Here is a 57,671-nt window from a genome sequence, read left to right as displayed (position 1 = left end):
CGAGCGTATTGCCCTGCGTGATGCCGCTGACGTTCGCGAGCGCATCGTCGAGATTGCGCGGGCGCTGGTCGCGCAGCACCTGCTGCGGCACGATATTGACCGCCTGCGGCACGTCGGCGAGCGGCACGTCGCTGCGCAGCCCGGCCGCCTCGCGCGGCGGCCGGTAGCTGTCGGCATGCGGCTGGCTGCCGCGTACCGAGACGGTCGGCAACGTTGTGTCGGTCGCCAATCCCCCCGCCGACGGCGAGGCCGCCGCGCCGGGCAGCTTTTCGAGCGTGTAGCCGCCGCCCGGCTGCTTCACGGCGACGAGGCCGGTGCCCGTCAGCAGCCGGTCAAACGCTGACCAGGTATTCACGCGGCCGCGCAGGCCCGGGCTATGCAGCCCCGAAACCAACTCGCCGGGAAACGACAGCAGGATGCCCGCTTCACTGCCGAAGCGGTTCAGCGCCGCTTCGAGCGGGCCGGCCGGAATATCGTAGACGCGCGACGACTCGGCCGGCGGCTCCGCCGCGGCCGCATGGGCTGCGGCGGACGCGGCCAGCGCCGAGAACAGCATGGCGGCAGCCAGATTCGCGACAGCGCGGCGCGGCGTAAGCGCCGCCGCGCCGACCTGCGCCGCGCGACGGCAGCCAAGCGTACCAGCATGCGCGACACGGCCGGCCGGCGAACGTGACAGGCTCGCGGGCTCGGCACCGCGCCGCCGGTTGCGATTGCAGAATGAATCCATGATCGATGACTCGTTGACGATGAGGAAATGCAGCCTTCGCTTCCCATGTCACGCGAACATCGAAAACAGCTCAGTCGGGCGCTGCTTGCAGCCGCTTGTCTTCGGCACCAAGCGCGGAGGCATTGTTGCCCCGGCTTCTTGCCGGCACCCTTCGGCCAGCCTCCCCAGTTGCGCAGCGTCTGTTCAGACAAACCCTGAAACGGGAACCCTCACGCTCATGCGTTTGTCCTCGTCGTTACGGCCGTCGTTTTGCACTCCGCCGCATATACCTGTTTTCGGCATCTTGAACATCCCCCTTACGTGCCTCGCGGTTCGGTCTACATGCGATTCACTGGAAGGCGAAATTTCAGCGAAGATTATCCATTTATTAAAATCTCAATGATGTCATTTCGGCCTCGGCACTTGATCGACAGACACCCATAAGGCGGAACAAGCTATCCATCAATATTTCGCATATATATCTCATTGTTTTAGCCAAAGAAATATATCTCACATATTTCAGAAATCCGATTTCACGTATTAATAGACCTGTTACTCTAAAAACAAGCTTGAAAAATATTGAAGCAAATTTACCATTGAACAAGCCACATCGAGACATTGAAATTACGGCAACCCAAAAGAACAATTATTATCGCAGCCCACAATTTATTAATAACAACCATTTTTAAAAAATATCGCTCCGACAGTTGCGCCGCATATTTGCCAACGAACCAATATTTCATTTACAACAAAATAGGCTCGCCCCTCATCCATGCAATAACTTTTACTGCGATTTATTTATCGAACTACTCAATGCACTCGACAATTATCGCGAAAGCAGTGCAAGAGAACCAAGAACCATTGCCAGACGCCTTCAATTTTCAAAAAAACCAGTTCCACCTGGCAGAATATTTAAAATCAACGAAATTAAATTCGAGTGATTTTATTTTCAAGCCACGATGAATTCAAGATTTTTAATTTGACTGCACAACAATTTACGAACTTCAATTCAAGGTCAAAACATGAACAAGGTCTCCACACCGCATTTCAGTAAATTAGTGCTTTCGGTGTTGATGGCGGGAACACTGAATTCGGCCCACGCCGCACCCTATCAATATCAAGTAATTTGGAACAACCCCTCTCCGGCCCCCGTTTACGTCGAACGCATTGGTGCCGCATGCGTTTCCGATTCGGGACCAATGGAATTCGATCTATCAAAAAGACTCATAAAAAGCTTTTATGTCACGCAGAACGATCTTTCATGCGCCTTTAAAATCGAATGGAAAGTTTCCCGCACGCTTGAATCGGGAAAAGTAGCCAGCATCAATGTCATATACCAACAGACCGATAATCGCCGAAGCGAAGCCACCGTCAGAACCGTAGACACCAGATCCGCCGGAAATAAATATCTCCTTCCACTGAAAATCCGTACCGTATGCGGCACCAAAGAAACCGGTATATCAAACTGTCTCGGTGGATCAACAGGCGCACTGAAGCTTGTTCAAATTTACACAGAGCCCGTGGCCACCACCAATCAAATTTTTCATTTTGGAAAATGAATTTTCATTTCAAACGGCAGTAGAAATGCTGTTGCGGCAAGGCTAATCCTGGAAATCAGCCTCGACTGAGACAGAAATGATACGGGAAGGATACAGGTAACATTTGCGGGAAACGGGCAAGACAGCCGCGCGCCTGAAACATCCGGCGGGCATATTACCGACCCTCTCAGCCCAGAGATATATCAACCGCATACATAACCGAGGATGCCGCCACGCCTCATTGCGACGATAACGGCCGCTTTTGATAAGGCACGGTCAATCCTGTATCTGGCCCATCTCCGGCGCGCGTCGGTCAGCGCATCTCGCCGCCTAACCGCGAGCAGGCACGACCGTTACCCAATAGCGGGTTAAATAATCGAGATCGATCGGCAACGTCGCACGCAGCGTCGCGAGGATGCGCTCGGGATCATCAAGCGGATACGTGCCCGACACGCGCAAGTCCGCGACCGCGCTGTCGCAGCGCACATGCCCGCGATAGTAGCGGCCGATCTCGGCGAGCAAATCGGCAAGACGTAGATTCGACGCGACGAGCATGCCGTTCTCCCACGCGGCGGCATCCGGGCCGATCGGCTGAGCCGGGCGTGCGAGCGCGTCGCGCGTGAAATCCGCACGCTGGCCGGCGACGATCACCGGGCCCATGCCGGCGAATCGCGCCGGCGCGATTCGCACCGCACCTTCGAATACGTCGACGCGCGTCGTCGCGCCCAGGTCGCGCACCGCGAAACGCGTGCCGACCGGGCGCACGTCACCGTGCGCGGTCGCGATCACCAGCGGACGCGGCGAAAGGCGCACGCCGCCGGCGCCGTCATGGCCGCTCGTCACCATGATCTCGCCGCGCACCAGTTGCACGCGGCGCATCGCGTCGTCGAAACGAATGTCGATCGCGCTATCCGTATTGACGACGACGATCGTGCCGTCGGCAAGCCGAAGCGTGCGCCGCTCGCCGACAGCAGTGCGCACGTCCGCCACCCACACGCGCCACGGCGCGTAGCTGTCGGCCATCCAAGCCGCCCCGCCCGCGACCGACAGCGCGACCAGCGTTTTCGCGGCTCTACGGCGCCGCGCCTGCGCGGGCGGCGACAGCAGCGCGGCACGCACGGCCTGTGCATTCAATCCGCTGGCGACGCGATCGAGCCGCCCATTGACCGCCTCGATATGCCGCCACGCGGCATCGTGCACTGGGTCCTGCTCACGCCAGCGTGCAAAATCCGCGCGCATCGCATCGGTCACGCGGCCCGAGCCGAGTTCGACCCACCATTCGACCGCGCGTCGCGCTACATGCGCGGGTACGGCGGGCGGCCCGCTCATGCGGCAACCGCGAAATAGCACTGCGCACCGGCCTTGACGAGGTAGCGCTTGACCGTCGCAAGCGACACGCTCAATTCGGCCGCGATCTGCGCATGCGTCATGCCGTCGAGTTGTGCGAGCAGAAACGCTTGCCGGACGGCCGCGGGCAGTGCGTCAAGCATCCGGTCGATCTCGACGAGCGTTTCGAACAGGATCGCCCGCGTCTGCGGCGACGGCGCCACGTCCTGCGGCCATTGCGCAAGTGCATCGAGATACGCGCGCTCGAGCCGCTCGCGCCGCCAATAATTGAACAGCACGCGCTGTGCGATCGTCGTCAAAAATGCACGCGGTTCGAGCGCATTAATCGGCTCGGTGCGCGCGAGCAAGCGCATGAACGTGTCGTGGACGAGATCGGCGGCCCGCTCGCTACAGCCGAGCTTTTTCGTCAGCCAGCCGTGCAGCCAGCCGCGATGACCGGTGTAGAGCGCGGCGATTTCATGCTGCAGTTGCAAAGGGTTGGCTGCCATGGACACGATGCCGGCGTCGCGCCGGGATGTTAAATGTAAATGAGAATGATTATTATATAATAAATCGCAATCATGTCACGAGACCAGCCCGTGCCTGCGCCGCACGCTTTTTTTCCCGCGGTCCGAAAACGCGGAAAACAACGTGCAGCCTTCCCCGGAACCGCCTATTTTTAGCGACAATCCGACGATCCCGGCACGCATCCGTGCCCCCGCCCACCCGACTTGCCCCTCGTCCAATCGCCTGAGCGCCCATGCCCGCCATCACCCAGCCGCGCACCTATGGAATGTCCGAGCGAAGCGACCGTCTCGATTTCTATATTCGCGACGAAACCGGCCGCCCGGCCATCGCCGAGCCGCATCGGCATGCCTACTTCCAAATCCAGTTCAATCTCGGCGGCGACACCGAGCACCGGATCGGCGACGCCACACGGCCGTTTCCACGCGGCGCACTTGCGTTCGTGCCGCCGTATCGCGAGCATCTGATTGCGCATCCGCCGGGCGCGCATTTCGTCGTGATCAATTTTTCGCTGCCCTTCCTGCGTGCCGATCTCGATATCGATCCGCTCGATCTCGACAGCCTTCCCCTGCAACACACGCCGGAGCTTGCGCCGTTCCGGCTGCAGGAATTCATCGATTTCATTCTGACGGGCACCGCGTTCGACCATGCGCGCCAACTCGCGCAACGCATGCTGGAAGCCGATCGCACGCGCACGTTCGGCTCGGTGCCGCTGTTGCGCGGCTATTTGCTGCAACTGATCGGGCTCGTCTGCACGCAGTATGCAGACGCACTCTTAAGACTCGCGCACGAGGACGCGCCGCACACGGGCCGCCGCGATGCGCTGGCACGGGCGTTGCGGCACGTGCGCACCCATCTGACGGACGATCGTCTCACGCTCGCCGGCACCGCGCGCGCGGCATTCCTGACGCCGAACTATCTCGCCCACCTGATCCGCAAGGAAACCGGGCGCACCTTCACCGATCTCGTCACCGAACGGCGGATCGCGCTCGCGCAATCGTTGCTCGCGCACACGACGCGCCGGATCGCCGATATCGCGCATGCGGTCGGGTTTCGCGACGAAGGTTATTTTTCGAGGCGCTTTCGCGCATGCGTCGGGATATCGCCGAAAGCTTACCGGGACGCGAATGCAACGGACAGCGCGCGGTGCGCGGCTGACGCTGCCGCGACTATGTCGGGCGATGCGCGTGCGTCCGGCGCATCGCACCAGCCGCGTCCATCGTCATTATCGAGCAGCCCGAATCGTTCGTGCACACCGCCCCGCTCAAACGCGTCGGACCACACGGACAACGCGTGACCACCCAGTGCGCCGGAGTGCCGGCACGCGTCGCCGCCGTCAGACACGTCGCATCATTCGGGCGATTCCAATACGTCAAACACTCCGATATGTTCAGACATCCCGAACACCTCGCCTGCGCCAACCCACCGCCCGTGCGATCCGCTCATCCAACACACATCGAAAAACGCAACACCGCACGCGTAGTTTTGTCCATGAAGACGATACATCCGTCGCATCGGCGCCCGCTTCGCGCTGCTATCGTCGGCATGCGACACATCGCCTGCCTGCAGCACCAGCGGTAATGCGTCCTTTTATCGTCACTTTCATCGCCCCTTTGCGAAGCCCCACCATGACCGAATACGTTTTCACGCCGCCTGCCACCCCTTGCGTCGAAATCGGCGGGACCGACGCCCGCTTTCCAGTGCGCCGCGTGTTCTGCGTCGGCCGCAACTACGCGGACCACGTCCGCGAGATGGGCGCCGATCCGTCTCGCGAGCCGCCGTTCTTTTTCACGAAGCCAGCCGACGCGATCGTCGCGGCAAGCGGCACGGTTCCCTATCCGCCGCTCACGTCGGATTTGCATCATGAGATCGAACTCGTAATCGCGATCGGCCGGGCCGGCCGCGCGATTGCAGCGGATACGGCGCTCGAGCATGTGTGGGGCTACGGCGCAGGCGTCGATCTGACGCGTCGCGACTTGCAGGCCCAAGCCAAGAAGCTGGCGCGCCCGTGGGACTGGGCGAAGGGCTTCGACGCGTCGGGCCCCGTATCGGCGCTTTATCCCGCCGCGTCGATCGGCCATCCGCAGCGCGGCCGCATCTGGCTTGCCGTCAACGGCGACACGCGCCAGCAAGGCGATCTCGCCGAGATGATCTGGCCCGTCGCCGACATCGTCAGCTATGCGTCGCACGCCGTCGAACTTCGGCCGGGCGATTTGATCTTCAGCGGCACGCCGGCCGGCGTCGGCGCGCTGCAACCCGGCGACCGCGTGACGGGAGGCGTCGACGGCGTTGCGTCGTTCGAGTTCGTCATCGGGATGAAGCCCACGATCTAGAGCCGCGAGCGGGCCGCGCACCGAAGCGGCCCGCGGCCTTGCGCCAGCCGCGGGCCCGCGCGTGCGCCGCGCAGCGCGCGTCGCGCCGCATGGTGCCGGGACTGCTGCCGAATCCCATGCATGAGCCCGCGAAGCGCGAAGACGGTATGATGTGCGGCCTTTCATAAAACTTACGACCACTTGATGACTGGCAACCCCTTCTGGTTCGCGGCTGTGTGGGCCGCACTGTTTGCCGCCGCGTTCGCGGCCGTTTGGCTTGGGCCGAAGCTACGCTCGGCCAGCATCGGTCTCGGCGCACTGGCTTATGCAGGCGCGCTCGCAACCGGTATGCTGACACCCGTCGCGCTCGCGCCCATCGCGTTACTCATGGCCGCTGCCTACGCGGTCGCCCCCGAGCGCAGCCTACCGGTGCGCTATGCAGGCCACGCCCTGTTCGCCGTGCTCGCCGTCGCGCTGATGCTGCACTGGCTGCCCGGCTTCCATAATCCACGCGTCATCGATCCGGTCCGTTTCACGCCGGACGCCGTGCCGTTCTCGATGTATCTGAATCTCGACAAACCGCTCGTCGGCTTTTGGCTGCTGTGGGTGCTGCCGTGGCTGAGATCAGACGAACGCTGCGCACGCACATGGCGCGTCGGCATCGGCGCGGCGGTCGCGACGTCCGCGGCCTGCCTCGTGTTTGCGCTCGGCGTCGGCCTCGTCGGCTGGTCGCCGAAGTGGCCGACATCGGGCTGGCTATGGTTCGCGAATAATCTGCTGCTCGTCTGCTTCGCCGAGGAGGCGCTGTTTCGCGGCTATCTGCAAGGCGGCCTGAGCCGGCTGTTGGCGAATCGCGTGCGCGGCGGCCACGTGTGGGCGCTCGCGATCGCCGCGCTGCTGTTCGGCGCGGCGCATGCCGCCGGCGGCTGGCAATGGATCGTGCTCTCCGCTGCGGCAGGCGTGGGCTACGGCCTCGCCTATCGCTCGGGTGGACTGCGGGCCGCGATACTTGCGCATATCGGCCTGAACGTCGTTCATTTCGGGCTGTTCACCTATCCGATGCTCGCCGCGGCGGCCTGACGCCGCCTGCTGCCGAGCCGTGCCGGGCTTTCGCCGTCGTGCAGGCCATTTCGGCGCCATTGCCCGGCGCGCTGCTGATTTCCACTAGATTGGCCACTTTAGGTCATCGAATTCGACAGGTGGTAAATCATGGTCAACCCCAGCGTAAACGAACTGACGCCTTCGTTTTCATTCCATGCGGCCAGTGCGGCCAATGCCGAGCCCCATGCTCATTTAAACCTGAAAAGCCGCAAGCCATCGACAGGCGTTGCGGCGCCTGCCCCCGCCTCTTCCGGGCTTCGTGACGGGCTACCGCCGCGCAGCGCCACGTCCGGCTGGTCCTCTCAACTGCGCCGCGCCGCGCCGATCATGCTCGATGCGTTGGCATCGACGACACACGCCATCAACGCAGTGAAAAATCATTCCACGGGCAGCGGCTTGCCCGCCGGCGTCAATCTGATCAGCTCCGACCTGCCTTGGGCCGCGGGCTCGGCCATCAACCTCGGCCAACGGCTGGCGCAAACGCCATCGCAAGCGCCCCGGCGCACCACCGAAAAGCTCGCCAATTACAGCGCGCACGCATCGGACGGATTGGCCACGCTGGCCGCCGCCGCGTCGGCCGCATCGACTCTGCGCCCGGATACGGCGAACGATACGTCCCGGCTCAGCGGCGGATTATGGGCGCTCAGTGCGATTGCGAAAGGCATCCACGCGCTGTTCGATAAAAATCGAACCTGGCTCTCCCGAGGCTGCCAGCTGGTCAGCGCGGCATGCGACGGCTTCGCGGGACTGAACCTGATCGCCGCCCAAAGCGCATCGGGGCGCGGAGATACTGCGGCTTCGGCCGATCATATGCTCAAGACCGCTGCCGGTTGGTCTGCCAGCACATTCGCCGCCGCGATGGGCCACGCGCTGCAAAACAACCCCAGCGTTTATCCGTCTGCCGAAACGCGTGTGCGCCCCCTTTGACGCGACCATCCCATCGGTACCGACGGATGGATTCACGCCATTCCCGGCGCTCGCGCAATCACGCTGACACCAACCGGCTTGTGCGAGCCCGAGCCCACCAAACGATTCGATAAAGCCCCTCTCCCGCGCGACGGATACCGGGCATCTCGGCACAGCGCGCCGTCCATGCTCCCGCCAGGCGTCGAACGTCGCCGAACCGCAGGCGGCGGCCCATGAGATCGCTGCCCTGCGCGCGGCAACATCGGCCGGCGACAACGCCCGGCCGGATCATGCCGATGCGCCGCGCGCATCGGATCGGACACTGCCGAAACAGGCGTCATCCACGGCCGCGTCGCGGGCACGCCCTCGGCCACTCGGCCCGGCGCGGCGTACCGGGATCGGCCAGCGGAACGCGTCGACGGTGACCGCCCAACCCATGCGCGACGCGGCACGCCGATCGTTGCGCTCCGATATGGCGGCGCCGGCCCGCCTGCTAGAATGCCCCGCTTGCGCCCGCTTCCCGCTTCGATCGAGGACATCATATGCCGGCTTCATCGCCCACTCTCGCGCGCTGGACACTCGCCGCACCGCTTGCCGCCTGGCTCGTGCTCGCGCTGTCGCGCGTCATGCCCGCCGAGGGTTTCGCCATTGCATTCGTGGCCGCAGCGCTCGCGGGCGCCGTGTTCGCCGCAGTCCATCACGCCGAAGTCGTCGCGCACCGGGTCGGCGAGCCGTTCGGCACGCTCGTGCTCGCGATCGCCGTGACGGTGATCGAGGTCGCGCTGATCGTATCGGTGATGCTGTCGGGCGGCCCGGAAAAATCCGGGCTCGCGCGCGATACGGTCTACGCCGCGGTGATGATCGTCAGCAACGGGATCGTCGGGCTGTGCCTGCTCGTCGGAGGCTGGAAGCACGGCGAGCAGGACTTCCAGGGGCGCGGCGCGGCCAAGGCGCTCGCGGTGCTGGCGTCGCTGTCGGTACTCTCGCTCGTGATGCCCAACTATCTGAGCGCCGCGCCCGGCCCGCATTTCTCGACGTCGCAGCTCGCGTTCGCGGGCGTGTCGTCGCTGGTGCTTTACGGAATGTTCGTGTTCGTTCAGACGGTCCGCCACCGCGACTATTTTCTGATCAGCGACAGCGCCGACGAATCCGTTCACGCGGTGCCCCCATCCGGCCGCACCGCGCTCGTCAGCATCGTGTTCCTGATATTGAGCCTCGTCGCGGTCGTGCTGCTCGCGAAGCTGCTGTCGCCGGCGGTCGAGCGCACGGTGATGCGGCTCGGCGCGCCGGAAGCGGCAGTCGGCATCGTGATCGCCGCGCTCGTGCTGCTGCCGGAGGGGCTTGCCGCCGTCGGCGCCGCGCGCGCGAACAGGCTGCAAACCAGCATGAATCTTGCGCTCGGCTCGGCGCTCGCGAGCATCGGGCTCACGATCCCGACCGTCGCCGCCGTGTTCATCTGGACGGGCGCGCCGCTCACGCTCGGCATTGGTGCGATGGAAACCGTGCTGCTGTCGCTCACGCTGCTCGTCAGCACACTCACGCTGAGCACCGGGCGCACGACCATGCTGCATGGCGTCGTGCACCTGTCGCTGTTTGCCGCGTATCTGTTCCTGTCGATCACGCACTGACGCGACCGCGCCGCGCGTCGCACAATCCGCCGCCGCGCGGCGGCTGGCTCACCCGGCTTGCAGCGCGCGACGCAAACGCCCGCGCCGAAACGCGCGCTACCCGGTTTCGCGCTTGGCCCGCGCGCCCCGCTTCGCCGCCGCGCTCATCCGGTCGAGTTCCGCCAGATCGTTTTCGAGCATCGGCGTGAGCGTCGTGCGCAGATGATCGAGGAACGTGCGGATTTTCGCGTCGAGATAGCGGCGCGTCGCGTATACCGCATAGACGCTCAGCGTATCGAGCCGATAGTTCGGCAGCACGCGCACGAGCCGCCCGTCGCGAAGATCATCGAGCGCGGTGTAAAGTGAAATCGAGCCGATGCCGCGCCCCGCGCGCAGCACCGCGCGCATTGCATCCGGCACGTTCACCTGGAACGTCGCAGGCGGCAGATCGTAGGTCGTCACCTCGCCATCGTCGCCTTCGAGGCGCCACGTGCCGCCCGGCGACGCAGGCGTATCGAGCCGCAGACAGGTGTGCTTGGCAAGCTCGTCGGGCGTCTTGGGCGCGCCGCGCCGCTCAAGATACTCGCGCGATGCGACGAGCACGCTGCAACTCGCTCCGCAAGTCTGCGCGACATAGCCCGAATCGGGCAGATGAGCGGCCGACACGATCGACACGTCGTACCCCTCCTCGATCAGATTCGGCACCCGCTGCGCGAGCGTCAGCTCGACCGACACGTCCGGATTGTCCTCCTGATAGCGCACGATCGACGCCACCACGTGGGTTTGTCCGAGCCCCGTCATCGCGTGAATCCGCAGCTTGCCGGTCGGCCGCAGCAGCGCGTTGCGCGCCTCCGCGTTCGCGTGATCGATCTCGGCGAGAATCGATTTCGTGCGTTCGAAATAACGCTGCCCGCTTTCGGTCAGCCCGAGATGGCGGGTCGTCCGGTGCAGCAAACGCGTTTGTACGTGCGCTTCGAGATTCGACACGGCGCGCGAAACCTGGGCCGTAGTCGCATCGATTTCGCGGGCGACGGCGGTGAAACTGCCTGCTTCGACGACGCGCACGAACAGGCGCATGTTTTCGAGCATGTCCATTGGATGGGTATGACGAGTGGCGGGGAAACGGTGGCCGGCGGCGACAATGGTTGGCGCATGCCGCTGAATGCGGCCCTGGGTCGATACGCTGACCGATAATCGGCCGAACGGATGCGCGGGCCATTGGGCAAGCTGAAGGCGGGCATCGCGGACGGCAATTATTTTGAATTCGTCAGAATCGGATGCGGCGCATTGTACGCCGATGCATCGGAGCGCGCGCTGCCGATCGCTTATCGAGCGCGTGATTCGTCAGCCTGACGGACATGACGACCAAGCACCCGCCCCCGCCCCGCAATATGGCAGAGCGCTCCGTTGGCCCGCCGCCGGACCGGAATTATCCGAGGCTCGTCACGGCCTTCGAACGATTCGCGGTGAGCGCCCGAGCGGCGGCCGCCACGGCCGCCGTCAACCAAAAAGCCGCCGGCGCCCCATTCGGGCGCCGGCGGCTCAACTGCCCCCCAGCGGCGAATGCGTTATCGAAACAGCGCGCCGAGCAAGCGTTTGCAGGCGCCGAGCCAACCCCGCTTTTTCGGCTCGCGGATATCGGGAGAAAGCAGCGCATCGTAATACGCCCGCGATTCATTCAGGTGGGGCAAATCGGAAACGAGAAGTGCGAAATGCATGGTGTATGTCCTGGTTCATTGCGTTGAAGTGAAGTGCTCGTGCAACGAACCGGGACAAGCAGCGCGGTATCTCAGGCAGGCCGAGAAGGCGGCGTGCGGCGTGCGAAACGGTTTATCACACGAACCGACCATGAAAAGCGTCGGGGTGTCGGCATAAAGGGTAAGGGTCACTGTCGTCGGGCATTGATCCTCCTTCGTCGCATGCTCGCGCATGCATCAACCCCGCACCGTCGCAACATGCGCGGTGCGGCAAGGCCCGCGCGGCATCGGCATGCCGATGCCGCACAGGCCAATCAACACGAAGCGCGGAAGCATTGAAACGCGTAGCGCAATGCCACGACGCGCGCCGTTCGCCTACTAGCGGAACGGCGGCTGGAATGATGAAGCGGGAAACCGGCAGGCGTTCTGCATGTCAGGCGGGAAAACCTTGCGAATACGACTATCGCTGTTCAAAACGTAAGCCCGTGATCTGAACGTTTAGTCAGTGTAAGGAAGCCTGCATTGACCGTCAAACAAATAAGGCACCCTGAACAATCTATGACAATTCGGACGATCGATTTGAAAGTGCTTAACAGACATTGCGCCGTCACTTTGCGATGATGAACTCAAACAGCGACGGGGCCACCGTTAGCACGAACCCTACGCCAAGCGGCCATCAGAGCCGTGGCGTAGGCTGACGGTTTCGATCGCATCTTTCATTCCTTCTGCCCTCCCGATTCCTCTTCGTTTCCTTCGCTTCGCAGAGCCAAACTTCGTCGTTTGGCAAGCGCCTTAACAACTTGTTTCCGAATCGACGGAACATTGGCGCGATTGCACACTCCATTTCATCGCAGTACCCGTTAAGAACCGAATCGTGAATCACGACCAGAAGGAGATAACATGAAATACTTACCGCTGATCGCGTTGGTTGCGGCAACTTCCGCCATTGCTGCGCCGGCCGCCGACGTTCAAAACGTCGGACAAAGCCAGAAGCCGGCCGAAGAAGTCGCAACCTGCATTGCGAAGACCTGGGCCGACAAGGCGCAGCAGCAGGTCGTCTCACAGTATGAACTCGCGAACGGTCTGGCAACGGACGTGTACGTTCCGGGTCAGCAACCGCCGAATGGCGCAGCCGCCGTTGTGCGCCCGGCATTCGCCAGCAACGCGAAGACCTGGGTTGGCTTTCGCAGCGGCAGCGGCTCGGCCGACGGCGCAGCCACAAGCGACATCAACAGCTGTCTGTAATGCTTGAGATGCCGGCTCACGCCGGCATCGACCACGCGCCGGCGCGGGCGTACCGCAACACGCGCCGGCGTGTCGACCGACGGGAAGCCGCGGATGGATTGCGCGCTTTCTCCCGCAGCGGCCTCTACGCCGCTCCGTCACATCCTTCCATTGCCGCCCTGCCCATATATACGCGCTTGCGCCGCTCGACGCCCGGAAATCGCCCGGCCATGACGAGCGCGCCGGCCCCGCGCTCCCGCGCAGCGCGAACCACGCGCCCGTCTCCTGCAGACGCCAGCGGCAATGGCAACCATGCACGATGAGCAGCGCGCAGGCCATTGGGCAGCGTACCGCGCGGCAAGTACAGCCGCCTTCGTAAAAGAGGGCTTTTCGGCTGACATGTGCCGCCTCGCTTGAAAGGGCACGATCGGCGGCCGCGCGCCAATAACCGTCCCGCTTCGCGCGGCCCCGGTGACGCGCGCGATAGGCTTGCGATGCGAACGCGGCCTCGCCTTCGCCGTGCAACGAAAGCGCGAAAGTCCGGCGGAACGATGGCATGATAACGACCTTGCGCGTCATTACCCACCTGCACTCAGTTATGTCGAATCTGATCGTCCACGGCGGCGCCCCGCTTCGTGGGGAAATCACCCCGTCCGCCAACAAGAATGCCGTTTTGCCCATCCTATGCGCGACGCTCCTCACCGATCAGCCGCTCAGGCTGGTCGGCGTGCCGGACATCACCGACGTCCGCAAGATTCTCGAGATTTTCCGCACGCTGGGCAGCGACGTATCGATCGACTATGCAACGGGCGTACTCGATCTGCACCATCGCGAAACGCGGTTCGATCCAACCGTGCACCGGCTGCCCGAAGAGATGCGCTCGTCGATCATGCTGGTGCCGCCGCTCGTCGCGCGCTTCGGCGTCGCGCGGCTCGAAAACGACGTCAAGGGCTGCACGCTCGGCGTGCGCGAAATCGATCCGCACGTCGAAGTGTTCGAGCGCTTCGGCGCGCGCATCGAGCGCACCGCCGATTCGCTGATCGTGCGCGCCGACGGCCCGCTCACGCCGAATCATCACTGGCTCGACTACGCCTCCGTGACGACCACCGAGAACTTCGTGCTGTGCGCGGCATCGGCCGGCGGCGTGTCGACGCTCGTCAACGCCGCCTCGGAGCCGCACGTGCAGGAGTTCTGCCGGTTTCTCGCGATGCTTGGCGTGCCGATCGACGGCATCGGCACATCGCACCTCAGCGTGCAGGGCGGCCGCCCGCTCAGCGGCGGCGAGCACCGCTTCGCCGAGGATTTCCACGAAATCGCCACCTTCCTCGCGCTCGGCGCGATCACGGGCGGCGACATCGCGGTGCGCAACGGCTCCCCCGAGCAGTTTCCGCTGATCGACCGGACCTTCGCGAAGTTCGGCGTGCAAGTCAAACACGAGAACGGCTGGTCGCATGCGCTGCGCGACGGCCCGCTGAAGGTCAAGCAACCGTTTACCCGCAACATTCTGACGAAAGTCGAAGCGGCGCCATGGCCGTACCTGCCCGTCGACCTGCTGCCGATCTTCGTCGCGCTCGGCGTACAGGCGCAGGGCAGCGTGATGTTCTGGAACAAAATCTACGACGGCGCGATGGGCTGGACGGGGGAGCTGTCGAAATTCGGCGCGCATGTGTTCCAGTCCGATCCGCACCGCCTGATCACGTTCGGCGGACTGCCGCTTGGCCCGGCACGGGTCGAGAGCCCGTACATCATCCGCGTCGCGATCGCGCTGCTGATGGTCGCATCGAGCATCGACGGACGCTCGGAAATCCTCAACGCCCAGCCGATTCGCCGCGCGCACCCGCATTTTGTCGAGAACCTGCGCTCCGTCGGCGCAAACGTCGAATGGACCAGCAGCGAATGACGGCCGCCTGACGGCCGCCCAAGCGGGCCCCGCGCATGCGTCCGGCCCGCCCTTCGTCGCCTCGCATCGTATCTAAAAGGCTTGTATAAAACGGTACCTTGCATAGAACAATAGCGGCTGCTATAGTGCAACCACGTTTTCCAAGGTCTGTGCTGTCACGCAGTATCATGCATTACACAATACCTTGCAACGCAGGTTAAACCGATCGGCATGAAGACCCAACTGAAGAAAGGCACGCTCGACATGTGCGTTCTCGCGGTGCTCGCACGCGGCGACAGCTATGCATATGAATTGGTATCGACGCTGTCGGCCACGATGGAAATCAGCGAAGGCACGATCTACCCGCTGATGCGGCGCTTGCAGGGCGAATCGTGGGTGTCGACCTACCTCGTCGAATCGAATTCGGGGCCGCCCCGAAAGTACTACTCGGTCACGGCCGAAGGACGGCGCGCGCTGCGTGAGATGGAAGACGAATGGCGCAGCTTCGTCGACGAAGTCAACGGCGTATTGGGCTTGCCCGGCCCGACAGCGGACGATAAGGAGCCAAGATGAAACAGGATGCGTTCATTCAGCAATTGCGGCACGAACTGCGCAGTCTGCCCAAAGAGGCGGTCGACGAGATCGTCGCCGATTATCGGGAATACATCGGCGATGCAATCGCGGCCGGGCGCAATGAAGAAGACGTGATCGCCGCGCTCGGCGATCCGGCCAGGCTCGCGCGCGAGCTGAAAGCACAGGCGAATTACCGGCGCTGGGAAAAACGCCGCTCGTTCGGCAACTTGATGCGAGTCGTCGGCTCGATCGCCGGGCTCGGCCTGCTGCATCTGGTGCTGCTCGTGCCGTTGATGCTCTACATGCTGGTGCTCACGGCCGGCTATATCGCTTCGGGCGCGCTCACGGTTGCCGGGCTAGTCGCGCTCGCGCTGTTCGGCAGCCACGCGCTGCTCGGCAAGCCGGCCGAGACGGCACCGTTCAGCATTCATTTGTTCGACGGCAGTGCCGGCGATGCCAAGCATCGCGACGCCCGCCACGGCACGCTGACGCTCGACGACATCGACGCGCTGAAGGTGGTCGGCGATCGCTACCGGCTGATGCTCGACGACGGCACGCGCATCTCGATCGTGACATCCGCAGGCCCGATCGTCCTGCGCGTGCAGGACGACAAGCCCGTGATCGACACGCCGAGCGAAGCCGCGCGCAAGCTGCTCACGCCCGATGGCGACGCCGCGTTCACGATCGCGCGCCGCGACGTCATCTCACTCGAGCTTCACACCGACGACGGCGACCGCGTGTCGCTTGCGCGCACCGGCCGCGACAATCCATCGACCATTTGGAGCATTGCCGGTGACGACGGCAAGACGGCGAGCTTCACCGAGGACGAGCACGGTAAAACCACCGGCGCGGCCGTTCATGACGGACCGGCATCGGTCGCGATCGAGAACGGACAGATTGCGATCGACACGGCGAACCAGCATGTGCACATCGTCGCGTCGGACATCAACGCGCTTTCCGGCTACTCGTCGCGCGCGTCGCTCGCGATGCTGCCGATCGGTATCGCCGGCCTGTTGTTCTGCATATGGCTTACCCGTATCACGTGGCGCGCGCTCGCCCGCTACGTCAGGCGGCAGATCGGCGCGATCTCCGCCAGCCTGGAGCGCGACGCATCGGCTTGAGCAGCCGGCGCGCCGAGCCTGAGCCTATCTTCGCTTCGCCTCAAGCAAGGAGACCAACATGAGCACCGAATATTTAAGACTCGTTCACCGGAACGCCCGCCCGTCGCCGCTTGCCTTGCTGCCGTATCCGGACGGCCGCATGGTCCGCGTCGCCCGCATCGGCGGCTGGCTTGCGCACGGCTGGCAGGCCGCCTGCGCACAACCGCTGCTGTGGCTGAGCGTCATGCTGCTGTGCGCGGACATCGCAACGTTCGCGCAACTCGCCCCGCTGCTGAGCCCGCTCGCACTGTTACTGGTGCCGTATGCGGTCGGCATCCTGATTGCCGCGCAGCATCGCGCGCAATCCGGGCGCGCCGCCACGTTCAGCGAAATCAAGTCGATCGTGCTTGCGCGGCGCGACGCGCTGCTCGTCGTGGCATTCGCGATGCTTGCGTACTGGGCGATAGCTTATGTGTTCGCCATCGGCATGCGGGACATCTTGCAGTCGATTGCCGCGTCGAACGACGTGCGCGCATTCGCGCACGCACCGCACGGCATGACCGGGATTGCGCCCGGCGTGCCGGCGCTGATTATCGCGCTCGCTGCGAGTGGGTTCGCGCCCGCGCTCGTGGTGCTGCACGATGCCTCGCCACTCGAAGCAATGGCGGCAAGCCTGAAGGCCGCCGCACTCAATTGGCGGATCGCGCTAGTTTGCGTGCTTGCATTCGTTTGCGCCGCCGCGTTGCTGCCGGCGATGAGCGCGATGTTGCGCGCGCTCGTTGCCACGCCGCTCGTCACGGCACTGCCGCTGCTGGCAATCTACGGCAGCTACCGCGACATATTCGTCGAACGCCGTTGATGCCGAACGGCCGCTGCCTCGCGGGCGGCGCGGCGCGAATATCACCCGGCAATCCGTGCGCGCCCGGCCGGATAGCGGGCGCACGCGCGCCGAATCAGCCCCTCTGGATCGATGCATACAGCCATGCCGCTTCAGCGTCGTTACGCGGCATGGCGCCAACGCGAATCATCCGCCGCCTGCAATCGGCCGGCATCACGGCCGGCCAAACTCGCCGGATCGCCGCTGCGCCGGGGCGAAGACGCTCCGCTCGCCGGCAGGCCGGAACTGAGCGCTTCGCGAGCGCCGTTGCGGTTACAGCGCCATATCCTGCGCCGCTTTCGCGGGGCGCGGCGCAACCGGCACGGCCGCGCGCGGCGAAGGCGCACTCAAGTCGATCTGCGGCGGCGGCGCGAGTTGCAGCACCTCGCTCGTTTCGACCCACTCCCGGTAGACCTTGGCCGGATCGTCGTTGAGCTTCGTCCCGTAGCTGGGCACGATTTGACGAAGCTTGTCCTGCCATGCCGGCGTCGCGACTCTGTCCTTGAACACTTTTTGCAACAGGCTCAGCATGATCGGCGCGGCGGTCGACGCGCCCGGCGATGCTCCGAGCAAACCCGCGATGCTGCCGTCCTTCGCACTGACGATCTCGGTGCCGAGCTTCAGCACGCCGCCCTTGCCGCTATCGCGCTTGATGATCTGCACGCGCTGGCCAGCCTGCCACAAGCGCCAGTCTTCCTTCTTCGCATTCGGGAAATACTCCTTCAGCGCGTTGAAGCGGTCGTCATCAGATAACATCAACTGCCCCGCGAGATATTCGACGAGCGCGAACTCGTCGACGCCCACATGCATCATCGGCATTACGTTGTGCATATTGGCGCTCTTGAGCAGGTCGAAATATGAGCCCTGCTTCAGAAATTTCGTCGAGAATGTCGCGAACGGCCCGAACAGGATGATTTTCTTACCGTCGATGATCCGCGTGTCGAGATGCGGCACCGACATCGGCGGCGAGCCGACCGACGCCTTGCCATAAGCCTTCGCGAGATGCCGGCGCACGATATCGGGATTGTCCGTCACGAGAAACGAGCCGCCGACCGGGAACGCGCCGTAATCCTTCGCCTCGGGAATGCCCGACGCCTGCAGCAGCCGCAGCGCGCCGCCGCCCGCGCCAATGAATACGAACTTCGCATCGACGCCCTGCTCGTCGCCTCCGGTCTTCGTGTTCACGTAAGCCACATGCCACGTGCCGTCGGCATTGCGCTTGATCTCGCGCACCTCGCTCGACAGCGACAGCGCGAAATTCGGCTGGCTCTGCAAATAGGCGACGAACTGGCGCGTGATCTCGCCGAAGTTCACGTCGGTGCCGATCGGGGTCCAGGTGGCCGCGACTTTCTGCTTCGGATCGCGGCCCTCCATCATCAGCGGCACCCACTTCTTGATCTGTTCGTAGTCCTCGGAATACTGCATGCCACGGAACAGCGGGCTCGCCTGCAATGCTTCGTAGCGCTTCTTCAGATAGCGGACATTGTCGTCGCCCCAGACGAAGCTCATATGCGGCGTCGAGTTGATGAACGAGCGCGGGTTCTTCAGCACGCCGTTCTTCACCTGCCACGCCCAGAACTGGCGCGATACCTGGAACGCCTCGTTGATTTCGATCGCCTTCGAAATATCGATCGAGCCGTCCGGCTTTTCGGGGGTGTAGTTGAGTTCCGCCAGCGCGGAATGGCCGGTGCCGGCATTGTTCCAGCCGTTCGAACTCTCCTGCGCAACACCGTCGAGCCGCTCGACCATCATCATCGACCAATCGGGCTGCAGTTCGTGCAACCACACGCCGAGCGTCGAACTCATGATCCCGCCGCCCACCAGCAGCACATCCACCTTCTTCGTCTCGGCCGCCTGCGCGGACAGCGCAGTCAACGAAACCACCAAACCCGTTACAACCCAGCGTATTGTTCTGAACATCTCGATAAACTTTTCTCTATGGCACACCACGCGCCGCCCGACGCACGTCTGCCGACAGACGCCGACATCCGCGCCCGCCTGCCCAACCCGGACGAAAGGGGCGAAGAATAGAGTCAAAAACTCAATAAATCAACGATAACCCCGTGAAAAACAGGCTTTGCGGTCCCGCGCAGCCGTTCGTCACTGCCGACGGTTTAACCGCTGATGGTTTGCGCTCATGCGAAGCCCGGTGTCCATGCGGCGGCATCGGCATGGATACGGCCCGCACGGCCTTGCGTTACCGCCGCTCGCGACGAGTCTGCCGGCCGGCAACGGGCTCGCGGTCAATCGGCATTACCGTGCCGCCGGCGATCGCAACAATAGCCGAGCCAGTGCCGACGGATATGTCCGGACGGAACCACCGGCCTATGCGGCACATTGCAGCAAACGGGGAATCATGGGCATGTTGACCGTTCGCACGGGCGGCGACGCTGGCAGCGCAAGCGTGCCCCCTTGCCCAGATTCTTCCAGCCGCCAGGCCGGCGCCCGGCGGCTCGTCGCGCGGCTGGTTCAGCGCGCGGAATGCGAACGTTACCGCGCGGCGCGCAGCTTCGCGACATCCTGATCGGTCACCTGCTTCGCGCCCGGATTGCCGAACTGCTGGGTCACGTAGTTCGTGAGCGCGGCGATCTGCGCATCAGACAGTTCGTAGCCGAATGCAGGCATCCCGACATCCTCGCTGCCCGCCTTGCGCTGCACGCCGTGCAGAATCACCTGCACCAGATTCGTCGGATTCGACGCGCCCACCGTCGAATTGTGGAACAGCGGCGGATAGTAACCGTCCGGCGTGCCCTTGCCACGCATCTGGTGGCATGTCGCGCAGTTGCCCAGGTAAAGCCGCGCCGGATCGACACCCGCTGACGACAGCGCGACGCCGCGTAACTTCACGCCGTCGTTCGTCGGCTTGCCCCATGACGAGCGCGACTGCTTGCTGCCGTCGCTCACCGCCGGCACCGTGCGGATATACGTCGCGATCGCGCCGAGGTCTGCGTCCGTCATTCGTGAGAAGCTATGCTCGATCGCCTCGGCCATCGGACCCGCTGCCTGCGCCAGCCCCGGCACGCTGCCCGTGCGCAGGTACTGGACGAGCTGCGGCTGTGTCCAATCGCCGATCCCCGCGTTCCGGTCCGACGTGATGTTGTAGCCTTCCCAGCCGGCCAGCACCGAGCCCGACAGGAAACTGCCGCCCGTCTCGTCCAGCGACTTCTCCTGCATGGTCACGCCGCGCGCCGTGTGGCACGTCCCGCAATGCGCGAGCCCCTGCACCAGGTACGCGCCGCGGTTCCACTCGACACTCTGATTCGGCTTGGGCTGATACGGGCCGTCCTTCAGGAACAGCGCGTTCCAGATCTTCAACGGCCAGCGCATATTGAGCGGCCACGGAATCTCGTTGCTCGGCGGCGCCTGCTTGACCGGCTCGACGCCGTGCATGAAATACGCATATAGCGCCTTCACGTCGTCGTCACTGACCTTCGCATACGACACGTAAGGCATTGCCGGATACAGATTGTCGCCGTTCTTGGACACGCCATGACGCACCGCACGCTCGAAATCCTCGAGCGTCCACTTGCCGATGCCGTTGTCCGCGTCCGGCGTGATGTTGCTCGTGTAGATCTTGCCGAGCATCGGCACCGGCATCGGCAGCCCACCCGCGAACGGCTTGCCGCCCTTTGCAGTGTGACAAGCCATGCAGTCGCCCGCGACCGCCAGGTAGCGGCCCCGCTCGACGAGCGCCGCGTCGCCCGACGCAGCTGCCGCCGGCGCGACTGCGGCAGCGGCCGGCGCGGCCGCCGCCGGCGACGACGACGCGCCCGCTGCGCTCGACAACCCCGGCCATGCGAAGCAGCCGGCCAGCACGAAGGAAAGAATATGTTTCAGCACGTCAGATTTCCTTCTTCAACTGGTCCGAGATCCGCAGCGCCAATGCCGCGATCGTCAGCGTCACGTTCACCGTGCCCACCGTCGGCATCGTCGCGCTGCTCGAGATGAACAGGTTCGCGTGATCAAACGTTCGGCAGTCCTTGTCGACCACCGAATCGCGAGGGTCCGCGCCCATGATCGTCGCGCCCGTGATGTGGTTGTTCGGCGCGAATTCGTCGTTGAACACCACGTCCGTGCCACCCAGCACCTTCGCCGCCGTCGCGTATACCTCGCGCGTATGCACGGCGCCGCGCTTCACGTAATCGTCGATCCGGTAAGTGATCTCCGGGCGCGCGATGCCGATCGCATCCGTTGCGCTCCTGCTCGGCACGATCCGGTTCTCCGGCTGCGGCAGGATCTCGTGGAAGCAGTCGAACTGCACGTAGCGCGCCGAACGGTCGCGGATCTGCGCATCCAGTTCGGCCGGTTTGATCAGCTTGCCGCTCTTGAAAATCTTCTGCGTTTCCTGATCGATCCGCGACAGGTTCGACAAATGGATTTTCTTCCCTGCCTGCGTCGCACGGAACGCGCCGTCGCGAAACCCGATCAGCGAGGTCATTTCCTGCGGGCCACGGCCCGGCCACAGCTTCTCGCTCGCATAGAACGACACGCCGGTGCCGGGGTGGTCCATCAGATTGCGGCCCACCATGTCGGAGCTGTTGCCCACGCCGTTCGGGAAATCATGGCTCGTCGACATCAGCATCAGCTTCGGCGTCTCGATCCCGTTGGCCGCCAGCACGAAGTATTTGCCCTCGACGCGGTGCTCGACACCCTGCGGATCCTTGTACAGCGCCGCCGTGATCTTCTTCTGCGCGCCGACTTCGAGCTTGTGGACCACCGCGTTCTCGATCAGCTTCGCGCCCGCGCGCTGCGCTTTCTCGACATGCACGATCCCGTTGTACATCGCGCCGATCGGGCAGATCGGCATGCAGTTGTTGTTGCCGCAACAGGTCGGCCGGCCGTCGTATGGCCGGCTGTTGCGCGCCACCGGCTCCGTCACCACATGGAAAGACGCATCGTGCGCGTTCAGCGCCGTCTTGATCGTCTGCTCGTTATACGACAGCGGCAGCGGCGGCATCGGATACGGCTGGCTGCGCGGCGAGCCCAGGTTCTCTTCCGGTCCCGGCCCCCAGACGCCCAGTTCCTCCTCGGCGCGTTGATAGTAGTGCTCGAGATCGTCATATTGAAGCGGCCAATCGCGCCCCACGCCGTACACCGTCTTGATCTTGAAGTCGTTCGGCAGGAAGCGCCATGCCGACGCGGCCCAGTGCCACGTCGTGCCGCCCACGGCACGGATGTACTGCGAGTTGAACTTGTGCTCGCCTTTCAATACCAGGTAATCGTTCGGCGGACCGTATTCCGGATGCGGCGCCCACGCCGTCGACGGATACGGCGCCATGAAATCCATCTTGTCCGCCTGGTTGCGAAAGCGTTCGACGATCTCGCCGCGCGGCAGCCGCGGGCCCGCTTCCAGCAAAATCACCGACTTGCCCGCCAACGCGAGCTGATGGGCGACGATCGCGCCCGCGACGCCCGAGCCGACCACGACGACATCGGCTTGTTGTGTATCGGCCATCAGGCTTGCCTCTCGATCGATTTGTCGGCCCAGAATCCGGGCTTGTTGGGGCAGTAAGAGCGGACCACCAGCGTATCGGACACGACGCTGAACATCAGCGCGTCCTCATAGGTGATCACCGTGTTGTCGACGAGCCCGGTGTACCACGCCTCCAGGATCTTCAGCGCGACAGCTTCCTGCTCGGCGGTGAGCGCATTCGATGCGAGCGCGCCCGCAAGCTTCGGCAACTGATCGCCGAACGACAGCGAGCCCTTTTGCAACGCCGCCAGCAACCGTTCGCCGACGGTGCGATCGAGCCCGGTCTTGCCCGTCAATGCTTCGGACAACGTCATGAACGCGTCGAGGGGCGCCTTGCTCGGCGTATCGGCCAGCGCCCGCAACGTCAGCGAGCCGGCGAGGCTCGCCGCCGTCAGCGCCAGCGCGCCTTGCAGCCATTGGCGCCGGGTGAGCCCGCCCGCGGCAGGCCCGGCGGCGTCGCCCGAGCGACGCGTATGGGGGGTGATGTCGTTGTTCATTGTTCCTTCTCTCTTGCACCGAATACGGGAAAACCTATCTTGATATTTCTCAAACTTCGATGCGGACTCGAAATGTACGCGCTCGCCGCGATTTGAACAATCCCCTCCGGCGATCTAAATATCGCCAGCTTTTTGCAACAATATGAGTTCTAGCCGTTTTTGCGTTTCTAGCAAGAAGTTATTTCGTATCAGCGTATTGCACTATTCCGGCAGTCCCATCAAAGAGCAAATCCCGGCGACGGCCTGCGCAGTTCAGTACTGCGCACGATCGCTCGGGCTGCGGAAAAGCGCCCGCATTTCCGGTGACAACGGATAATTGAGATTCAGCCCGCGTGGCGGGATCGGCTGCGTAAACCATTTGTCGTAGAGTTTTTCGGCATCGCCGGAGGTCTGCATCCTCGCAATCACCGCGTCGATCCATTGCTTGAATGCGGGATCGTCCCTGCGCATCATGCATGCATAGTTCTCATGAACGAGCGGCGTGCCCGTCACCTGGTACACGGACGGGTTCTTCTCCTTGGCCAGTTCGCCATACAACAGCGGCTCATCCATCACGAACGCCACCGCCCGCCCCGTCGTCACGTTCATGAACGCTTCCGCGTGATCCTTCGCGCTGATGATCGTCATGTTCATCGCCTTGTCTTCGTTGAGCTTGCGCAGCAGCCGCTCGTCGGAGGTGCCGGCCGTCGTCGCGACGGTCTTGCCCGCCAGATCGCCGAAATCCTTGATGCCCGAATCCTTGCGGGTACTGAAGCGAATGCCGTACAAGAAAATACTGTTCGAGAACGCCGCCTGCTTCTGCCGCTCGAGCGTGTTCGTCGTCGATCCGCATTCGAAATCGATCGTGCCGTTCTGTACCAGCGCAATGCGGTTCTGCGACGTGATCGGAATCTCCTTGACGATAAGCGCCGGCAGTTTCAACTGCCGCTTGATCTCGTCGATGATCTTCGCCGCGATGTCGCGCGAATAGCCGATGTTCTTCTGTTGGTTGTCCGAATAGGAGAACGGCACCGACGATTCGCGAATGCCGAGCCCGACAACGCCCGTCTCCTTGATCTTCTTCAGCGTGCCGGCCAATTCCTGCGCATGCGCCGCGCCCGCCGCGACGCAAACAACGGCAGCCGCGATCCATTGCAAATTCAATCGGACGCCCATGATTGCCTCCTGAAAGGGTGAACGAAAACCGATCGTAATGCGATCAAAAAATACTCGGCCATCGATCTGTCCGGTATACGCCGCGACCAGGCAGTTTCTACGGCGCCGGGTCGTCTCGATCGGCAATATCTGCCGCTGCGCCATCAAGAAATCCCGATCCCTGCCGTTACCCGCCTCAAAGCCCCAATCGGACGAATCCGCGCCGATCACGAGGAGCCCGAACCAACCCGTGCGGCCCCAGCGATAACCCAGGCGTCATGAATCGAACCCGCAACCAAGCCCACAAGACGCGGCCCGGTCAACCCCACGCATTCGCCGGCGCCGTCTCGCTGTGCCTCCTCGGCGCGCTGTCCGGCTGCGGAGGCGGCGACGGAAGCACCACCCCGTCGCCGGCAGCACAACCGATGCCGGCTCCTTTCATACCTGCGCCCATGCCCGCCTCCACGCCGGCGCCCTCGCCTCCCTCTCAAGCCGCCCCGCCGAATACGGCGGCCTCTTGCACCGCCACGCAAGCCCCGTCGAATACCCACAGCACATCGGTTGCGCGGGCGAACGAGCGTGCACCCGCGAGCGTCGATCATCTGATCGTCAAGCTGCGCGAAGCGGCTGCCGCGCCCGTCACGTCTGCCGCCGCGCCCGCGGGGGCGCACATCCTGGCCGAGGCGCGCAGCGCGGCGCGCATCGACGCCGTTATCCGGCGGGTTGCCGCACGATGGAGCGGCAAACAGGGAGCCGTGTCCGCCTACGCACAACGAAGCGCATCGGGCTCGATGCAGGCCGAGCGCACGATCTCCGACGGCGCGCTGCTGATCGCACTCGGACAAAAACTGAATGCCGACACTGCCGATACGCTTGCGCAAGCATTCGCATCCGATCCGGATGTCTCCTACGCGGAGCCGGATCGCCGCGTGTTCGCCCATGCAACGCCGACCGATCCCGCCTTCCATCAATCGACGACGTGACCGCGCAACGCGCGACTGTCATCGTCGCAGCCGGCAACGACGGCCGCTCGACGACGCTCGATCGTCCGGCAAACTGCAAAGGCGTGATCGCAGTCGGTGCGACCGACCACACCGGCCTGCGCGCGTGGTACAGCAACTTCGGCGCATATGTCACGTTGAGCGCGCCGGGCACGGATATTCTGTCGACGTCCAACACAGGCACGACAGCGCCGGCTCAAGACACCTACAGCGTGCGCACCGGCACGAGTTTCGCCGCGCCGCAGGTTGCGGGCGTTGCTGCGCTGATGCTCGCGGCCAATCCGGCGCTCACGCCCGCGCAAATCGCGCAGAAACTCACGCGCACCGCACGGGCGTCTGCGGCAAGCGCATCGTGCCTCGCCCGTGCGCCGGGCGCCGGAATCGTCGATGCGGGGCAGGCCGTTGCATCCGCAACCCCATGACGGACAATGCACGCCGCGGCCAACGCATATCTGCGTGCGTCACACCGCGCTCGGCGGTCACGCCGCCGCCGAGCCCCGCGCCACGTTCGCAAGCGGTCCGCAGCCCACACGTCAACCGGCCGTAAAAAACTTGACGCTTCGCACACCGACCCATTACCATCGCCCCGTCTTAATATCTGGAGCGTTCCGTGAACCCCGATGCGAGTTGTAGTCGGTCCCACACCGGCTCGACTGCTGACTGAGGCATTCGCGCAGAGCCCCCCCGCTTCTGCCGCATCCCGGCCAGCAGGATGCGGCGTCTTTCAGGCCATTGCGGCCCGACTTTCCCGCGACGATTTCTTGAATGAACCATGCCCGCGCTCTCGCGCGCCGGCACGCGTTCGCCCGCACGCGTATGGCCGCCGCCATGCGCGCCATTGCTTGCACGCCGCTTCGCTCGCTTAATTGCGCTGCGTGCCGTGCCACGTCGATCGCCGATGCGCGATCGCGCCAAGTCAACCATCGATAGGAGTCCGGATGGAAGCAGACGACAGTAGCCGATTACCGCTCGCCGGTGCGGCGGCGCGCGACGCACGCGTCGCGTCGCCTGCGCCGGCGGGCCTTCCCTATCTCTTTGCCATTCAGCCGAACGCGCGCGGCGCGAAGCGGCGGGACGCGCTCGTTCGTCGATAACGCGGGCGCTTTCCGCTTGCCGCGCGCGGCAAACGGAGCGTCCAATGAAACAAACCATCCCATCGAAACGCAAACAGCGCGGCTTCCTGAATTACGGCGCACGCAACAACGCCAACGGCCACCCTTCGATGCGCATCGCGCAAGCAGCCGCGCAATCGCTCGACGATACCTTGAAGAATCTGCGCACAAGCGCGCACGGCCTCACCGCGGCCGACGCCGCGAATCGGCTGCTGCTGGACGGCCCGAATGAAATCGCGCACGACAGACCTCCTCATTGGAGCCGTCAGCTTGTGCAGTCGTTTCACAATCCGTTCGTCTACGTGCTGCTCGCGCTCGCCGCGATCAGTTTTTTCACCGACATCTATTTCGCCGCGCCGGACGATCGCGATTACGTGGGCATCACGATCTTGCTGACGATGGTGACGATCAGCGCACTGCTGCGTTTCGTTCAGGAATTCCGCTCGCTGCACGCCGCCGAAAAGCTCAAGGCGATGGTCCGCACGACGGCGACCGTTCAGCGCCGGTCCGACGATGCAGCCGAGCCCGTCAAGCAGGATGTGCCGATGCAAGAGGTCGTCGCCGGCGACATCGTGCATCTGTCGGCCGGCGACATGATTCCCGCCGACGTGCGCTTGATTGCATCACGCGATTTGTTTATCAGTCAGGCGGCCCTCACCGGCGAAGCACTTCCCGTCGAGAAGTACGACACGCTCGGCGCGGTCGCGCAGAAATGCGCGACGCTTGAGATGCCCGGCGGCGATACGCAACCCGGCTCGCTGCTCGAATTGTCCAACGTGTGCTTCATGGGCACGAACGTCGTGAGCGGCACGGCAAGCGCGGTAGTCGTCGCCACCGGCCCCGACACGTATTTCGGCGCGCTGGCGAAAAACGTCGTCAGCCACAAGCGTGTCGAAACGAGCTTCGATCGCGGCGTATCGAGCGTGAGCTGGCTGCTGATCCGCTTCATGTTCGTGATGGTGCCGATCGTTTTCGCGATCAACGGCCTCACCAAAGGCGATTGGCTGAGCGCGCTCACCTTCGCACTCGCAGTGGCAGTCGGCCTCACGCCGGAGATGCTGCCGATGATCGTCAGCGCGAATCTCGCGCGCGGCGCGGTCGCGATGGCGCGGCGCAAGGTCGTCGTCAAGCGGCTGAACTCGGTGCAGAACTTCGGGGCGATGGACGTGCTCTGCACGGACAAGACCGGCACGCTCACGCAGGACAAAATCATCCTCGAGCATCATCTCGACGTATGCGGCCGCAAGCACGAGGACGTGCTGCGCCTGGCCTGGCTGAACAGCTTTCATCAAAGCGGCCAGAAGAACCTGATCGACATCGCGATCGTCAATCGTGCGAACCAGATCGGCGAGCGCGCAAAACCCCATGACTACCGGAAGATCGACGAGCTGCCGTTCGATTTCGTGCGGCGGCGGCTGTCGGTCGTCGTCGAGGATACGCGCGGCGCGCATCTGCTGATCTGCAAGGGCGCGGTCGAGGAGATGCTTGCCGTGTCGTCACATGTGCAGGACGGCAGCGGCGTGCATCCGCTGGACGCCGCCCGGCGCAAGCGGCTGCTCGCGCACGCGAACTCATACGCCGAGGACGGCTTTCGCGTGCTGATCGTCGCCACTCGCGCGATCGCACCCGGCGACGAACGCGAGCAGTACCGGAACTCGGACGAGCGCGATCTCGTGATTCGCGGTTTGCTCACCTTTCTCGATCCGCCGAAGGATTCGGCCGCGCCGGCGCTCGCCGCATTGCGCGAGAACGGCGTGGCGCTCAAGGTGCTGACGGGCGACAATCCGAGCGTCACGCTGAACGTCTGCCGCCAGGTCGGCCTCGCGCCGGGCCGACCGCTCGTGGGCGCGGAAATCGACGCGCTCGACGACAACGCCCTCAAAGCGGCCGCTGAACGAACCACGGTGTTCGCGAAGCTCACGCCGCTGCAGAAAGCGCGCATCGTCCAGGCACTGCAGGCGAACGGCCACACGGTCGGCTTTCTCGGCGACGGCATCAACGACGCACCGGCATTGCGCGACGCCGACGTCGGCATCTCGGTCGATAGCGGCGCGGACATCGCAAAGGAAACCGCCGATATCATCCTGCTCGAAAAGAGTCTGATGGTGCTCGAGGAAGGCGTGATCAAAGGGCGCGAAACGTTCGGCAACATCCTCAAATATCTGAACATGACCGCCAGCTCGAATTTCGGCAACGTGCTCTCGGTGCTGGTCGCAAGTGCGTTTTTGCCGTGGGAGCCAATGCTCGCCGCACAATTGCTCGTGCTCAACCTGATCTACGACACGTCGCAAATGCTGCTGCCGTGGGATCGTATGGACCCCGAATTCCTGAAGAAGCCGCGCAAGTGGGAGGCTAACAACATCGGGCGCTTCATGCTGTGGATCGGGCCGACCTCGTCCGTCTTCGACATCACGACCTACGTGCTGATGTGGACCGTGTTCGGCGCGGGTGCGATATATCATGCGCAAGGCGGCGCGGGCGGCCAGATCATGATGAACTCGGGCTGGTTCATCGAGAGTCTGGTGTCGCAAACGCTCGTCGTGCATTTGTTGCGCACGCAGAAAATTCCGTTCCTGCAAAGCACCGCCGCCCTGCCGGTGCTGCTGTCGACGGCCATTGCGATCGCGATCGGCTGCTGGCTGCCGTTCTCGCCGTTCGCGGGTGCGCTCGGCTTCACGCAACTGCCGGGCAGCTACTGGCTGTGGCTCGTCGCGACGATGGCCGGCTATATCGCGCTCGCGCAGACCGTGAAGACCTTCTACGTGCGGCGTTACAAGCGGTGGTTCTAAGGTAAGCCGCCCGCCATGTGCGCGGCCCGCGCGACGTGGGCCGCACGCATGGTCCGGCTGCGTGCGTCGCTCACTGCTCGGCCAGCGCGTCGCTCAACTCGCGCCCCAGCGCGGTCAGCACGGCGCGGCCCGTTGCGTCGTCACGCATCAGCGTTTGCGTCAGGCCCGCCGCATCGAGCTGGGTCAGCGCGCGCCGCAACGCGCTCATCGGCAGGCGCGCACGCTTGCTGAGCTTCGCAAGCGACCATGCTCCGCCGGGCGTCTCGACAGCGGCCTCGCGCAGCCGCAACAGTACCGCGACGATCGCTGGATCGAGTGTGTCGCCGCCTGCCTGCCCATCACTTTCTTCGCTTAAACGCGCGCGCCCGCCAGAGCCGCCGTCATGTTCACGATTCGCATCCATCGCCTGGCCTTTTTTCGTCTGCCCGTCATCGCCGCGCACAGGCGGCCGCCAGCCTGCCGAGCGTCTTGATCGCCTCTTCGATCTGCGGCGACCAACGATAGCTGTAATTCAGCCGGATGAAATGCCGATACGCATCCGACGTCGAAAACATGTGTCCCGGGCCGATCGTGATCCGCTGCGCGAGCGCAAGCCGGTACAACTCCATCGCGTCGACGTCGCGCGGCAGTTCGACCCACAGCACGTAGCCGCCCTTCGGTTGCGACAACCGCGTGCCATCGGGAAAGAAGCGCCGCACCATCGCCGCCATCAGGCCCGCCTGTTGCGCATACAGCTTGCGAATGCGGCGCAGGTGACGATCATAGCCGCCGTGCTGCAGATACTCGGCGATCGCAAGCTGATCGATCGCGGGCGTCGCGAGCGTATTGAGGAATTTCAGTTTTTCGACCTGATCGCGATAACGCCCCGGCATCGTCCAGCCCACCCGATAGGCAGGCGACAGGCTTTTCGAGAACGACGCGCAATGCAGCACAAGCCCGCGCGTATCGAACGCCTTTAACGTGCTCGGGCGCGTGTCGCCGTAGTACAGCTCGTGATAGACGTCGCTCTCGATTACCGGCACGTCGTGCCGCGCGAGCAGATCGACGAGCGCGCGCTTGCGTGCATCGGGCATCAGGAACCCTAACGGATTCTGGAAGTTCGGCATCACCATGCAGGCGGCAATGCGCTCGCGCTCGAGCAGCCGTGCGAGCGCATCGAGGTCGATCCCGTCGCCCGGATGCGTCGCGACTTCGACCGCACGCATCCCGAGCCGCTCGATCGCATGCAGCAGCGCATAGAACGTCGGCGATTCGACCGCGATCGTATCGCCCGGCTTCGCGACCGCCTGCAAGCACAGGTTGATCGCCTCGGTCGCGCCGATCGTCACGACGATCTCGTGCGGATCGAGCGCGAGGCCATGCTCCAGGTAACGGCGCGCGATCTGCCTGACGAGCGCTGGGTTACCGGGCGGCAGATCGTCGATCACGCCCCATCGGGTACGGCGCAGCGCGATCGCATGGGCATGCCGCGCGATGCGCTGCGACGGGAACGGTGTCGAATCCGGGTACGGCGAGCCGAGCGGCACCGCGTCGTCGCGCGCGATCGAGCGCAGCGTCGACAACACGAGCCGGCTCACGTCGACGGCCGACGGCGCGGCATCGGGCGCCGACGCGCGCAACTCGAGCGCCGCCGCATCCGCACGCGCACGCACGAAATAGCCGGATTGCGGGCGGCTCTCGATCGCGCCGCGACTTTCGAGCACCAGGTACGCGCGCACCACGGTCGTCATGCTGAGCCCGTGCTGGCGGCTTGCCTGCCGCACCGACGCAATGCGCTCGCCGGGCCGGTAGACGCCGCGCCGGATCATCGCGTCGATCTCGTCCGCAAGCTGTTCGTAACGCTTCACGTTGTTTTTCGATGGTCGATTCATCGCTTCGATGAAGTACAGTTTTCCGTCAAATTTTGCCGAAAACACAAACTGTACTCTTTTTCTTTCGAACGAGGTGTGCCGCTGTAGGCGCCGCCGCACGCGTACGCTTGACTCGTTGCCATTCGATCCGCTCTTCATGAAAAGCAAGGATTCCGACGCACGCATCGAACCGTATGCCCATCCGGCCGGTGGTTGGGGCGCGCTCAAATACGTCGCGATCAACCTGATCAAGGAAAAAGTGCCGGGCGTCAATTACCGCACGCTGCTGCGCCAGAACCAGCCGGACGGCTTCGACTGCCCCGGCTGCGCGTGGCCCGACCGCGAGCACGCGTCGACCTTCGAATTCTGCGAGAACGGCGTGAAGGCCGTTGCGGCCGAAGCGACCGCGAAGCGCGTGACGCCGGCATTCTTCGCCGAGCACACCGTCACGTCGCTGCTCGCGCAATCCGATTACGAACTCGAGCAGCACGGGCGGCTCACCGACCCGATGATCTACGACGCCGCGACCGACCGCTACGCGCCGATCGCATGGGACGACGCGTTCGCGCTGATCGCGCGGCATCTGCGCGCGCTGGACGATCCGAATCGCGCGGCATTCTACACGTCAGGCCGCGCAAGCAACGAGGCCGCGTTTCTCTATCAGCTGCTCGGGCGGCGCTACGGCACGAACAATTTCCCCGATTGCTCGAACATGTGCCACGAGGCAACGAGCCGCGGGCTGCCGGCGACGGTCGGCGTCGGCAAGGGCACCGTCACGCTCGACGATTTCGAGCAGGCCGATACGCTGCTGATCTTCGGCCAAAATCCCGCGACCAACCATCCGCGAATGCTGGGTGAACTGCGCGAATGCGCGCGGCGAGGCGCGGCGATCGTATCGATCAATCCGCTTCGGGAGCGCGGACTCGAACGCTTCGCGAGCCCGCAACATCCGGCGGAAATGTTGGCGATGTCTAGCACGCCGATCGCGTCGATGTTCGTGCAGCCGTCGATCGGCGGCGATTTCGCGCTGATCAAGGGAGTCGCCAAACGTGTGCTCGAACTTGACGATGCCGCGCGCGAGCGCGGCGGCGCGCGCGTGCTCGACGTGGAGTTCATCGCCGCGCATACGCACGGCTTCGACGCGTTCGCCGCGGATCTGCGCGCGCAGGACTGGGCCGCGCTAAGCGCGCAAAGCGGCGTGCGATATGAACAGATCGATGCGCTCGCGCAAGTCTACGCACGCGGCAAGCGCGTGATCGCGACGTGGGGCATGGGTCTCACTCAGCACAAACATTCGGTGGCCACCGTGCAGATGCTATCGAACCTGATGATGATGCGCGGCAATATCGGCCGCCCCGGCGCCGGCCTGTGCCCCGTGCGCGGACATTCGAACGTCCAGGGCAATCGCACGGTCGGCATCGAGGAAAAGCCGAGCGCGGCCTTCCTCACGCGGCTCGGCCGCGTATTCGGCTTCGAGCCGCCGCGCGAGCACGGCTATGACGTCGTCGAAACCATCGAGGCAATGCTCGACGGCCGCATCGACGTGTTCATCGGGCTCGGCGGCAACTTCGCGATGGCGACGCCGGACACGCCGCGCACCTGGCAAGGTTTGCGCAACTGCGACCTGACCGTCCATATCACGACCAAACTCAACCGCAGCCATCTCGTTCACGGCCGCAACGCGCTGATCCTGCCGACGCTCGGGCGCACCGAGATCGACATGCAGAACGGCGTCGCTCAAGGCGTGACGGTCGAGGATTCGATGAGCATGGTGCACGTGTCGTATGGGATGAACAAACCGGCGTCGCCGAACCTGCTGTCGGAGACCGCGATCGTCGCGCGGCTCGGCGACGCGCTGTTCGGCAGCGAAGGCGCGATCGACTGGCTCGGCTACATGAACGATTACGCGAAGATCCGCGACGCGATCGAAGCCGCCATTGCCGGCTTCGACGATTACAACGCGCGGATCGCCCGGCCAGGTGGCTTTCATCTGCGAATCGAATCGCGCGAGCGCGAATGGCTGACGCCCACCGGCCGAGCGAATTTCATCGTCCATCCGCTGCCCGCCGACACGCCGATCCAGCGCGCCCGCGCGCGCCACGGCAAGCGCTTGATGACGCTGATGACGACGCGCTCGCACGATCAGTACAACACCACGATCTACGCACTCGACGACCGCTATCGCGGCGTGTTCGGGCAGCGGCGCGTGGTATTCGTGAATCCTGAGGATCTCGCGATGCTCGGTTTCGAGGCGGGCGAACGCGTCGATCTCGAAACGGTGTGGGACGACGGCATCGAACGGCGCGTCGAAGGTTTCCTGCTCGTTGCGTATGACATTCCGCGCGGCTGTCTCGGTGCGTACTATCCGGAAACCAATCCGCTCGTGCCGCTCGACAGCGTAGGCGACGTCTGCAATACCCCGACCTCGAAGTCGATCCCGGTGCTGATACATCGGCCGGCCCGCACGGTCGCGCCGCAAGCGGCGTGACGAGAATTGCAAGCGCCGCCGCCCGGGCCGCGCTTGCGCAGCAGTCCCGCAGAATCAGGCTGGAACACCGCAGACGGCGAGTGCCCGCCATGCAGCGAATTACCGGCCTCCAGCGCTCACAAATCCCGCGCAATCGATGCCGGTTCGCTATACCCCCACTCACCGCCGCGTCAACCGAGCGCCACCCAGACCAGATACCCGTTCAAGCCGACGATTACCGCGCTCGCCACGCCAGCCGCCGCGATCATCGGCGCACGCAGCGCATACTCGCCGAGCACGTCGCGCCGGCTCGACAGCAGCATCAACGCAACCATCGGCAGCGGCAATACGAAACTCAGCACGACCTGACTCAGCACCATCGCATGCGTGACGTCGCAACCAAGCGCAACCACCGCGAACGCGGGCAGGATCGTCACGGCACGGCGCACCCAGATCGGCACTTGGCGGCGCAGGAAGCCCTGCATCACGACCTGCCCCGCGAGCGTGCCGACCACCGAGCTGGACACGCCCGACGCAAACAGCGCGACGAGAAAAAGCGCGCCGGCGGCCGGCCCGAGCAGCGGGATCAGCGTGTGATAGGCGTCGCCGATGTCGGTCATGCCGGGCATCGTCGCGTGAAATGCCGACGATGCCATCATCACCATCGCGATATTGACGAAGCCGGCAATGCCCAGTGCGACAGCTACCTCGCAGTTCGAAAAGCGCAACAACAGACGGCGCTCGCGGTCATCGCGCGGCGTCGTGCGCCGTTGCGTGAGACTAGAGTGCAGATACAGCGTGTGCGGCATGATCGTCGCGCCGATGATGCCGACCGCGATCGTCAGCGCGGCGCCGTCGCGCAGTTGCGGCACGACGAGATGATAGGCAGCGGCATGCCAGTTCTGCGGCGCGATCAGCAGCTCGCCGAGATAGCTCACGCCAATCACGCCGACGAGCGCCGCGATCGCCGCCTCGAGCGGCCGGAACCCGCGCTTCTCGAGCGTCAGGATCGCGCCGGTCAGCACCGCCGTCGCGGCCATGCCGGCGAGGAGCGGCAAATGAAGCAGCAGGCCGAATGCGAGCGCGCCGCCGAGAAATTCGGCAAGATCGGTCGCCATCGCGGCGATTTCAGACGCCGCCCACATCCCCCAGACCACCGGCCGCGGAAAGTGCTCGCGGCACAGCTCGGCCAGGTTGCGCCCCGTCACGATGCCGAGCTTCGCCGACATCGCTTGAAACGCCATCGCAATCACATTCGCGAGCAGCACGACCCACAGCAGCGTGTAACCGTAGGCGGCACCCGCCTGGATGTTGGTCGCGAAATTGCCGGGGTCCATGTAGCCGATCGACGCGATCACGGCCGGCCCAACGAACGGCAGCACGGCCGACAGGCCTTTGCGCCGCCCGTCGAGCGCATCGCGCGCCGCGCTGATCGTGCGTGACGTCGCCGCGCCGGGCATCGGGAAATCGCCGGCGGATGCCGGCGATGCGGGAGTGGATGGCATAGTGAAGTCCGTTCGAATGTTGGATTCGCAATGTGGCCGGCACAGCGGCAGTCACGCGCCAATATCGTCTCGTTCGCCGCCGCGCCGGGCCGTCGCGTTCAAATCGGCACCACGTCCGGCCGGTTGCGCGGGATGCGTGCGATCACGTCCGGGGCGAGATTCAGATGCGCCTCGACGAGCTTCGGCGGCGTATGCGCAAGCCAGTCGGACAGTGACACCTCCGCGTAGTGATCGGCCTTGAAGATCTCGAGGAACACGAGATCGGTTTGGCCGGTGTTCTGCACGTAATGCCCCAGGCTCTTTTTCACATAACCGACGTCGCCCGCGCGAAAATCGGCCGTTTGCGCCTTCGGACCGGTATCGAACACCGTCATCCGCGCTTTGCCCTGTATGTAGTACTGCCACTCGTCCGCGTTCGGGTGCCAGTGCAGTTCGCGCATGCCGCCCGGCCGCACGGTGACGAGCGCGGCCGCCACCGTCTTCGACACGTTGAAGTTCGTGCTGTCGACGATCCGCACTTCGCCGCCGCGCGTCTGCACATTCGGCTTCATGTCGCCCATCGAGAAGACGAACGGCTGCTTCGGCGCCCCCCGAGACGACGCCGACGCCCGCTGCGCATCGGCAAGCGGCCCCGGATCGCCGCCCTGGAAGATCCAAAGGTTGTCGAGCGGGATCTGCTTGAACGCATCGGCGGGCACGCCGAAGTTCAGCGCGAGCACGTCCGGCGGCGTGTGCGCGATCCAGTCGGTAACGAGCAGCGTGTTGAATTCGGACGCCCGACCATTGTCGAATGCGAGCAAAAACTCCGCGCCATCGACGCCAAGCCCTTGCAGCGAATGCGGCAGGCCGGGCGGGAAATACCAGAGATCGCCCGTCTTGACGTCCTGCACCGATGGCCGCCCCTGCTCGTCGAGCACGGTGATCCGGCAGCGGCCGTCGAGCATGAACGCCCATTCCGCCTGCTGATGCCAATGCATTTCGCGAATGCCGCCGCGCGTCAAGCGCATATTGACGCCGGAAATGGTTTCGGAAATTGCAAAATCGTCCTGCGTGACTTCACGCGCCCAACCGCCGTTTTGAATCCGTTTATGTGCATTATTGAAAGACGCCCAGAATAATGGCATTCCGTTTATATCGGTTGCCGGCGGATCTTGAAACGACGGGAATTGCCCCATCAACGCCTGATTTTTCGGACCGGGATCGGCCAGGCTCTGCGGATTGCGTGCATTGACCGCGCCCTCCGGCGGTCTGTCGGGATTGCCGAACGAAGCGGCCTTGGCGGACACGGCAATGCCGGCGGCGGCGACCGCGCCGGCCGTGTGCGCAAGCATTTTGCGCCGGGATAGATTTGTCATCGAATCCTCTTCATCGATTCTAATTTGGAAATAAAACCCAACGGATTAATCATTCGATTTTCTTTCAATCAAATGTTCCGCAACACAAGTTAAATACAAATCACCAGAAAAATTAAATGATTTGTCAAGATGGGTTAATGAATTAATCTGATTCCCTTTAAGTTTGTAATCCTCGGGGCGGCGCGGGCATGACCGGGCCGCCGCCGCGCGGCTGCCACGCAGCGACGCGGCGTGGCATCGCCGATTTCTGGATTCCGGCCCGTAATGCGAAAATCGGGTTCGTTCTTTTTCTGACGGAGCATCGATGAAGCATTTGCTGTCCAAGCTCGCCATCGGCGCCGCGCTCGGCGCGCTTTCGCTCGCGCCCGTGTTCTGCGCTCACGCCGCCACTCCGCCCGGCATCTTCGTGATCGCCACGCAGCTCGGCGAATTCACGACGCTCGATCCGGCCGAGATCTATGAGCTGGTGCCGTCCGAATATGTCGCGAATACCTACGAACGGCTGGTTCGCGTCGATCTGCGCGATCCGTCCAAGTTCGAAGGCCGGATCGCGCAGTCGTGGAGCGTCGGCGCCAACGGCACGACCTTTACGTTCAAGCTGCGGCCCGGTCTCAAGTTCCATTCGGGCAATCCGGTGACGGCCGACGATGTGGCGTGGTCGCTGCGCCGCACCGTGCTGCTCGACAAGGGACCGGCCGGCGTGCTCGCCGATCTCGGCCTCACCAAAGACAACGTCGCGCAAAAGATCCAGCGCATCGACGATCAAACCGTCTCGATCGAAACCGCGCACCGGTACGCGCCGAGCTTCGTGCTCAACGTGCTGAGCGCCGATCCGGCATCGATCGTCGACAAGAAGCTGCTGCTGTCGCACGAAAAGAACGGCGACCTCGGCAATGGCTGGCTGAAAAATGCCGATGCGGGCTCCGGCCCGTATCAGCTCGTCAAATGGACGCCAAACGAAAGCCTCGTATTGCAGCGCTTCGAAGGCTACCGCACGCCGTATCCAATGAAGCGCATCGTGCTGCGCCATGTACCGGAAGCCTCCGCGCAACGGCTGCTGCTCGAGAACGGCGACGTCGACGCGGCGCGCAATCTGAGCCCGGACAGCCTCGCGGCCCTGACGAAGGCCGGCAAGATCCAAGTGGCGTCGTGGCCGGTATCGGCGCTGCTCTATCTGAGCCTGAACACGAAGAATCCCAATCTCGCGAAACCCGGCGTGCAGGAAGCGATGAAGTGGCTCGTCGATTACGACGGCATCCAGCGCAACATCGTTGGCACGACGTACAAAGTCCACCAGACGTTCCTGCCGGAGGGCTTTCTCGGTTCGCTAAACGCGAACCCGTACCGGCAGGACGTCGCGAAGGCGAAAGCGCTGCTCGCGAAAGCCGGGCTGCCGAACGGCTTCGCCGTGACGATGGACATGCCCAACGATTACCCGTACATCGAGATCGCACAGGCGCTGCAGGCGAATTTCGCGAAAGCCGGAATCGTCGTGAAGCTGATCCCCGGCGACGCGAAGCAGGCGATCGGCAAATATCGCGCACGCGCGCACGATATCTTCATCGGCGAGTGGTCGCCCGACTACATGGACCCGAACAGCAATGCGCGCGGCTTCGCATGGAATCCGGACAATTCGGACAACGCAAAGTACAAGCTGCTCGCTTGGCGCAATAGCTGGGACATCGCGCAACTCACCGCGCAGACCGATGCGGCGCTTGCCGAGCCGTCAGCCACAAAGCGCGCGCAGCGCTACGAGGCGTTGCAGAAAGCTGTGCTCGCGAACTCGCCGTTCGTGATCATGTTCGAGAAGGTCGTGCAAGTCGCCACGCGCCCCGGCGTGACCGGGCCGGAAATCGGGCCGATCAACGATCTCGTGTCGTACCGGACGCTGAAGAAGTGAGCGTGGCCGCGGCCGGCGGCCGGAGCAGGCCGCCGGCCGGCCAATGCGAGGGCGCATCGGCGCCGTTTCGTGCGGCAACGGATAATTTCCAGCTATTCGATATTTTATCTCTATTTATTTTATAAACTGGCACGCAGGTTTTTGTCTTTGTTAGATCGATGACAACGCACAACCAAACGACAACGATCCAACAAACCACCGTTCAAACGCCCGATGCCGTCCGCTTTCGTTCAGACCGTCGAAACCCGCTTTGCCGAGCTGACGCCCACCGCCAAGCGCATTGCGAGCTACATGCTGGCCAATCTGGAGCGGCTCGGCCTCGAAAGCGCCGACCAGATCGCGCGGCAGACCGGGACGAGCGGCATTTCGGTGGGGCGCTTTCTGCGCAGTGTCGGCTATCGCAACCTCGATGATCTGAAGCGCGAACTGCGTGGCGTATCCGAACGCCCGTGGATGATCACCGATCGCCTCGACGAATACCGGCGCGTGACGGGCGCGCCTGCGCCGTTTGCGGCGCGCGAGGCTTCGCCTGCCGCCTCGGCAGCCGCCCACCTCGACGACGCGCTCGCGCGCGAACTCGACGCAATCGGCCACGTATACGAACTCGCGCGCACGCCGGCGTTCGCGCAAATCGCCGATCGCATCGCGCATGCGGACGCAGTCTTCATTCTCGGCATTCAATCTACACGTGGGATCAGCAATGCCCTGCACAGTTATCTCGAATATCTGCGGCCGCGCGTCTTCTACTCGGATGGCATGTCCGGCTCGTATGTCGATTCGCTGAACTCCGGCTTCACCGATCCTTATTGCATCGTCACCGACATCCGCGCGTATTCGCGCATCGCGCGACGCTATTGCGAAGCGGCCGCCGCGCGCGGGCTGCGCTTCGCGCTCGTGACCGACGTCTACTGCCCATGGGCGCGCGAACTGCGCTGCGATCTGCTGCAGGTGAAAACCGACGTCGGCCTGTTCTGGGATTCGCTCGCGCCGCTCACCTGCCTGTTCAATCTGTTGATCAGCGCGGTAGTCGATCGGCTCGGCAGCGCGCTCGACGCGCGTGTCGAGCGCAATCGCGAGCTGCAGCGCGAATTCGATCAATTCGAACCATGAAGCCGTCCGTTGACACCTGCGCCCATCGGCTCGTCGAAATCAAGCCGCACACACACGGCGTCGACATCGACCTCGTCTACGCGAGCGCACGCAACCTGACCGGCCGGCCGATCTACCAACGTGCGCACTGCCTGCTGCTCGAACCCGCCGAAGCCGCGCTGCGCCGCGCGGTCGCGATTGCGGCGCGACTCGGCTTGAAGCTGCGCATTTACGACGCTTACCGGCCACCGCAAGCCCAGCAGGTGCTATGGCACTTCCTGCCCGATCCGGATTATGTCGCGAACCTCGAACGCGGCTCGAATCACAGCCGCGGCACCGCGCTCGACCTGACGCTCGTCGACGCGAACGGCGCCGCGCTCGATATGGGCACGGGCTTCGACGAAATGATCAACACATCGAATCATTTCCACGACGGCCTGCCCGAATCCGTTCAGCGCAACCGGCTGCTGCTGCTCGGCGTGATGCATGCCGCCGGTTTCACGCACATCGCGAGCGAATGGTGGCATTACGAGTTGCCCGACTCGCGCGCCTGGCCGCTGATCGACAACCAGGCGAGCGGACCGTGGCGATTGATGTGAACCCGGCCGCACGCCGCCCCCCCTGCCTCATGGAGCACGTATGAAATTCCCGCTGCCCAAACTCGCCGTGGCGCTCGCCGCCTGCACCTTGTTCTCGGCCGCGCCCTGCACGCGCGCGGCGACGCCGAAGGACATGTTCGTGATGGCCACGCTGCTCGACGAATTCATTTCGCTCGATCCCGGCGAGATTTACGAACTCGTGCCCGAGGAGTACGTGGCGAACACCTATGACCGGCTCGTGCGCGTCAATCTGGCCGATCCGTCGAAGTTCGACGGCGACGTTGCGCAGTCGTGGAGCGTGAGCCCGGACGGACTCACCTTCACGTTCAAGCTGCGGCCGGGCCTCCAGTTTCATTCGGGCAATCCGCTCACCGCCGACGATGTTGCCTGGTCGATCCAGCGCGCCGTGCTGCTCGACAAAGGGCCGGCCACCGTGCTCGCGGGCCTGGGGCTCACGAAGACGAACGTGCTCGCGAACGTGAAGAAGATTGACGATCTGACGATATCGGTCACCACCGACAGGAAATATGCACCGACCTTTGTACTGAACGTGCTCGGCTCGTGGCCCGCATCGGTCGTCGACAAAAAACTGCTGCTGTCGCACCAGCAAGGCAACGACTTCGGCAACGGCTGGCTGAAGACACACGAGGCTGGCTCGGGCGCGTACCAGCTCGTCAAGTGGACGGCAGGCGACAGCATCGTGCTGCAGCGTAACGACCGCTACCGGCTGCCGCTCGCGATCAAGCGCATCGTGCTGCGGCACGTGCCGGAAGCGGCCAGCCAGCGTCTGCTGCTCGAAAGCGGCGATGTCGACGCGGCACGCGATCTCAGCCCCGACGATCTCGCCGCTGTCGTCAAAAACGGCACCGCGAAGGCCACGGCAGCGCCGCAAGCGACGCTGCTCTATCTCGGCCTGAACACGAAAAATCCGACGCTTGCGAAACCGCAAGTGCAGGAAGCGCTGAAATGGCTCGTCGACTATAACGGCATCCAGAACCACGTCGTGAAGACGACCTACAAGGTCCATCAAACCTTCATGCCGGACGGCTTTCTCGGCGCCCTCGACGCGAACCCGTACCGGCAGGACGTCGCGAAAGCAAAGACGCTGCTGGCGAAAGCCGGCGTGCCGAACGGCTTCACGATCACGATGGACGTGCGCAACGATTATCCGTACACCGAAATTGCGCAGGCCGTGCAGGCGAATTTCGCGCTGGCCGGCATCAACGTCAAGCTCATTGCCGGCGACAACAAGCAGACGCTCGCGAAATACCGCGCGCGACAGCACGACATCTACATCGGGGAATGGTCGGCCGATTACATCGATCCGCATAGCAACGCGCAGGGTTTCGCATGGAACCCTGACAACAGCGATCAGTCTAGCTACAAGATGCTCGCATGGCGCAACGCGTGGGACATTGCGCCGCTCACCGCGCAGACACAGCAGGCGCTCGTCGAGCCGTCGGCGGCCAAGCGCGCACAGCGTTACCAGGCGATGCAGAAAGAAGTGCTTGCGAAATCGCCGTTCGTGATCCTGTTCGAGAAGGTCGCGCAGGTGGCGACACGGCCCAGCGTGAGCGGCCTCGAAGTGGGCCCGATCAACGATCTCGTATCGTATCGGCATCTGAAGAAACAATGACGCAACCTGCCAATCCCGATATGTCGACACCCGCCACCGCTTTCGAAGCGCTGCGCACACTGCCCGCGCGCCGCCCCGGCGTGCGCCGCGCGCTGCGTGCGGCGCGCGCGGCGCTCACGCTTGCCGTGACGTTCGCGGGGCTGCTCGCGCTAACGTTCGTGATCGGCCGCAAAGTGCCGATCGATCCCGTCCTCGCCGTGCTCGGCGACCGTGCATCGGCCGAAGCCTACGCGGCCGAGCGAATCGCACTCGGGCTCGACAAACCACTCGCGACGCAATTCATGATCTATGCGCGCGACGTGCTGCACGGCGATCTCGGCATGTCGCTGCTGACGTCGAACCCGGTGCTCGACGATATCAAGCGCGTGTTTCCCGCAACGCTCGAACTCGCGACGCTCGCCACGCTGATCGGCGTCGCGCTTGGCGTGCCGCTCGGCGTCGCGGCGGCCGCGCGGCACAACCGGCCGATCGATCACATCGCGCGCTTCGTCGGCCTGATCGGCAATTCGGTGCCGGTGTTTTGGCTCGGATTGATGGGACTGCTGCTGTTCTATGCGAAATTGCGCTGGGTCGCGGGGCCGGGGCGGCTCGATCCCGTCTACGACGGCATGGTGGAGCCGCGCACCGGCAGCCTGCTGATCGACGCGGCGCTCGCGGGCGAATGGGACGTGCTGCGCAATGCGCTGTCGCATATCGTGCTGCCCGCGGCGATCCTCGGCTATTACTCGGTCGCCTACCTGAGCCGGATGACGCGCTCGTTCATGCTCGATCAATTGAGCCAGGAATACATCGTCACGGCGCGCGCGAAAGGGCTCGCCGAGCGCGCCGTGATCTGGCGGCATGCATTCGGCAACATCGCGGTGCCACTCTTGACGGTGATCGCGCTCACCTACAGCAATCTGCTCGAAGGCTCGGTGCTGACCGAGATCGTGTTCGCATGGCCCGGCATCGGCTCGTATCTGACCGGGGCGCTGCTCAATGCCGACATGAATGCGGTACTCGGCTGTACGCTCGTGATCGGCGCGCTATTCATCACGATCAATCTGCTGACCGACGCACTCTATCGCGTGTTCGATCCGCGCGCCCGTTGATTTACCACGCCCCTTATCCTCATCGAACGATTGAACGATTTCGACATGCCTTCGCCCTCCCATCGCCGCCCGCCATCATCGGCCGCGCCCACGCTGCGCGAATGGCTGCTCACCGATACGCCCGCGTCGCGCCGCCAAGCGGCGCTCGGCCTCGCATACCGGCGCTGGCGGCGCTTCGCCGGCAATCCGCTGAACCTGATCGGGTTTGCGATCCTGGCCGCGCTCGTGGCCGTCGCGATCGTCGCGCCATTCGTCCTGCCCCACGATCCGCTGCAGCAGGTGCTCGCCGACCGGCTGCTGCCGCCCGGCTCGCCGTCACACTGGTTCGGCACCGATCAGCTCGGCCGGGATATTCTGTCGCGGATGATCGCCGGCTCGCGCCTGACGCTCGGCATCGCGATCCTCGTCGTCGCGATCGTCGTGCCTATCGGGCTCGCGATCGGCACGACGGCGGGTTTCTGCGGCGGCTTTGTCGACAGCGTGCTGATGCGCATCACCGATATCGCGCTGGCATTCCCGAAAATCGTCCTCGCGCTGGCATTCGCGGCTGCGCTCGGGCCAGGCGTCGTCAACGCGGTCGTCGCAATCTCCATCACCGCGTGGCCGGCCTATGCCCGGCTCGCGCGCGCCGAAACGTTGCGCATCGCGCACGCGGATTTCATCGATGCCGCGCGGCTGCAAGGTGCATCGCCACTGCGCATCCTATCGCGCTATGTCACGCCGCTGTGCGTGTCGTCCGTGATCGTGCGCGCGACGCTCGACATGGCGGGCATCGTGCTGACCGTCGCCGGACTCGGCTTTCTCGGGCTCGGCGCGCAGCCGCCGAGCCCCGAATGGGGCTTCATGGTGGCTTCCGGGCGCAACGTGCTGCTCGACGCCTGGTGGGTCGCGACACTGCCCGGCATCGCAATCCTCGTCGTCAGCATCGCGTTCAACCTGCTCGGCGACGGATTGCGCGACGTCTTCGATCCGCGTCATGGAGCCTGACATGCGATTGCCTGCACATACGCTTCACGCACCTTCGCCCGACGCCGAGCGCGCGCGTGCTTCGGGCGGATTGGCACACGGGAGCACGGCCGGCGCCCTGACACGCACGGCATCGGCCCCGCCTCTTTGCGAAATAGAAGGATTGCAAATCGGTTTTCGCACCCATGACGGCACGCTTGTCGACGCGGTGCACGATTTGTCGTTGTCGCTCGAGCCCGGCGAGCGGCTCGGCATCGTCGGCGAATCCGGCTCCGGAAAATCGTTGACGGGCCGTGCGCTGCTGGGCCTGCTGCCTGCTGCCGCGCAATGGCGCGCGCGAGCGCTGCGCTTCGAAGGCCGCGACCTGCTCGCGCTCGCGCCGCGCGAGCGCCGCCGGCTGTGCGGCAGCGCAATGGGGATGATCCTTCAGGATCCCAAGTATTCGTTGAACCCGGTAATGACGGTCGGCCAGCAGATGGCCGAGGCGTTCCGGCTGCGCGAACCCGGCTTGCGCGGCCGCGCGCTGCGCGAGCGGATCGTCGATGCGCTCGCCGCCGTCGAGATTCGCGATCCGGCACGCGTTACCGACGCGTATGCGCACGAATTGTCGGGCGGCATGGGGCAGCGCGTGATGATCGCGATGATGGTATCGACCGGGCCGCGCCTGCTGATCGCCGACGAGCCGACATCCGCGCTGGACGTCGCCGTGTCGATGCAGGTGCTCGCGGTGCTCGACGACATGATCGCCCGCCATCGCACCGGGCTCGTATTCATCAGCCATGACCTGCCGCTCGTGATGTCGTTTTGCGACCGGGTCGCGGTCATGTACGCGGGGCGCGTCGTCGAGACCTGCGCGGCGCGCGATCTGGCCCATGCGAACCATCCTTATACGCGTGGCCTGCTTGCCGCGACACCGCCGCTCGCCGATCCGCCCGACACGCTGCCGCTGCTCGAGCGCGATCCCGCGTGGCTCGGCTCCACGTGAAAAGCACGCCGAACATGGAATCAGTAACAGGAGCCTCCACCATGACGACCGCCCCCATGATTGAGATCCGCGATGCGTCGATCCGTTTTACGACCCGCGCCGGTCACGTCGACGCGGTGCGCGACGTAAGCGTATCGATCGGCACGGGCGACGCGTTCGGGCTGGTCGGCGAATCCGGGTCCGGCAAGTCGACGCTGCTGCGCGCGCTGACGGGCCTCGTGCCGCTTGCGCACGGCACGCTGTCGATCGGCTCGCGCCCGATCGGCGGCAAGCTCGAGCGCGCATGGCGCCGCGACGTGCAAATGGTGTTCCAAGACCCTTATGCGTCGCTGCATCCGCGCTTCACCGTCGACGAAACGCTGCGCGAGCCGCTCGCGATCCATCGGCTGCCTAACCCGGACGAACGAATTCCGCGCGCGCTCGCCGAAGTCGGCCTCGGGCCCGCATTTCGCTTCCGCTATCCGCACCAGTTGTCGGGCGGGCAACGGCAGCGCGTGGCAATCGCGCGCGCGCTGATCATCGAGCCGCGCGTGCTGCTGCTCGACGAGCCGACGTCGGCGCTCGACGTATCGGTTCAAGCGGAGATTCTCAATTTGCTGAAGCGGCTGCATCGCGAACGGGGACTCACGATGATCGTCGTCAGCCATAATCTCGCGGTCGTCGGATTTCTGTGCAGCCGCGTGGCGGTCATGCGCGGCGGGATGATGATCGAGCAGCTTGACATCGAGGACGTGCGTGCGGCGCGTGTCGGAACCGATTACACCCGCACGTTGCTCGCGGCGACGCAGGGATACCGGCGCGCCGGCTGAAGCCGGCGCCGCACCGGTCACATCCATGCATTCGGCTGCGCCGGGCGGCCCGGCACAGCGAGCCCTCCGATGCTGCGCGCCTTTACGACAAGCCGTTCATGGCGAACCGTCCGTTTATCGCTTCGTCCGTCCAGATCGGCGTATCGCCCGCCTGCGCGCTCAGTGCGCGATGTGCAGCGAAACCGCGCAGCTCGACGCCGGATCGTCCGCTGACGTATGCCGCTATCCAAGACAAGACAAGGCATCGCGACGGGCGGTAATAAGTTGGACCTCAGCCGAACGCACGCGCGACAATCCGCGCAGCCGACGCGATCACGTCATTGCGCGCGCGCGCCTGCTGAGCGCGCCCCGTCGTATAGATCGCGAGCACGATCGGCGCGCGGCCCGGCGGATACAAGACGCCGATATCGTTGGCTGTCCCATAATCGCCCGTCCCCGTCTTGTCGGCAACGCGCCATGCCGGCGGCACGCCCGCGCGAATCCGCTCGTTGCCCGTCGTATTGCCGAGCATCCATGCATTGAGCTGCTCGCGCTGCGCTTGGCCGAGCGCATCGCCGAGCAGCAGACGGCGCAGGCTCGCCGCCATCGCCGACGGTGTGGTCGTATCGCGGAGGTCGCCGGGAATCGCGGTATTCAGCTCGGTCTCCCGACGGTCGAGACGAAACTCGGCGTCGCCGATCGAACGCGCATAGGCGGTCACTGCCTGAGGACCGCCCAACAGCGAAATCAGCAGATTCGCGGCCGTGTTGTCGCTGTATTGCAGCGCCGCCGCACATAGCTCGGCTGTCGTCATGCCTGCGCCCGCGTGCTTGCCGGTGATCGGCGAATACTCGACGAGGTCGCGTTTGGCATAGACGATTCTGCGCGGCAGCAGATCAGGTTCGGCGGCGCTGCGTGCGAGAACTGCCGCCGACAGCATCATCTTGAACGTGCTGCAGAACGCAAAGCGTTCGTCGGCGCGGTACGCGATTTTCGCGTTCGTCGCCGTATCGAGCGCGGCCACGCCGATACGGCCGTCGAACGATGCCTCGAGCTCACGGAGCGCCCGTTGGGCATCGGCTGTGCCGACGTTGTCCGAATGTCCGGTAAGCGGTGCACACGCGCCGATCAATGGCGCGGAAACGGCGGCGATCAGTACTGAGCGGCGCGATAGGGAATGCTTCATGATCGATGGGTGAATGGTGAAGTGATGTATGGATGTCGGCCAATCCGACGCGCGGCACTCGCATGCCGGATTCGCACGCCGGTGAGCGTATCAGTTCTTGATGTGCGCGATCGTGCGGATTTGTCGCCGCGTCGACGTGCGTTGTGCTCTCCCGGCAGCGTGCGTGGCCGGCGATGTGCCGGCCTTTGGAGAGATTTGCTTGCGTGACGATGGCGCGCCGTCACTCGGCGTCAGGCCGCAGGCCGTGTCGAGAAAACTCATGAATCGCGCATGCGTTCGCCGCAACGCAACGGCCGTTACAAGCCGCTTTGCAAGCGTTCGTCAACAGTGTCCGATGCCATCGCCCGATGCGCGGCGTTACACACGGGCCGCATGACATGCGATCCCCACCCGGCGCACGGTAACGGTAAAACGCCGTCTGATTTGCGCGTCGCATCGCGGTACGGCAGGCTGCCGCGATGCGACGCACAGCCAACCGCCGCCGCCCGGCCGCTGACGGGCAGCACGGCCGGCATTGCGCGCTTCGCACGCCTGCATCGGCTCACCCCTGCTGCTTGCCCGTCAAATAAAGCATCGGATTGACCGGCTTGCCGTCGCGCCGCACTTCGAACAGCATCGCCGCACGCCCATTGTCGGCACCGCTTCCCATCTCGGCAATCTGCTCGCCTTGCCGGACAACATCGCCCGTCTTCACGAGCAGCTTGCGATTGCGCGCATAAGCCGTCAGGAAATCTGCATTGTGCTGGACCAGGATCAGCGTACCGTAACCGTTCAAACCCGCGCCCGCATACATCACGCGCCCCGCTGCGGCCGCGCGCACCGGATCGCCCGCACGGCCCACGATCTGAATGCCACGGTTGCGGCCCGGCTGGAATGTTTCGACGACCGTGCCAGCCACCGGCCACGCAAGCGCGATCGACTGCGCATGACGCTTCGTCTGTTGGACAACGCGCCGGTCAGCTGCGCGCTCGGCGGCGCTGCCGGAAGCCGCCGGCGTTTGGGACGTTTGGGACGTTTGGGACGTTTGGGACGTTTGGGACGTTTGGGACGTTTGCGGCACTTGCTGCGCCTGCGACGCTCGGGACGCTTGCTGCACTTGCGACGCTTGCTGCGCTTGGGACGCTTGCTGCACTTGCGACGCTTGCGACGGCACCGCGCCCGCCCCGGCCAACTCGGACACATTCGAGCTGCCACCCGATGCAGCGCTCGCCGGAATCGCCGCGAGCGCATCGCTCATCGTGAGCACATCGCTTACTGCGCGAGCATCGCCGGTCGCGACATCGACCGGCGATGGCAGCAAACCGGCCAAACCGGTGAATGCCAGCGCTGCGTCACCTGCATCGGCCGAGTCCGAGCCGCCCGGCTTTGCCGCGTCGGCCGGGCGCGTCGCCTGCGAACTGACCGCGCCGCGCGCATCCGGCGCCGCGGTCCACAGCACTTGGCCGATTGCAATCCGCGTGCGGCGGCCAAGCCGGTTCCATTTTTGCAGCTCCTTGACCGTGCAGCCCTTCGCCTGCGCGATCGCCGATAACGTATCGCCGCGCTTCACCACGTAACGGGTTGCGGCCAGCGGCGACGCGGCCTGATCCTGGCCGTTTGGCGCAAGCGCCGCCGTTGCGGCCTGCGCGGCACTCGCCTGCGATGCAACGGCTGCGCTCGCGAGCGTGTCGGTCGGCTCGACCGGTGACGACTGCGTCGCGCAACCGGCAACGATCAGCGCGGCGGCTATCCCGGAAAGCCACAAGACACGGCGGTCGATCTCGCTCTTGCTCATGCTCGAGTCAACTCCAAACGATGAAGCTCCCAAGCATCTCAAAATCGGCGGTACACACATGTAACCGGATGCAAGCAATGATGACAAAGTGCTCGCGGCCACCAATCGCTTCCCGGCGCGGCGTGATCTTCGGTGACCTTTCATACTTTGGCGCCGGTCCGTCGAATGCCTGCTCACTCATGGCCCTTCAGCGCGCGCAACAACACCTCCGGCACCGGCTTTTTCCCGCTGCCGTCGGTTGCAATGCACACATAGACGACTTTCGCACTGGCGATCTCGGCCGAGTCTCGCCAGATGTCAAAACCGAGCGTGAAGCTGGTCGTGCCGATCCGAATCGGCTGCACGTCAATGCGCGCCGAATCGCCCATCGACAAACTGCCGCGCCAGTCTATTTCGAGATGAACCAACTGCACTTCCGTGCCCGCCGATGCGAGAACGCGATACGGCAACTCGCGGAACTCGAGGAACGCGGCCCACGCTTCGCCGAGATATGCGACGTACCACATATTGAATACCACGTTCTGCTGATCGATTTCGCAGTATCTGACTCGGATGTCGGTGGAGAATGTCATGTCGAAAACCAGAATGGCGGATAACGAACGGATACCGCGATCGAAAGCACGGATTCCTGACGATTGCGCATCGTCGCTGGCGCGCGGGAGCCTCAACGCCACGCGATTCGCGCCAGCATCTAACTCGAGTCGACGCGCCGCGCCGGCGCGGGGTTTGCACCGAATCCCTTCGCATTCATGATTGCGCGCGCGTGATCCTGTCGAGCGCGTGCGCGACCACCGCCGGCTCGCTCAGAATGCGGCGGTGCCCGAGGCCCTTGAACACCTGTAGGTCCGCGATGCCATCGAGCGCGGCCAGAAGTTTTTCGGACTGGGACAATTCGACAAACTCATCATCCGCATCATGAATCAGCGTGACTCGCGCCCGTAATCCGGCGAGATTGTTGTCGGACGAAAACTCATGCCAGATCGTCGGCTTGCCGAACAGGGCTTCGAGATGACGCTTGAGCAGGTCGACCGTTTCCGGCCGCAGGTTCAGCGACGCGGTATAGCGGGTGATCAGATACGAAAAATCGCAGATGCCGGACAGCGCGACGAGATGCGACGCATGCACACCATGATTGAGCGCGTAAAACGCATACAGCACGCCAAGCGAATGCGCGACGACGACGTCAGCCGGCCCGTTGCGTTGTTGCAGCGCCATCAGAATCGCATGCACATCCAACAACGTAGCGGTATCGCCGCGCGATTCGCCGTGACCGACGAAACCGGCGCGTGCCTCGGCTCAACAGCGGCCGATGCGTTCGCGCGCGTCAAACCTTCCGGCACCGCGCCGAAACCGGCTTGCGGCAGCCGGACAAAAACCGCATCGATCGCCACCGCAACGCCGCAGCAAACAAAGAAAATATGTAACGCAAGCTTGAACGCCAGCAACCAAGACGAATCGTCACCGTCCATCTCCGCCCCCATGTCAGCCCATCGGCAAACATGATGCGCGGCATTTCGCCGCGGAAAAATGCGGAAACGGGCGAAGCCTGGCTCAGGCATCGCCTGAACGCGGCCCGCAACATTCCTGTTACCGTATCGCCCATTACAACGACAGCCCCCGCCCCATGCGATTCGACCTGACCGATCTGCGCCTTTTTCTACATGTCTGTGACGCAGGCAGCATCACGGGCGGCGCCGAGCGCGCGCACATCACGTTGCAATCCGCGAGCGAGCGCATCCGTGGCATGGAAGAAGAACTCGGCGTGCCGCTATTGCAACGCGCCAAACGCGGCACGCGCGCGACCGATGCCGGCCGCGCGCTCGAACATCACGCACGCGTCGTCCTGCAACAGATCGACCACATGCGCGGCGAGCTACAGCAGTACGGCGGCGGCCTGCGCGGCCACATCCGCCTGCTCTGCAACACCGCGGCGCTCAGCGAATACCTGCCGGATGCGCTTGCCGAATATCTGCCGCGCCATCCAACGCTGTCGGTCAGCGTCGAGGAACGTTCGAGCCAGGAAATCGTACATGCGATTCGCGGCAAGACAGCCGATTTCGGGATTGTTGCCGATTCGGTCGGAGTCGACGGGCTCGAACAAAAGCCGTTTCGCGAGGATTGGCTGATCGCCGTCGCAGCGCTCGATCATCCGCTCGCCGCGCGCGAGCGGGTGGCGTTCGCCGAACTCGTCGACACCGACTTCATCGGCATGACCGACGGCAGCGCACTGCAAGTTCATCTCGCCGAGCAGGCGAAGGCGCTGGGCAAGCGGATCGATTACCGAGTGCAGTTGAAGAGTTTCGACGCGATTTGCCGGCTGATCGAGCGCGGCGTCGGAATCGGCATCGTGTCGCGGCATGCGGCGCTGCGCGCGCAGCAAACGATGAAAATCCGCCTGATCGAGCTGACCGACGCATGGTCGCATCGGCGGCTGACGATCTGCGCGCGACGTTTCGACGAATTACCGAAGTACACGCGCGATTTCATCGCATTCCTGTCGCGTCAGCCGGACGGCACGCAGCCGGAAAGCGAAAACTGAGCGGCGTAAGCGCAACGGCGGCGGCACGCAGTGCACGCCGCCGCCGACCCGCCGTCAGGCGGTCAAACAGTCGAACAGCGGACCGATCAGAACTTGTGGCGAATCGCCGCGCGAACCGCGAACTGGTTCCCCGAGGCCGACGGGCCGTCGGTGCCCACCACATAACCGCCATCCGCGATCGTGCCGGTCTTGTCCCCCGCGACCTTCTGATACGCGCCTTGCAGATAGACGTCGGTACGCTTGGACAGGTTGTAGTCCGCCATCAGGCCAACCGTGTGGTATTTCGGCTTCACGTTGCTCGCGGCGGCGTCGAACTTGCCGTCCGTGTACACGTACTGCGCGCCGATGAAGAGCGCCGGCGTCAGCTGGTATTTGCCGTTGACTTCGAAGTTCTGGAATTTCGTCGCCGTCAGGCCCAGGCCCGCGAACGTCGATGCCGGCAGATAGACGGTCGACACCGGGTTCTTGATGTCGGCCTTCGTATACACGAAACCGACCGTGGCCGGGCCGAACGTGTAGTTGACACCGCCGCCGAAGATCCGCAGGCGGTCGGCCGTGAAGTTCGCGTCGTCGCCCGAAATCGCGCCGGCCGCCGTTTTGCCCGGATTGTTCGCCTGCAGATAAGCCGCCGCGAGTTGCAGGCCGCCAACCGTGTACTGCGCGCCGGCGCTGTACTGGCGGTTGTTCGAGAAGCCCGTGCCGTTGCTGAAGCTGTACGTGCCGCCGAACGACAGGCCGTTCCAATCCGGGCTCGCGTACTTGATCGTATTGTTCACACGGAACGAGTTGTCCGTGTTGTCGTTGTCGAACGGGTGCGAGAACAACGTGCCGCCCCAGTTGCCGTTCGCCGTCAGCGGCGCGAGGTAGTCGACGACCGAATCGTACTGGCGGCCGAGCGTGAGCGAGCCGAATTGGCTGTGCGACAGGCCCACGAACGCCTGGCGGCCGAACATCCGGCTGCCCTGGCCGAGCCGGCCGTTGTTCACGTCGAAGCCGTTTTCGAGCGTGAAGATCGCCTTCAAGCCGCCGCCCAGGTCTTCCGAGCCGCGCAGGCCCCAGCGGCTGCCCTGCGCATAGCCGCTTGCGAGCTGATAGTTGCTCTTGTTGACGCCGTTGACGTTGACGTTATTCGTATAGTTGAAGCCCTCGTCGATCACGCCGTACAGCGTCACGCTGCTCTGCGCGAAAACCGGCGCGGCGAAGGCGAGCGAAACCGCTGCACATACAACTTGCTTTTTCATTATCGGTATCTCCAAACCTAGTTCTAGTTGCTCAATCGGCTGCCTGGCAACGCAGCCTTGAATAGTGGTCGTCCTGGCGCCCGGCGCCGGAGCGCATCCATTGTGTCAACCTCAACGAATCATTTCGTAGGATTGATACGATGTTCGCAATACTGTCATGCACAAAATACACTGTCCATGTCGGTGCATGGAATTGCTTACCTATGTTGCGTGCGGCCAACTAATGCGCCGCCAAAGCGCCGGAATCAGGGCAAAAACGGCATTTTCCCGGTGTAAACCCTTAAAAGCGGCGATCGATGGCAAAATACGCAGCTATCGTCCGGATGCCTCGCCGTGCCGCTTTTCGCCATGCCGCCATTGTCTGTCCCCGTTTGCATGTCCATCCCACGTCGTCGCGCGGTTCACGCGTGCCGCGCCGCATGAGCGCTGCGGCCGCGCCGTCGCGGCGCTTCGTCGAACTCGATTTTTTTCGCGGCCTCGTGCTGCTCGTCATCGTCGTCGACCATATCGGCGGCAGCATCCTGTCGCGCGTCACGCTGCATGCGTATGCGTTATGCGATGCCGCCGAGGTGTTCGTGTTTCTCGGCGGCTTTGCAACCGCGATCGCATACAACTCGCTCGCCGAGCGCCAAACGGAAGCGGCCGCGCGCCAGCGCTTCATCAAACGTGCGTTTGAAATCTATCGCGCCTTCCTGTTGACGGCTGGCTTGATGCTGTCGATCACCGCGGCGCTCAGCGCATTCGCGATCGACGCGCCGAACATGCCGACCAACGATCTGGACGGGCTGATGAGCGCGCCGCTCGCCGCGCTGCGCGATATCCTGCTGTTGCGGCGCCAGCCTTATCTGGCCTCGGTGCTGCCGATGTACGCATTCTTCGCGCTGCTCGTGCCGCTCGCGCTGCCGGCCGCGAGAAGCCGTGCATGGTGGCTGCTGATTGCGGCGAGCGCCGCGCTCTGGCTTGCGGCGCGCAATATCGTCGGCTATCTGCCCACCGCCGAAGATACGCAATGGGACTTCAATCCATTCGCGTGGCAATTCCTGTTCGTACTCGGCATCGTCGCGCGCTGCCAGCCTGTCTACCGCGTGCTCGCGCGGCGGCCCGCCCGCTCGCATTGCGTGACGGCCATTGCGCTGGCCGTCGTCGTGGCGGGCGCGTATTACCGGCTGCGCATCGAGCCGTTCCCGGCCGATCCGTCGATCAAGCAGAACCTCGGCGCGTGGCGGCTCGCGAACTTCCTGGCGATCGCGTGGCTCGCGGCCAAGCTCGTGCATCTCGGCTGGATGCATCGGGTGGCGCAGGCCATGCCGTGGATCGGCACGATCGGCCGGCAGGGGCTTTTGTGCTTCGTCGCCGGCACCGGCATCTCGTTGCTGGTCGACTCGCTGCTGTACGCGGCCACGCAAGGCTATCTGAACGTGCCGCTCGGCCTCGCCGCGGATGCGGCGGCGCTCGGGCTGCTGTACGTCGTGGCGAAGCTGTATCCGCCGGTGGCCGCACGCATTGCCGCGCGATTCCAGCGAATGCCGCCGGCGCGGCCGCCGCGCACGCCTGGGCCGCAGTGGCCGATCCGGCTGCCGCATCGCCGGCACAACAAACGCTGAAAATCCGAGTGACGGCTGTCATCCGACGCTGATAGCCTACGCGCTCGCCATGATAATGACGCCGCCATGCGCCGATTCCTTTCGCCTCTCGTCACGCTGTTCGTCACCGCGCTCGCTGCCGTTACCCTCGCCGCCCACGCGGCCCCGCCCGCGCCGGCCGCCGCCGCCACCAGCAGCATCGTCGCCCGCTCGTTCCGCTCGCCGGCACTGCGCCGCGACTGGTCTTACCTGGTTTATCTGCCGCCCGGCTACAACCCGGAAGGTGCACGCTACCCGGTGCTGTACCTGCTGCACGGCAATGCCGGCAACGCCTACGACTGGATCACGCAAGGCCGCCTGCAAACCACCGCCGACGCACTGATCGAGCGCCGCGAGATTCCCCCTGTCGTGATCGTGATGCCGCAAGGCGGCACCGACTGGTACGTCGATCGCAAGGAGAAGATGCAAAGCGCGTTCCTGGACGATCTGCTGCCGGATGTGGAAGCGCATTATGCAGTGTCGAACCAGCGTGCGGGGCGGGCGATCGGCGGCGTATCGATGGGCGGCTACGGCGCGCTGCGCTTCGCGCTCCTCGAGCCGGAGCGCTTTTGCGGCGCGATGCTGCTCAGCCCGGCGATCTATTCGAACGAGCCGCCCACCGGGTCGGCCGCGCGCTACGTCGGCGTGTTCGGCGACAAGCAGTTCGACCCGAAGATCTGGCACGAGCTCAACTATCCGGCACTCTGGCACGGCTACTTCGCGCAACCGCTGCGCCTGCCGATGTTCATCGCCGCCGGCGACGACGACCTGTCGATCCAGGCCGAATCGAGCGTGCTCTATACGAACTTGCGGCGCGCGCAAAATCCCGCCGCGCTACGGATCGTCGGCGGCGCGCATACGTGGGACGTGTGGCGGCGGCTGCTCGGCTCGGCGCTCAAATACACGCTTGAGTGCGTGAAGTAGCGGCGGCCAGCGCGACCCGGCACGCGGCAAGATCCCATGCCGCGCAGCCGACGCTCTTGAAGAATACCGGCGTTGCCCGATCGTGCGGGACCGGGCGGCGCGCCGCGTGGCCGGCCGCCCCGCCGGCCGGCGCCGCGCGCTCGCGCAGCGCATCGGCCAGCGAATGCACACGCGACCACTCGACGCCCGCGACGAGCAAATCGCCCGCCTCATGGCGCGCGCCGTCGGGATCGTCGACATAGAGCGCGCTGCCCGCGATCGTGCGGCCGCCGACCTCGGCCGCATCGCGCGTAAACGCTCCCACACCAACGACGAGCCGCCCCGCGCGCGCAGGCTCGTCGTAGACCGGCGCGGCACTCGTCGTCGACGTGATGACGACATCCAGCGCATCGGGCAACGCGGCATCGCACGCGAGCGGTTCGAGCCGCGCCGGCGCCGGTGACGCCGGGCGCAATCGCTCACAGAACGCCGCCGCCTGCGCGGCAGTACGCGCTTTCACATGCACCCGGGCCGTGGGAAACAGCGCGGCCAGCGCAGCGACATGATGCTCGGCCTGCGTTCCCGTGCCGATCAACAGCACGTCGCGCGGCGCCGCGGCCAGGAACGTGCGGATCGCGAGCAGCGTAACGGCCGCCGTGCGGCGGCCGGTGACGGTCGGGCCGTCGAGCGCGAACAGCGGCGCGCCGCTCGACGGATCGATCGCGCTGACCTGCCCGCGTATCGTCGGCAAGCCGCTCGCGCGATTGCGCGGGCAGACCGTCACGAGTTTGTGAATCGCGAGATCGGATGCCGCCGCCGGCATCGACAACAACACGCCGCCTTCGTTGAGCGGCACGACGAGCCGCGCCGGACTCGCGATCAGGCCATCGGCGGCGTCGAGCGCCGCTGTCCCCAACGCATCCACCAATTCGGCGAACGGCGTCAGCCGTGCCGTTTGTGCGGCGTCGAATACTGTTGCCGTCATCGCGTCTCCCGTGGTTCTCCAAACTCAAGCATGTCCGGCCGCTTCGCGCGCGAATGCGCGGCGTGCGCACGCGTTCGGCCGCCGCCGCGCGGCCGAACCGGCCGGCTCATATCGCGTGCGGCGTCCGGCTTCGGCCAAACGTTTCATACGGTCAATGCTGCAATGGCCGTAAAAAACCGTCCAGCTCCGTCATCCAAGCGACGAATATTTCATCCGCTTGCTTCCGCATATCGTGTCGTCATCAGCTAGACTTTTATCGCACGAACGTTCGTGTCCGTGTGCCGCGACGTCTTCACCGCCGCATCGCAAAACCGCAGACACCGACAATAAAATCAGGGAGATAGCATCATGGAACAGTCGCAACGCGTGACTTCGTTCAACAACGATGGACTGACTTTCGACGTCATCGATACCGGCCCGCTCGACGGTGAAACCATCGTCCTGCTGCACGGCTGGCCACAAACCGCGAAATGCTGGAGCAAGGTCAGCGCCACGCTCAACGCCGCAGGTTATCGAACCGTTGCGCCGAACCAGCGCGGCTATTCACCGGGCGCACGGCCGCCGCGCGTCGGCGCCTACCGGATGTCGCGGCTCGTCGGCGACGTCGTCGCGCTGATCGAGCGGCTGGGCGCGGGAGCCGTCCACGTCGCCGGCCACGACTGGGGCGCGGCCGTCGCCTGGGCGCTCGCCGGCAAGCGCCCGGACAGAGTGCAGACGCTGACCACGGTATCCGTGCCGCACTCGGGCGCGTTCATGCTCTCGATGCTGACGAGCGATCAATTGCTGCGCTCGTATTACATGGGGCTGTTCCAGTTGCCCAGACTGCCGGAGTGGTTCATCACGCGCTTTCGAGGGCTGTTCAAGCGGCTGCTGCTCAGCACCGGCATGACGCCGGCCGATGCGGATGGCGTTTATGCCGATATCTTCGATGCCGGCGCGCTGACGACGTCGCTCAACTGGTATCGCGCGATGACATTGACACCGCCGGGCGATCTGTCCCGCAAGGTGTCCACGCCCGTGCTGCATGTTTTCGGCGCGCGGGATTCGGCGCTGTCGCCACGCGGCGCCGAACTGGCTCGACGCTTCGTGAACGGGCCCTTTCGGCTAGAGATACTGCCGAACGCGACGCACTGGATTCCCGAGCAAAACCCCGGGCAGCTTGCGGCGCTGATCCTCGAATCGATCGCGGCGCGCCCGCTCACGGCCCGGCTCACCGCCGCCTGAACCGGCGCTACCGGGCACTACGCAAACGCCGCGGCATCGCAAACAGCAACCGGTGGCTGCGCGCCTCATCAGCCGGCTATGCGCCGTCGCCCGAGGCCGTCGCCGCGCACGGCCCGTTCGACGGCGCTCATTCATCGTCGGGCACGCTCAGCCCGAGCGCATCGATGACCTCGCGCGCATGACGGAACGCCTCGACAGCCGCAGGCGCCCCCGCGTAGAGCGCGCTATGCAGCAGCACCTCGCGAATCTCGGCGAGGCTCGCGCCGTTGTTGAGCGCGCCGCGGATATGCCCCTTCAGTTCGTTGCCTCGGCCGAGTGCTGCGAGCATCGCGCACGTGCAGAGGCTGCGCGTCTTCAAATCGATACCGCCGCGCTGCCACGTGCTGCCCCATGCATGCTCGTTGAGCCAGTTTTGCAGCGGCCGGGAAAAGCCGTCTAGATCACTCATCGCGCGCTCGACGAATGCTTCGCCCATCACCTGCGTCCGGCGCGCCTTGCCCTGCTCGCGGTCTGCTTCGCTCATGCTGCTCTCCTGATCCTGATAATCGGGAAAACCAGCAGTTCAAACGATTTAACGGATGTACGCAAT

At 64.3% G+C, this 57,671-nt stretch carries 47 protein-coding genes and 2 pseudogenes (1 of these 49 only partly in view); 27 read left to right on the top strand and 22 right to left on the bottom strand.

Annotated features, from left to right (window positions below; genetic code table 11):
* Positions 1–727, bottom strand: partial view of a TonB-dependent siderophore receptor gene (locus tag AQ611_RS19935; protein ID WP_069235790.1) — the start only. It extends 1,844 nt beyond the left edge of the window; 727 of the gene's 2,571 nt are visible here — the first part of the coding sequence; it begins with the start codon at positions 725–727; its stop codon lies beyond the left edge, outside the window.
* Positions 728–1,728: 1,001 nt separating this feature from the next.
* Here AQ611_RS19935 and AQ611_RS25775 point away from each other — a divergent pair.
* Complete coding sequence (locus AQ611_RS25775) at positions 1,729–2,265, top strand: hypothetical protein (protein WP_146011716.1); 537 nt, start codon at positions 1,729–1,731, stop codon at positions 2,263–2,265.
* A gap of 309 nt (positions 2,266–2,574) precedes the next feature.
* Here AQ611_RS25775 and AQ611_RS19930 read toward each other — a convergent pair whose 3' ends face one another.
* Complete coding sequence (locus AQ611_RS19930) at positions 2,575–3,573, bottom strand: FecR domain-containing protein (RefSeq protein ID WP_069235789.1); 999 nt, start codon at positions 3,571–3,573, stop codon at positions 2,575–2,577.
* Positions 3,570–4,079, bottom strand: coding sequence for a sigma-70 family RNA polymerase sigma factor (locus AQ611_RS19925; protein ID WP_069235788.1), 510 nt, complete (start codon positions 4,077–4,079; stop codon positions 3,570–3,572). Before AQ611_RS19925 ends, AQ611_RS19930 begins: the two co-directional genes overlap by 4 nt.
* A 284-nt stretch (positions 4,080–4,363) precedes the next feature.
* On the opposite strand from AQ611_RS19925, the gene AQ611_RS19920 reads away from it, so the two are divergent.
* From AQ611_RS19920 to AQ611_RS19895, 5 genes are all read left to right on the top strand, one after another.
* Positions 4,364–5,392: an AraC family transcriptional regulator gene (locus tag AQ611_RS19920; RefSeq protein WP_069236418.1), complete on the top strand. Its 1,029-nt coding sequence runs from the start codon at positions 4,364–4,366 to the stop codon at positions 5,390–5,392.
* A 331-nt stretch (positions 5,393–5,723) separates the two neighbouring features.
* A complete protein-coding gene (locus tag AQ611_RS19910; protein ID WP_069235786.1) occupies positions 5,724–6,428 on the top strand; it encodes a fumarylacetoacetate hydrolase family protein in 705 nt (234 codons plus the stop codon).
* A gap of 183 nt (positions 6,429–6,611) precedes the next feature.
* Complete coding sequence (locus tag AQ611_RS19905) at positions 6,612–7,487, top strand: CPBP family intramembrane glutamic endopeptidase (RefSeq protein WP_069235785.1); 876 nt, start codon at positions 6,612–6,614, stop codon at positions 7,485–7,487.
* 390 nt (positions 7,488–7,877) lie between these two features.
* On the top strand, positions 7,878–8,435 hold the full coding sequence (locus tag AQ611_RS19900) for a hypothetical protein (RefSeq protein WP_146011717.1): 558 nt from the start codon (positions 7,878–7,880) through the stop codon (positions 8,433–8,435).
* 521 nt (positions 8,436–8,956) lie between these two features.
* Positions 8,957–10,042 (top strand): calcium:cation antiporter, encoded by a 1,086-nt coding sequence (locus tag AQ611_RS19895; RefSeq protein ID WP_059514351.1) that lies wholly within the window; start codon positions 8,957–8,959, stop codon positions 10,040–10,042.
* A gap of 96 nt (positions 10,043–10,138) precedes the next feature.
* Here AQ611_RS19895 and AQ611_RS19890 read toward each other — a convergent pair whose 3' ends face one another.
* Positions 10,139–11,116, bottom strand: coding sequence for a LysR family transcriptional regulator (locus tag AQ611_RS19890; RefSeq protein WP_069235783.1), 978 nt, complete (start codon positions 11,114–11,116; stop codon positions 10,139–10,141).
* Between the two features lie 473 nt (positions 11,117–11,589).
* On the bottom strand, positions 11,590–11,739 hold the full coding sequence (locus AQ611_RS26190) for a hypothetical protein (protein ID WP_180978105.1): 150 nt from the start codon (positions 11,737–11,739) through the stop codon (positions 11,590–11,592).
* Positions 11,740–12,618: 879 nt separating this feature from the next.
* On the opposite strand from AQ611_RS26190, the gene AQ611_RS19885 reads away from it, so the two are divergent.
* Entirely contained in the window at positions 12,619–12,963 is a 345-nt protein-coding gene (locus AQ611_RS19885) for a hypothetical protein (RefSeq protein ID WP_069235782.1), read from the top strand.
* 240 nt (positions 12,964–13,203) lie between these two features.
* Here AQ611_RS19885 and AQ611_RS26790 read toward each other — a convergent pair.
* Positions 13,204–13,320, bottom strand: a pseudogene (locus tag AQ611_RS26790) (GFA family protein); the annotation flags it as partial.
* 220 nt (positions 13,321–13,540) lie between these two features.
* Between AQ611_RS26790 and AQ611_RS19880 the strand changes: the two are divergent.
* From AQ611_RS19880 to AQ611_RS19865, 4 genes are all read left to right on the top strand, one after another.
* Positions 13,541–14,842 (top strand): UDP-N-acetylglucosamine 1-carboxyvinyltransferase, encoded by a 1,302-nt coding sequence (locus tag AQ611_RS19880; protein WP_059514361.1) that lies wholly within the window; start codon positions 13,541–13,543, stop codon positions 14,840–14,842.
* A gap of 210 nt (positions 14,843–15,052) precedes the next feature.
* Positions 15,053–15,394, top strand: coding sequence for a PadR family transcriptional regulator (locus AQ611_RS19875; RefSeq protein WP_069235781.1), 342 nt, complete (start codon positions 15,053–15,055; stop codon positions 15,392–15,394).
* Positions 15,391–16,515, top strand: a complete 1,125-nt coding sequence (locus AQ611_RS19870) for a DUF1700 domain-containing protein (RefSeq protein WP_069235780.1) — start codon at positions 15,391–15,393, stop codon at positions 16,513–16,515. The genes AQ611_RS19875 and AQ611_RS19870 overlap by 4 nt, the downstream gene beginning before the upstream one ends.
* Positions 16,516–16,573: 58 nt before the next feature.
* The gene (locus AQ611_RS19865; RefSeq protein ID WP_069235779.1) at positions 16,574–17,353 is read left to right on the top strand and encodes a hypothetical protein; all 780 of its coding nucleotides are present in this window, start codon (positions 16,574–16,576) and stop codon (positions 17,351–17,353) included.
* 291 nt (positions 17,354–17,644) lie between these two features.
* Here the strand turns inward: AQ611_RS19865 and mqo are convergent, their stop codons facing one another.
* The 5 genes from mqo to AQ611_RS19840 form a co-directional block, all read right to left on the bottom strand.
* Positions 17,645–19,291 carry a malate dehydrogenase (quinone) gene (mqo, locus tag AQ611_RS19860; RefSeq protein ID WP_069235778.1) on the bottom strand — a complete coding sequence of 549 codons (1,647 nt, stop codon included), beginning with the start codon at positions 19,289–19,291 and terminating at the stop codon, positions 17,645–17,647.
* 570 nt (positions 19,292–19,861) lie between these two features.
* Positions 19,862–21,211 carry a cytochrome c gene (locus AQ611_RS19855; protein ID WP_069235777.1) on the bottom strand — a complete coding sequence of 450 codons (1,350 nt, stop codon included), beginning with the start codon at positions 21,209–21,211 and terminating at the stop codon, positions 19,862–19,864.
* 1 nt (position 21,212) lies between these two features.
* The gene (locus tag AQ611_RS19850; RefSeq protein WP_059514383.1) at positions 21,213–22,826 is read right to left on the bottom strand and encodes a GMC family oxidoreductase; all 1,614 of its coding nucleotides are present in this window, start codon (positions 22,824–22,826) and stop codon (positions 21,213–21,215) included.
* A complete protein-coding gene (locus AQ611_RS19845) occupies positions 22,826–23,341 on the bottom strand; it encodes a sugar dehydrogenase complex small subunit (protein ID WP_069235776.1) in 516 nt (171 codons plus the stop codon). The genes AQ611_RS19850 and AQ611_RS19845 overlap by 1 nt, the downstream gene beginning before the upstream one ends.
* Before the next feature lie 252 nt (positions 23,342–23,593).
* Positions 23,594–24,496 (bottom strand): glutamate/aspartate ABC transporter substrate-binding protein, encoded by a 903-nt coding sequence (locus tag AQ611_RS19840; protein ID WP_069236417.1) that lies wholly within the window; start codon positions 24,494–24,496, stop codon positions 23,594–23,596.
* Between the two features lie 491 nt (positions 24,497–24,987).
* Here AQ611_RS19840 and AQ611_RS19835 point away from each other — a divergent pair.
* Positions 24,988–25,898 (top strand): annotated as a pseudogene (locus AQ611_RS19835) (S8 family serine peptidase); the annotation flags it as partial.
* 716 nt (positions 25,899–26,614) lie between these two features.
* On the top strand, positions 26,615–29,377 hold the full coding sequence (mgtA, locus tag AQ611_RS19830; protein ID WP_083237468.1) for a magnesium-translocating P-type ATPase: 2,763 nt from the start codon (positions 26,615–26,617) through the stop codon (positions 29,375–29,377).
* 70 nt (positions 29,378–29,447) lie between these two features.
* Here mgtA and AQ611_RS19825 read toward each other — a convergent pair whose 3' ends face one another.
* The gene (locus AQ611_RS19825; protein ID WP_069236415.1) at positions 29,448–29,780 is read right to left on the bottom strand and encodes a hypothetical protein; all 333 of its coding nucleotides are present in this window, start codon (positions 29,778–29,780) and stop codon (positions 29,448–29,450) included.
* Positions 29,781–29,805: 25 nt separating this feature from the next.
* Complete coding sequence (locus tag AQ611_RS19820; protein ID WP_069236414.1) at positions 29,806–31,224, bottom strand: aminotransferase-like domain-containing protein; 1,419 nt, start codon at positions 31,222–31,224, stop codon at positions 29,806–29,808.
* A gap of 160 nt (positions 31,225–31,384) precedes the next feature.
* Between AQ611_RS19820 and AQ611_RS19815 the strand changes: the two genes are divergently transcribed.
* Complete coding sequence (locus tag AQ611_RS19815; RefSeq protein WP_069235775.1) at positions 31,385–33,715, top strand: FdhF/YdeP family oxidoreductase; 2,331 nt, start codon at positions 31,385–31,387, stop codon at positions 33,713–33,715.
* Positions 33,716–33,885: 170 nt separating this feature from the next.
* On the opposite strand, the gene AQ611_RS19810 is transcribed toward AQ611_RS19815, so the two are convergent.
* Positions 33,886–35,199, bottom strand: a complete 1,314-nt coding sequence (locus AQ611_RS19810) for an Nramp family divalent metal transporter (protein ID WP_069235774.1) — start codon at positions 35,197–35,199, stop codon at positions 33,886–33,888.
* A gap of 98 nt (positions 35,200–35,297) precedes the next feature.
* A complete protein-coding gene (locus AQ611_RS19805; protein WP_069235773.1) occupies positions 35,298–36,554 on the bottom strand; it encodes an oxalate decarboxylase family bicupin in 1,257 nt (418 codons plus the stop codon).
* A 304-nt stretch (positions 36,555–36,858) separates the two neighbouring features.
* Here AQ611_RS19805 and AQ611_RS19800 point away from each other — a divergent pair, with 304 nt between their 5' ends.
* From AQ611_RS19800 to AQ611_RS19765, 8 genes are all read left to right on the top strand, one after another.
* Positions 36,859–38,454: an ABC transporter substrate-binding protein gene (locus AQ611_RS19800; protein WP_059514401.1), complete on the top strand. Its 1,596-nt coding sequence runs from the start codon at positions 36,859–36,861 to the stop codon at positions 38,452–38,454.
* Between the two features lie 213 nt (positions 38,455–38,667).
* Positions 38,668–39,564: a sap1 transcriptional regulator SapR gene (gene sapR, locus AQ611_RS19795; RefSeq protein ID WP_069235772.1), complete on the top strand. Its 897-nt coding sequence runs from the start codon at positions 38,668–38,670 to the stop codon at positions 39,562–39,564.
* On the top strand, positions 39,561–40,142 hold the full coding sequence (gene ddpX / locus AQ611_RS19790; protein ID WP_069235771.1) for a D-alanyl-D-alanine dipeptidase: 582 nt from the start codon (positions 39,561–39,563) through the stop codon (positions 40,140–40,142). Before sapR ends, ddpX begins: the two co-directional genes overlap by 4 nt.
* A gap of 40 nt (positions 40,143–40,182) precedes the next feature.
* On the top strand, positions 40,183–41,778 hold the full coding sequence (locus tag AQ611_RS19785) for an ABC transporter substrate-binding protein (RefSeq protein WP_069235770.1): 1,596 nt from the start codon (positions 40,183–40,185) through the stop codon (positions 41,776–41,778).
* A gap of 20 nt (positions 41,779–41,798) precedes the next feature.
* On the top strand, positions 41,799–42,869 hold the full coding sequence (locus tag AQ611_RS19780) for an ABC transporter permease (RefSeq protein ID WP_069236413.1): 1,071 nt from the start codon (positions 41,799–41,801) through the stop codon (positions 42,867–42,869).
* Positions 42,870–42,914: 45 nt separating this feature from the next.
* Positions 42,915–43,856, top strand: coding sequence for an ABC transporter permease (locus AQ611_RS19775; protein WP_069236412.1), 942 nt, complete (start codon positions 42,915–42,917; stop codon positions 43,854–43,856).
* A 97-nt stretch (positions 43,857–43,953) separates the two neighbouring features.
* On the top strand, positions 43,954–44,820 hold the full coding sequence (locus AQ611_RS19770) for an ABC transporter ATP-binding protein (protein ID WP_059515438.1): 867 nt from the start codon (positions 43,954–43,956) through the stop codon (positions 44,818–44,820).
* A gap of 41 nt (positions 44,821–44,861) precedes the next feature.
* Positions 44,862–45,629, top strand: coding sequence for an ABC transporter ATP-binding protein (locus tag AQ611_RS19765; RefSeq protein WP_176704052.1), 768 nt, complete (start codon positions 44,862–44,864; stop codon positions 45,627–45,629).
* A 271-nt stretch (positions 45,630–45,900) separates the two neighbouring features.
* Here AQ611_RS19765 and bla read toward each other — a convergent pair whose 3' ends face one another.
* From bla to AQ611_RS19740, 4 genes are all read right to left on the bottom strand, one after another.
* Positions 45,901–46,794: a class A beta-lactamase gene (bla, locus tag AQ611_RS19760; RefSeq protein WP_069235769.1), complete on the bottom strand. Its 894-nt coding sequence runs from the start codon at positions 46,792–46,794 to the stop codon at positions 45,901–45,903.
* Positions 46,795–47,335: 541 nt separating this feature from the next.
* Positions 47,336–48,568, bottom strand: coding sequence for a peptidoglycan DD-metalloendopeptidase family protein (locus AQ611_RS25005; RefSeq protein WP_083237467.1), 1,233 nt, complete (start codon positions 48,566–48,568; stop codon positions 47,336–47,338).
* A gap of 173 nt (positions 48,569–48,741) precedes the next feature.
* Entirely contained in the window at positions 48,742–49,140 is a 399-nt protein-coding gene (locus tag AQ611_RS19745) for an acyl-CoA thioesterase (RefSeq protein WP_069236410.1), read from the bottom strand.
* A gap of 175 nt (positions 49,141–49,315) precedes the next feature.
* A complete protein-coding gene (locus AQ611_RS19740; RefSeq protein WP_102720066.1) occupies positions 49,316–49,783 on the bottom strand; it encodes an alpha/beta fold hydrolase in 468 nt (155 codons plus the stop codon).
* Positions 49,784–49,834: 51 nt separating this feature from the next.
* On the opposite strand from AQ611_RS19740, the gene AQ611_RS25770 reads away from it, so the two are divergent.
* Together AQ611_RS25770 and AQ611_RS19730 are read left to right on the top strand one after the other, a co-directional pair.
* Positions 49,835–50,071 (top strand): hypothetical protein, encoded by a 237-nt coding sequence (locus AQ611_RS25770; protein WP_156789233.1) that lies wholly within the window; start codon positions 49,835–49,837, stop codon positions 50,069–50,071.
* Between the two features lie 121 nt (positions 50,072–50,192).
* Entirely contained in the window at positions 50,193–51,107 is a 915-nt protein-coding gene (locus AQ611_RS19730) for a LysR substrate-binding domain-containing protein (RefSeq protein ID WP_069235765.1), read from the top strand.
* An 86-nt stretch (positions 51,108–51,193) separates the two neighbouring features.
* Here AQ611_RS19730 and AQ611_RS19725 read toward each other — a convergent pair whose 3' ends face one another.
* Positions 51,194–52,348, bottom strand: coding sequence for a porin (locus tag AQ611_RS19725; RefSeq protein ID WP_069235764.1), 1,155 nt, complete (start codon positions 52,346–52,348; stop codon positions 51,194–51,196).
* Between the two features lie 419 nt (positions 52,349–52,767).
* On the opposite strand from AQ611_RS19725, the gene AQ611_RS19720 reads away from it, so the two are divergent.
* Entirely contained in the window at positions 52,768–53,952 is a 1,185-nt protein-coding gene (locus AQ611_RS19720) for an OpgC domain-containing protein (RefSeq protein WP_069236409.1), read from the top strand.
* 66 nt (positions 53,953–54,018) lie between these two features.
* Positions 54,019–54,894 (top strand): alpha/beta hydrolase, encoded by an 876-nt coding sequence (locus AQ611_RS19715; RefSeq protein ID WP_069235763.1) that lies wholly within the window; start codon positions 54,019–54,021, stop codon positions 54,892–54,894.
* Here the strand turns inward: AQ611_RS19715 and AQ611_RS19710 are convergent.
* Entirely contained in the window at positions 54,866–55,858 is a 993-nt protein-coding gene (locus AQ611_RS19710) for a delta(1)-pyrroline-2-carboxylate reductase family protein (RefSeq protein ID WP_069235762.1), read from the bottom strand. The genes AQ611_RS19715 and AQ611_RS19710 overlap by 29 nt on opposite strands.
* Before the next feature lie 348 nt (positions 55,859–56,206).
* On the opposite strand from AQ611_RS19710, the gene AQ611_RS19705 reads away from it, so the two are divergent.
* A complete protein-coding gene (locus AQ611_RS19705; protein ID WP_059514435.1) occupies positions 56,207–57,082 on the top strand; it encodes an alpha/beta fold hydrolase in 876 nt (291 codons plus the stop codon).
* 127 nt (positions 57,083–57,209) lie between these two features.
* Here AQ611_RS19705 and AQ611_RS19700 read toward each other — a convergent pair whose 3' ends face one another.
* The gene (locus tag AQ611_RS19700; protein WP_059514437.1) at positions 57,210–57,605 is read right to left on the bottom strand and encodes a carboxymuconolactone decarboxylase family protein; all 396 of its coding nucleotides are present in this window, start codon (positions 57,603–57,605) and stop codon (positions 57,210–57,212) included.
* Between the last annotated feature and the right edge of the window lie 66 nt (positions 57,606–57,671).

Source organism: Burkholderia singularis, assembly GCF_001718875.1.
Taxonomy (GTDB): Bacteria; Pseudomonadota; Gammaproteobacteria; order Burkholderiales; family Burkholderiaceae; genus Burkholderia; species Burkholderia singularis.
The sequence above is the reverse complement of the archived record's forward strand: the minus strand, read 5'-3'. Positions and strand labels throughout refer to the sequence as shown.

Excerpts from the sequence above, each read along its gene's own strand:
- AQ611_RS25775 (WP_146011716.1), top strand. The coding sequence starts at position 1,729 with ATGAACAAGGTCTCCACACCGCATTTCAGTAAATTAGTGCTTTCGGTG.
- AQ611_RS19930 (WP_069235789.1), bottom strand. The coding sequence starts at position 3,573 with ATGAGCGGGCCGCCCGCCGTACCCGCGCATGTAGCGCGACGCGCGGTC.
- AQ611_RS19925 (WP_069235788.1), bottom strand. The coding sequence starts at position 4,079 with ATGGCAGCCAACCCTTTGCAACTGCAGCATGAAATCGCCGCGCTCTAC.
- AQ611_RS19920 (WP_069236418.1), top strand. The coding sequence starts at position 4,364 with ATGTCCGAGCGAAGCGACCGTCTCGATTTCTATATTCGCGACGAAACC.
- AQ611_RS19910 (WP_069235786.1), top strand. The coding sequence starts at position 5,724 with ATGACCGAATACGTTTTCACGCCGCCTGCCACCCCTTGCGTCGAAATC.
- AQ611_RS19905 (WP_069235785.1), top strand. The coding sequence starts at position 6,612 with ATGACTGGCAACCCCTTCTGGTTCGCGGCTGTGTGGGCCGCACTGTTT.
- AQ611_RS19895 (WP_059514351.1), top strand. The coding sequence starts at position 8,957 with ATGCCGGCTTCATCGCCCACTCTCGCGCGCTGGACACTCGCCGCACCG.
- AQ611_RS19890 (WP_069235783.1), bottom strand. The coding sequence starts at position 11,116 with ATGGACATGCTCGAAAACATGCGCCTGTTCGTGCGCGTCGTCGAAGCA.
- AQ611_RS26190 (WP_180978105.1), bottom strand. The coding sequence starts at position 11,739 with ATGCATTTCGCACTTCTCGTTTCCGATTTGCCCCACCTGAATGAATCG.
- AQ611_RS19885 (WP_069235782.1), top strand. The coding sequence starts at position 12,619 with ATGAAATACTTACCGCTGATCGCGTTGGTTGCGGCAACTTCCGCCATT.
- AQ611_RS19880 (WP_059514361.1), top strand. The coding sequence starts at position 13,541 with ATGTCGAATCTGATCGTCCACGGCGGCGCCCCGCTTCGTGGGGAAATC.
- AQ611_RS19875 (WP_069235781.1), top strand. The coding sequence starts at position 15,053 with ATGAAGACCCAACTGAAGAAAGGCACGCTCGACATGTGCGTTCTCGCG.
- AQ611_RS19870 (WP_069235780.1), top strand. The coding sequence starts at position 15,391 with ATGAAACAGGATGCGTTCATTCAGCAATTGCGGCACGAACTGCGCAGT.
- AQ611_RS19865 (WP_069235779.1), top strand. The coding sequence starts at position 16,574 with ATGAGCACCGAATATTTAAGACTCGTTCACCGGAACGCCCGCCCGTCG.
- mqo (WP_069235778.1), bottom strand. The coding sequence starts at position 19,291 with ATGTTCAGAACAATACGCTGGGTTGTAACGGGTTTGGTGGTTTCGTTG.
- AQ611_RS19850 (WP_059514383.1), bottom strand. The coding sequence starts at position 22,826 with ATGGCCGATACACAACAAGCCGATGTCGTCGTGGTCGGCTCGGGCGTC.
- AQ611_RS19845 (WP_069235776.1), bottom strand. The coding sequence starts at position 23,341 with ATGAACAACGACATCACCCCCCATACGCGTCGCTCGGGCGACGCCGCC.
- AQ611_RS19840 (WP_069236417.1), bottom strand. The coding sequence starts at position 24,496 with ATGGGCGTCCGATTGAATTTGCAATGGATCGCGGCTGCCGTTGTTTGC.
- mgtA (WP_083237468.1), top strand. The coding sequence starts at position 26,615 with ATGAAACAAACCATCCCATCGAAACGCAAACAGCGCGGCTTCCTGAAT.
- AQ611_RS19825 (WP_069236415.1), bottom strand. The coding sequence starts at position 29,780 with ATGGATGCGAATCGTGAACATGACGGCGGCTCTGGCGGGCGCGCGCGT.
- AQ611_RS19815 (WP_069235775.1), top strand. The coding sequence starts at position 31,385 with ATGAAAAGCAAGGATTCCGACGCACGCATCGAACCGTATGCCCATCCG.
- AQ611_RS19810 (WP_069235774.1), bottom strand. The coding sequence starts at position 35,199 with ATGCCATCCACTCCCGCATCGCCGGCATCCGCCGGCGATTTCCCGATG.
- AQ611_RS19805 (WP_069235773.1), bottom strand. The coding sequence starts at position 36,554 with ATGACAAATCTATCCCGGCGCAAAATGCTTGCGCACACGGCCGGCGCG.
- AQ611_RS19800 (WP_059514401.1), top strand. The coding sequence starts at position 36,859 with ATGAAGCATTTGCTGTCCAAGCTCGCCATCGGCGCCGCGCTCGGCGCG.
- sapR (WP_069235772.1), top strand. The coding sequence starts at position 38,668 with ATGCCGTCCGCTTTCGTTCAGACCGTCGAAACCCGCTTTGCCGAGCTG.
- ddpX (WP_069235771.1), top strand. The coding sequence starts at position 39,561 with ATGAAGCCGTCCGTTGACACCTGCGCCCATCGGCTCGTCGAAATCAAG.
- AQ611_RS19785 (WP_069235770.1), top strand. The coding sequence starts at position 40,183 with ATGAAATTCCCGCTGCCCAAACTCGCCGTGGCGCTCGCCGCCTGCACC.
- AQ611_RS19780 (WP_069236413.1), top strand. The coding sequence starts at position 41,799 with ATGTCGACACCCGCCACCGCTTTCGAAGCGCTGCGCACACTGCCCGCG.
- AQ611_RS19775 (WP_069236412.1), top strand. The coding sequence starts at position 42,915 with ATGCCTTCGCCCTCCCATCGCCGCCCGCCATCATCGGCCGCGCCCACG.
- AQ611_RS19765 (WP_176704052.1), top strand. The coding sequence starts at position 44,862 with ATGACGACCGCCCCCATGATTGAGATCCGCGATGCGTCGATCCGTTTT.
- bla (WP_069235769.1), bottom strand. The coding sequence starts at position 46,794 with ATGAAGCATTCCCTATCGCGCCGCTCAGTACTGATCGCCGCCGTTTCC.
- AQ611_RS25005 (WP_083237467.1), bottom strand. The coding sequence starts at position 48,568 with ATGAGCAAGAGCGAGATCGACCGCCGTGTCTTGTGGCTTTCCGGGATA.
- AQ611_RS19745 (WP_069236410.1), bottom strand. The coding sequence starts at position 49,140 with ATGACATTCTCCACCGACATCCGAGTCAGATACTGCGAAATCGATCAG.
- AQ611_RS19740 (WP_102720066.1), bottom strand. The coding sequence starts at position 49,783 with ATGGCGCTGCAACAACGCAACGGGCCGGCTGACGTCGTCGTCGCGCAT.
- AQ611_RS19730 (WP_069235765.1), top strand. The coding sequence starts at position 50,193 with ATGCGATTCGACCTGACCGATCTGCGCCTTTTTCTACATGTCTGTGAC.
- AQ611_RS19725 (WP_069235764.1), bottom strand. The coding sequence starts at position 52,348 with ATGAAAAAGCAAGTTGTATGTGCAGCGGTTTCGCTCGCCTTCGCCGCG.
- AQ611_RS19720 (WP_069236409.1), top strand. The coding sequence starts at position 52,768 with ATGAGCGCTGCGGCCGCGCCGTCGCGGCGCTTCGTCGAACTCGATTTT.
- AQ611_RS19715 (WP_069235763.1), top strand. The coding sequence starts at position 54,019 with ATGCGCCGATTCCTTTCGCCTCTCGTCACGCTGTTCGTCACCGCGCTC.
- AQ611_RS19710 (WP_069235762.1), bottom strand. The coding sequence starts at position 55,858 with ATGACGGCAACAGTATTCGACGCCGCACAAACGGCACGGCTGACGCCG.
- AQ611_RS19705 (WP_059514435.1), top strand. The coding sequence starts at position 56,207 with ATGGAACAGTCGCAACGCGTGACTTCGTTCAACAACGATGGACTGACT.
- AQ611_RS19700 (WP_059514437.1), bottom strand. The coding sequence starts at position 57,605 with ATGAGCGAAGCAGACCGCGAGCAGGGCAAGGCGCGCCGGACGCAGGTG.